The organism is Vibrio rotiferianus CAIM 577 = LMG 21460 (assembly GCF_002741985.1).
GTDB lineage: Bacteria > Pseudomonadota > Gammaproteobacteria > Enterobacterales > Vibrionaceae > Vibrio > Vibrio rotiferianus.
The window spans coordinates 57,672-115,342 of the sequence record NZ_APHW01000009.1 but is presented as its reverse complement, the minus strand read 5'-3'; the positions used below and the strand labels follow the sequence as shown (position 1 = coordinate 115,342).

The following is a 57,671-nucleotide window of genomic DNA, read 5'->3' as shown; positions in this document are numbered from 1 at the left end:
GCAAATTCTTATTGAAGGCTCTTAAATGATCTGTCGCTTGATTTGGTGGCGTTTGTACTTCCAACACTAATGTGCCTTGCCCTGAAGCAAAATGTTCAGAAACCAAAGATTGGTATTCGGCCAGTGTTTCAGGCTTACAGTATTGCAAACCGAATTGCTTCGCAGCATGTTCAAACTGATAACCGTGCGGCATTTGATAGAACTTTTCTCGATGTGATACAGGTACTGGCAGCATATCGAAGATAGCACCACCATCATTATTGGTAATCACAATTACCGTTGGCTGCTGCGTATGCGTGAACAAAGCGAGCGAATTCGTATCATAAAGCGCAGATGTGTCGCCAATGTACATCAGCATTGGATTATTGCGATTACGCTGAACACCGCTCGCCGTTGCAAACAGACCATCGATGCCAGATGCACCGCGGTTAGTGAAGACCTCTGCGTTATCCACCTTGCCAAACATATCAACCAAGCGAACAAACAAACTGTTCCCCATAAACAGGTCGACACCTCGAGCACGTTCAGCCACATCGATGGCTAAAGCGATCTCATTAAGTTCACTCTGAGGATCAGAAGCAAATAACGCTTTCGAATTTTGGCTTACTTGCTGAATATCTTCTGACAACTTCGCTGCCCAGCCCGCATGATGAGACTCACCACAAGGCGATTGGGCAACCCAATCGGAAGGCTCTATGACCCAATGAGATTGTGGCAGATGGCTTTGGTTGTCACGTTCCAAGCGTGGCGAAATCAACCAATAAGCAACTTTAGAAGCCGAAGCCTGTTTTTCTACCCACTGATTTAAGCGCTTAGAGATAATGCGGCTACCAAACTGAACAATGAGATCACAACATTCTATTTGTTTCGCAAACTTCGAGTGCTGCAGCCATAAATCATAATATGCCCACTCAGAGCTCACCCCACTTTGTGGGTCAGATAAAACAGGCCACTCCATCTTGTCAGCAAACTGCTTGGCAGCTTGTGCTTGCTCTAAAGGTAAGCTGCCGATAATCACCAAACCTTTCTTGTCAAAGCATGCCGGATGCTCGTCGTTAGCCAGAGAGATAAAACGGCGACAATAAGTATCCGAGCTCTCCTGCCAAGATGCTACGGCATCAAGATAGCTTTGATACGTGCCCTTTTCTCCATTGGAGTACAAAGGCTCAGGAAAAGCACAGTTGATATGGACAGCACTGCCTTTCAAGCGCTGAGTAAACATCACTTCATCAACCGACGTTAGTAACCAATTGAGTGGTGTTGTTAGCGAAGGACTCGGCAAGTTCAAACTGTCACAAACGTGCTGCGAAAAAATGCCAAGCTGGTTGATGGCTTGGTTAGCGCCACAGCCCACCAGCTCCACCGGGCGATCGGCGGTAAGCACCACCAGTTTTTCACCCGTTAGCTTTGCTTCTGCAATAGCTGGCAGTAAGTTCGCCACCGCTGTACCAGACGTCACGATAACGGCCACAGGATCTTTACTTGCCTTTGCAAGCCCCAACGCCATAAATCCCAATCCACGCTCATCAAAATGGGTGTGAATGGTAAAGTTTGGGTTATCTGCAGCTTCTAGCGTTAATGGTGTTGAACGAGAGCCCGGTGCGATACAAACGTGGTTCACACCAAAGCGGTTCAATTCTGTCAGGATGGTTTCAGACCAGATGCGATTTAAAACAGCTTGATCTGCACTCATGATGCAACCCCAAGCGGTGGGTGGTCTGAAATAAGAGAAAGTAGCGTCGACATTTTTTTATCTAACTCAGCCCATTCGTGTTCTGCAATAGACCCCGGAACAATACCAGCGCCAGCAAACAATTGAACTTGGTCCCCAAGAACTAACGCACTTCGGATTGCGACACAAAACTCCGCGCGTTCGTGACTGATGTAGCCCATCGAGCCAGCATACCAACCGCGTGCAAATGGTTCATTGTCTAGAATAAATTGCATTGATTCTTTACGAGGCAAACCAGCAACAGCCGCTGTCGGTTGCAATGCAGAAAGCAATTGCACGCCGTTGATACCAGCCTTGAGCTCTGCATAAATATTACGCTTCAAGTGCTGCACTTTTCTCAGGCGAACCAAGCGAGGCTCTTGCTCCACTTCAACCACTTCCGAATGCGGAGTTAAACGGTCAATGATGTCATCAACCACATATTGGTTTTCATTGAGGTTCTTAGTGTCTTGCGACAACCAGTTTGCGAGCTCCATATCCTGAGTCGCATTGCCACCACGACCAATGGTGCCAGCCAACGCTTCGGTATGAAGTTCATGACCTACACGCGAATACAAACGTTCGGGAGTCGACCCCATAAAACTGTGTTTGCTGTCCAAGCTCAGTAGAAAGTGAAAACTGTGGTGATTATTTAAGTAGCTCGCTTTCAGAAGCTGTGCCGCAGAAAGCATGGAATCTAGATGCACTTTCGAACGACGCGCCAAAACCACCTTCTTAAAGTCATCGTTATCGATGCCAGTCAGCACTTTTTCTACCAATGCATTCCATTGAGGCTCAGTTGGCGCATGATCAATAGAACGGATATGAGCGGAAATCGGCGCAAGCGTAGGTACATCACAAACCAACTTTTGTAAGCCTGCTAATGTACGGGTTTTATCTTCTGAGATGTTTACCGCAAGCGACCATTGATCGTCAAAACGAATCAACTCGATTTGCGGAAGGAAAAAGAAGGACGGCATGCAGCGACGATTCTTCTCGTGCTGACCATCAAATGAGCGACCGCCCCATACTCGTTGGCCTTCGCCAAGGATCGTATAGGCAGGGCCGGGCTCAACAAAAGAATGGAGTTGACCTAGGGCAACAACTTCTTCACGAGTATCACGGGACTGCCAGTAAAACTTGGGAAAAAGTGGTTGTGCTTCAAGCCAGTCAATAAACGCGAAACTCGGTTTCTCGCTGAGTGGCTCGACTAAACGTGTTTGATTGCCTTCCGTTTGCTGAACTCGCTCGATAATTCTCTTTACGGCTTGATGGAACTGTGACAAATCAACCTCGAAACATGTGAGGATAGTGGTAACTGACGGCTACTCTAAGTTTAGACCTTACGCAAATCAAGGTCGTATGCGATCTTTTGCAAAATCCTGTGATACCAACCGGACAAAAGATAGCCAGCAAACGGATAATTTACAGATTTTTATTCTATTAAAAATCAAATTATTGTATTTTAATAAAGAAATTAACGATTTTTTAGGAATTAAGCAATGCAAAATATCGGGATGTCGTCAAAACTCGACAATGTCTGCTACGACATTAGGGGTCCTGTACTCAAACATGCTAAGCGCATGGAGGAAGAAGGGCATAAAATCCTAAAGCTAAACATTGGTAACCCCGCCCCTTTTGGTTTTGACGCCCCGGATGAGATTCTGGTAGACGTGATCCGCAATCTACCGACCTCTCAAGGCTACTGTGATTCCAAAGGTATCTACTCTGCGCGTAAAGCCGTGGTGCAACACTACCAACGTAAAGGCATCCGCTCCCTTGATGTTGAAGATGTTTACGTTGGTAACGGTGTGTCAGAGCTGATCGTAATGGCGATGCAAGCGCTATTGAACAATGGCGATGAAATGCTCATCCCAGCGCCGGATTACCCGTTATGGACAGCGTCGGTTGCATTGTCTGGCGGTAAACCGGTTCACTACCTATGTGACGAGGGCGCAGACTGGTACCCAGATCTAGAAGACATCAAAAAGAAAATCACACCAAAAACACGTGGCATTGTTCTGATCAACCCGAACAACCCAACAGGTGCGGTTTACAGTCGTGACTTCTTGTTGGAAGTGATTGAGATTGCACGTCAGCACAAGTTAATCATTTTTGCAGATGAAATTTACGACAAAGTGCTTTATGACGGCGCCACACACACTTCCGTTGCCACGCTAACCGAAGATGTATTGGTAATGACCTTTAATGGTCTATCAAAAGCGTACCGTGTTTGTGGTTTCCGTGGTGGCTGGATGTTCTTAACTGGCCCTAAGCACTTAGCACAAGGCTACATTAACGGTCTTGAACTGCTGTCTTCGATGCGTCTATGTGCCAACGTTCCAATGCAGCATGCGATTCAGACCGCGTTGGGTGGCTACCAAAGCATTAACGAGTTAATCCTACCGGGTGGTCGCCTACTTGAACAACGAAACCGCGCTTACGAGCTGATCAACCAGATCCCTGGTGTTTCCTGTGTGAAGCCAAAAGGTGCAATGTATCTGTTCCCGAAAATCGATACTAAGATGTACAACATTAAGAATGACCAACAGATGGTGTTAGATTTCTTGAAGCAAGAGAAAGTACTGTTGGTGCAAGGATCTGGCTTTAATTGGCCGAAACCAGACCACTTCCGCATCGTGACCTTACCACACGTGGAAGAGCTCGAGACCGCGATCGGACGCTTTGAACGATTCTTAACGACATACAGCCAGTAGTAATTACTGCTGAACTCTCATATGCTTAGAGGAGCTCCCAGTGAGCTCCTTTTTCGTATTAAATGCCAAAACCGCTGACCGAATAGTTAGTGCGTTGGCGTTCAGGAGAGAGCAATGATAGAAAGCCATTTTTTCGCCCACCTCGCACGAATGAAACTGATCCAACGTTGGCCCTTGATGCGCTCCGTATCACCAGAGAACGTCTCGGAGCACAGCTTGCAGGTTGCTTTTGTCGCCCACGCACTCGCCCTAATCAAAAACAAAAAATTCGGCGGTACTCTTAACCCTGAGCGTATTGCTATTCTCGCCATGTATCATGACTCTAGTGAGGTTTTAACTGGCGATTTGCCGACACCCGTCAAATACTACAATCCGGAAATTGCCAAAGAATATAAAAAGATAGAAGCGGCTGCCGAGCAGAAACTACTGTCGATGTTACCTGAAGAATTCCAAGATGATTTCGCACCCTATCTGCTTTCTCACTCAGCCCATGCAGAAGACGCAAAAATTGTAAAACAAGCCGATTCCATTTGTGCCTACTTAAAATGTCTTGAAGAGTTGAGTGCAGGCAATCACGAATTTGCCTTAGCAAAGAAGCGCCTCGACATTACTCTACAAGAGCGCAAGACACCTGAAATGGAGTACTTCTTACATACCTTTGCCCCAAGCTTTGAATTATCGCTGGATGAAATCAGCTAATTGATGGAGAGAAAAGTGTCGTTTGAATTAGATGCCCTATGGCAAGAACGCCATGATGATGAGCACAAAATCCGCCGTGACGATCATCGTAGCCCCTACCAGCGTGACCGAGCGCGGATCTTACACTCCGCCGCATTCCGCCGCTTGCAGGCGAAAACTCAAGTGCATGGCAACAGCTTAGAAGACTTTCACCGTACTCGCCTGACTCACTCTCTTGAAGCAGCACAATTGGGTACGGGCATTGTCGCTCAACTTAAGAAGAAACAACCTGAGTTTCGAGACCTTCTGCCGTCTGACAGCTTGATCGACTCTCTCTGTTTAGCGCACGATATTGGTCACCCACCCTATGGTCATGGTGGTGAAGTGGCGCTGAACTATATGATGCGTGAGCACGGTGGATTTGAAGGCAACGCCCAAACTTTCCGTATCGTTACCAAGCTAGAACCCTATACTGAGCACTTCGGCATGAACCTGTCGCGAAGAGCATTGCTTGGGCTAATTAAATACCCCGCTCTACTCAGCCACACGCGTGCAGTTTGCTTACCTGAACCTGTTGAGCATCAGCGCAAATTGAAAGCTAAAGACTGGAGCCCAGCAAAAGGCATTTACGATTGTGATAAAGACTTGTTTGATTGGGTCATTGCACCATTAACCGACAGCGACAAAGCGCTGTTAAGCCAAATGCGTTGTCGCCCAGAATCGGATTTTGAGCACTGTAAAACACGATTCAAATCGCTCGACTGTTCGATTATGGAGCTCGCAGACGACATCGCTTATGGCGTGCATGACTTGGAAGATGCGATCGTGCTTGGCATGGTAACTCGTCAGCAATGGCAAGAAGGTGCAGCCAGTCAATTGGCAGATTGTGGCGACCCATGGTTTGAAGCACACATAGGTTCTATCGGACAAATGCTGTTTAGTGGTAAACACCATGAACGTAAAGACGCGATTGGCGGTATGGTAAATGCGCTATTAACCAGCATTTCAATCAAGGTCGTTGATGTACCATTTAATAACTCGCTACTCGCATGGAATGCTTGTTTAGAGCCACATATGGCTAAAGCACTCGATGTACTTAAAAGCTTTGTTAGCCAGTACGTGATCCAAGTACATCAGGTACAAATTGTTGAGTATAAAGGCCAGCAAATCATCATGGATTTATTTGAAGCTCTGAGCGCTGATCCGGAGCGTTTATTGCCAAAACACACTCAAGATCTTTGGCGAACAGCAAGTAATGAGAGTGCCAAGATGCGCGTGATTGCCGACTACATCTCGGCCATGACGGATGGCCATGCACAAAAGCTGCATCGTCAATTGTTCTCTTCTATCGTTTTGTAACGCAAGGAAGCGCTACTCGCCTTTCAAATAGTTCTTTTCAAATACGCCCGGAGGCATCTGGGCGATTTGAAATTCAATCATCTTCTCAAACGCCGTCAGCAATGGCTCAAAATCTTTGTCTGGTTCTACCAAGCTCAGCGCATGGTATCCCGCTTCAACCGTCGATAAGCTGTTTTCAGATGGCGCTTTGCGAATCGTATAATGACCTTGCAGATTCTCTGGCAACTTCACCGTTGGTATAGCATGCAAGTTAGTCGATAGCTGCCACATCTTGTAGGCTTTCTTCCAGGTACCATCAAGCAAAATCAAACGTATTTTCTTAACGGAAGCACTTTCATCTGCAGATAGCGTAGAAAGGCACAACGACTGCTCAGACGGGTAAAGAATAAAGTGTTGGTAAGCATCATCTTCTAGTAAAGCATTTAAGGCATCATTATCAGAAAAGTCTTCTCCGATCAGACAAGTACAATGATTTAAGCTCAAATTGAGAATTCTTGCCGTACCAAGGGGACGATGTTCTTCACTCATATGCTGAAGGATGATAAGTTCAACCTCGTTTGCTAGCGGTACAATCCATTGGCAAATACAAGCTTTGCGCGATTTTCCACACTGAGAACAATAACGAGACATAGAGTGAACCTTTATACATTGCTGAGCATCATCAGCGTTATCTGTTTAATACTACAATTCGAACCAATGGCAAGCCTAACCGAGTGGCACGCTTACAATATACGCCACGGCGAATGGTGGCGAATCGTAACAGGAAATCTCACGCATACCAACTTTGCTCACTTAGGTATGAATCTGGCTGGTTTATGGGTGATCGGATTTATCTTCCGCCCTACCGTGCGTAATTTCACCATCGTATTTCTGGTTTTGTGTACCTTCGTTGGTGCAATGAACTTGTTCACCAATATGTCGGTTTACGTCGGGCTATCTGGTGTGCTGCACGGCTTATTCGGTTTCTGGGCTCTGGCTGAGGTTTTCGACGGCAGGAGAAGCAGTTTAGTGCTCGTAGGTGGTTTGATTGCTAAAGTCGCTTGGGAGCAGTTCTACGGTCCTTCAGCGAGTACAGCAGCCATGATTGGTGCTCGCGTAGCGGTTGATGCCCACTTGTTCGGCGCCATCGGCGGTTTGAGTATGGCATTGATTGAAAGAGGCCTGCACCGACGAGTGTTTGGTTAAGTAATCAACTGTCAGCCAAAAACAAAAAATCCCGAGTCAATAAAAGTAGGCGACTCGGGATAGCAGGAACATTATTTTCTACGTTTATAACAAGATACGCTGAAGATTCTTTTCAACCGTAGCTGACCCTATACCTTTAACATTCGACAAATCAGCCGCAGTTTTAAATGGGCCGTTCTCTTGGCGATACTCAACGATATCATTCGCTTTCTTTAACCCGATACCTTTCAGCAGCGTCGCTAACTCCTCTGCCGAAGCTGTATTTACATTAACCGTAATTTCAATACCTTCATGTTTACTGTTGCTCTCAGCTGCGACTCCATAGCTAACTGGTGCAAGCACGCATAACAGTACTGATAGAATCCACTTCATTTTCATTGCCTTCTCCTCTTTCATCTTTGGCTTAAAAGCAATCTATGGGATATAGAAAGATCAAAAAAGTGAAGAGCGACAAAAATAAAACGGGCCGCTATTGCGACCCGTTTTTTTTAACATGCGAATTACACTCGTTTTGTTTAGTTGCTCACAACGAAGTATTCGATATCCGTGTTAGCACGAAGAACAGAAACGACAGAAGCAAGATCTTGTTGCGCTGAACTACGCAGCATTTGCATTGCAACTTGCTGTTCTAATTCACCGTCAAGCTCTGCAGTTACCGCATCTAGCTCAATGATAACGATGTTACCAGAAAAGTCCTTCGATTGACCAAACACAGGTTTACCTTCAGTAGGTTTTGCCATCGCAAATACTGTGCTTGCTAACGGAGAACGGCGATCAATTGATTCCTGCTCACCAAACGCTAGTTTGTTTTCTGCTAGGATTGCGTCATCGCCAGCTTGTAGAGATTCAACAACTTTATCACCTAGAGTCAGTGCTTGTTGCTCACCTTTAACACGTGAAAGTTCAGTAACAACTTGCTCTTTTACTTGCTCTAGAGGAAGAACCGTTTCATCACGAGCATCTTCAACTCGAACAACAATGATGTGCTCAGGCGCTACTTCGATTGCTTCAGAGTTCAGGCCATCTTCTTTCACTTCAGGGCTAAGAATCGCTTGCATTACTGCTGGGTTCTTAAGAACTTCTGGCGCATCAACTTGAGAGATGAAGTCTGTTGTCTTCACTGTTTGACCAACAGCTTGTGAAGCATCGTCTAGCGAGTCTGGGTATTCAAATGCCACTTTTTCAAGTTCGCTTTGCAACTCGTAGAACTGATCCACTGCTTTTTGATCAACCATTTCTTTCTTGATCTCAGCTGCGACTTCAGTAAATGGTTTAGCAACCGAATCTTTTAGCTCTTCAAGCTTGATGATGTGGTAGCCAAAATCAGATTTCACTAAGCCCGTTGTGTCGCCAACATTCTTAAGCGCAAATGCAGCTTCTTCAAATGCTGGGTCCATAACATCACGTTCAATCCAACCTAGGTCGCCGCCGTTTTCAGCACTACCAAAGTCGTCAGACTTTTCTTCTGCTAGCTTAGCGAAGTCTGCTCCACCATTTAGCTCATCAAGAATTGCTTGCGCTTTCGCTTCATCATCACCTTCAACAAGGATGTGCGCTACGCGACGTTGCTCTTCTGAAGAGTACTTATCTAGGTGCTCGTCGTAGTATTGCTTAACGTCTGCGTCAGAAACTTGGATTTGCTTTTTCAGCTCTTCTGCAGATAGCTCGATGTAAGCAACTTTCACTTGCTCTGGGCGAGTAAAGTTATCTGGGTTTGCTTTGTAGTAATCTTGGATTTCTTCATCTGTTAGTTCTACATGCTTAGCGAAGTCATCAAGATTAATTGTGATTGTGCGAATATCACGTGTTTGTGTGAATAGCTTGCCTTCAGCTTGTACTTCACCCGGTAGCGTAAACTCACTCAGTTGAAGTGCGTTTAGAAGCTGTTCACGTACAAGTTGGCTGCGCATGTACTCAGCAAATGAATCTGGAGAGTAACCTGCGCGGCGTAATGATGCTTGGTAAACATCTTGGTCAAACTTACCATTTGATTGGAACTGAGGTAGTTCAAGAATCATGGTACGGATTTGGGCATCGCTAATACGAAGACCTAGTGATTCTGCTTGCTGATCCAGTAAAACGTCATTGATCATACGATCTAAAACAGATTTGCGGAAAGACTCAACATAAGCAGGGTCAGCTAGCATTTGAGCGAAAGAATCACCAAATTGAGCTTGCATACGGTTACGCTCGTTTTGGTAAGCCATTTCAAACTCGCCACGGCTGATTTCAGTGTTGCCTACTTTAGCTGCCGCGTTGTTGCCACCACTTGTTAGATAGCTCCCTACCCCTGCGAAAACGAAAGACAGGATGATCAATCCAAGGATAATTTTGATCGCGATGCTGTTCACGCCTTCGCGTAATCGATCCATCATAATTTAACTGCTCTCCACAATTGAAGCTAAACGCTTCCAATAGAAAAATGTAATGACGCGATAATATCAGAAAAAGAAATGCGCATCAGTAGGATGCGCATAATTTCAAAAAGTTCGGCAGAGACTTTGTAAATTTTTGTTCAAAATAAGCATTTTGAACAAAAAACACGCAAACCGCGAAAGCTCAGAAACCGAGATAAGATCGCTAGTATTAGTTACAAGCGTCTTTTAGAGCTTTACCAGCTTTGAATGAAGGAACTTTCGCTTCTGCGATTTGGATCTCTTCACCAGTCTTAGGGTTACGGCCAGTGCGAGCTGCACGAGTGCGAACGCTAAAAGTACCGAAGCCAACTAAAGCAACTTGGTCACCTGATTGCAGTGTGCCACCAACAGCTTCGATAAATGCATCTAGAGCACGGCCAGCTGACGCTTTAGAGATGTCTGCATTTTCTGCGATTTTTTCTACTAATTGAGTTTTATTCACTGTGATTTCCCCTTTGTGTCATCTGTGATTATTTTTGTGATGACTTTTCGTTCCATATAAAAATAAAGTAGCTTCAGGCCTTATTCCTAAAGGGCTGACAGCTGTCGAACTTAACTTAGTGCCAAAAAAAAACGCTGACAAGCCTTTTTGGGCCTATCAGCGTAAAGTTTTACTTATTTTTGCTGCACATCACTATTTTTTAGCTTCAAACTCAACCCCTGTAGGGTCTCGCTCTAGTGCAACTTTCAGAACTTCGTCGATCCACTGTACTGGGATAACCTGCAGATCTGCGATAACATTTTCTGGAATCTCTTCCAAATCACGCTCATTGTCTTTCGGAATCAGTACCGTTTTGATGCCACCACGGTGTGCCGCAAGTAACTTCTCTTTTAGGCCGCCGATAGGTAGAACTTCACCACGTAGTGTGATTTCACCTGTCATACCCACTTCTGCTTTTACTGGGTTACCCGTCAAGCTAGAAACTAGTGCAGTACACATTGCGATACCCGCACTTGGGCCATCTTTTGGTGTCGCACCTTCTGGTACGTGTACGTGGATGTCACGTTTTTCGTAGAAGTCTGAGTTAATACCCAGCTTTTCAGCACGTGAACGTACAACCGTCATTGCCGCTTGGATCGACTCTTTCATTACGTCGCCAAGAGAGCCGGTTTGAGTCAGCTTACCTTTACCAGGCATTGCTTCCGTTTCGATAGTCAGTAGATCGCCGCCAACTTGTGTCCAAGCTAGGCCAGTTACTTGACCGATACGGTTGCTGTCATCCGCCTTACCAAAATCATGACGTTGAACACCTAGGTATTCTTTTAGGTTGTCCATTGTCACCGTCACAGACTTCAAGCTTGTATCAAGCAGGATGTTCTTCACTGCTTTACGGCAGATCTTAGAAATCTCACGCTCTAAGCTACGTACACCCGCTTCACGCGTGTAGTAACGAATAATGCCGATGATCGCTGAATCTTCGATAGTAATTTCGTTTGGCTTCAGACCGTTACGCTTCACTTGTTTATCAACAAGGTGACGTTTGGCAATGTTTAGCTTCTCGTCTTCTGTGTAACCAGACAGGCGAATCACTTCCATACGGTCTAGTAGTGGGCCCGGAATATCCATCGAGTTCGATGTTGCCACGAACATTACGTCAGACAGATCGTAATCCACTTCTAGGTAGTGATCGTTAAACGCATTGTTTTGTTCTGGGTCTAAAACTTCTAGCAGTGCCGACGACGGGTCACCGCGCATATCTGAAGACATCTTGTCGATTTCATCCAGAAGGAATAGTGGGTTTTTCACACCAACTTTCGACATCTTCTGAATAAGCTTACCTGGCAATGAACCGATGTAAGTACGACGGTGACCGCGGATCTCTGCTTCGTCACGCACGCCACCCAGTGCCATACGTGTGTACTTACGGCCTGTAGCTGCAGCGATTGAGCGACCCAACGATGTTTTACCAACACCAGGAGGACCAACAAGACAAAGGATTGGACCTTTCAGCTTGTTGATTCGGTTTTGTACCGCTAAGTACTCCAGAATACGTTCTTTCACACGCTCTAGACCGTAGTGGTCTTCGTTTAGAATTTCTTCTGCTTTCGCTAGGTTCTTCTTCACTTTAGAACGCTTGTTCCAAGGCACGCTTACCATCCAGTCGATGTAGCTACGTACCACTGTCGCTTCTGCAGACATTGGAGACATCATTTTAAGCTTTTGCAGCTCTTGTTCTGTCTTCTCACGTGCGTCCTGAGGCATTTTCGATTCTTCAATCTTTTGCTTCAGTGTTTCAAACTCATCAGGCGCATCTTCCATCTCGCCAAGTTCTTTCTGAATCGCTTTCATTTGCTCATTCAGGTAGTACTCACGCTGAGATTTCTCCATCTGTTTCTTAACGCGACCACGGATTCGCTTTTCGACCTGAAGCAGATCGATTTCAGATTCCATTTGCCCCATCAAGAACTCTAGACGTTCCGTGATATCAACAATTTCAAGAACTTGTTGTTTATCTACCAGCTTAAGTGGCATATGCGCAGCGATAGTGTCGGCTAAACGCGCCGCTTCATCAATGCCACTCAGTGAAGTAAGAACTTCTGGTGGAATCTTCTTGTTCAGTTTGATGAAACCTTCAAACTGGTTGATCGCACTACGAACAATGACTTCTTGTTCACGCTCATCCAATTCAGGAGTCACGATAAACTCAGCTTCAGCCAAGAAGAAGTCGCTTTCTTTAAAATGGTTGATTTTGGCACGCTGTTGGCCTTCAACTAGCACTTTTACTGTGCCATCAGGCAATTTTAGAAGTTGAAGAATCGTCGCAACTGTACCGACCTCAAAAAGGTCATCAACGGATGGCTCATCAGTGTCTGCTTGCTTTTGCGCCACAAGCAGCACTTGTTTGTTCGTTTCCATCGCTGTTTCTAGACAGCTAATTGATTTCTCACGACCAACAAACAAAGGGATAACCATGTGTGGGTAGACCACTACGTCACGTAGAGGTAATACCGGGATCTCGATACGCTCGGAACGTTCCAAGTTCATATAATTCTCTCTTCCGCTTTCACGTTTAACGTATTACTTAAGGCAGTATATGGGGGCTAATTGTTTGGATTCAATAAGAGAAATAAAAAAAGGAGGTAATTACTTACCTCCTTTTTATTCATGGCTGAATTTATTCTGCTCCAGCAGCCTGGTTGTCGGCATTGCTGTAAATAAGCAGTGGTTCTGATTCACCGTTAATGACTGATTCATCAATCACGACTTTACTTACGTCTGTCGCTGATGGCAGTTCGTACATGGTTTCTAGCAGAACGCCTTCTAGAATTGAGCGCAGACCGCGAGCACCAGTCTTACGCTCCATTGCTTTCTTAGCGATAGCACGTAGCGCATCTTCACGGAACTCAAGTTCAGCGTCTTCTAGCTCAAACAATGCTGCGTATTGCTTAGTCAAAGCGTTCTTCGGTTCACAAAGGATCTGAATTAACGCTTCTTCATCAAGCTCTGTCAGTGTTGTTGTTACCGGCAGACGACCAATGAACTCAGGAATCAGGCCGTATTTCACTAGATCTTCAGGCTCTACCTGCATAAATAGTTCACCGACCGTTTTGGTTTCGTTTTTAGAACGCACTTCTGCGCCAAAACCAATACCTGTGCCTGTCGCTACACGCTGTTCAATCACTTTATCTAAGCCAGCAAATGCACCACCACAGATGAACAGGATCTTAGACGTGTCCACTTGTAGGAATTCTTGCTGCGGATGCTTACGGCCACCTTGTGGTGGAACCGATGCAACCGTACCTTCGATAAGTTTTAGTAGCGCCTGCTGAACACCTTCACCAGATACGTCACGCGTAATTGATGGGTTTTCAGCTTTACGAGAAATCTTGTCAATTTCGTCAATGTATACAATGCCGCGTTCAGCCTTAGCTACATCGTAATCACATTTTTGCAGAAGCTTCTGGATGATGTTTTCAACGTCTTCACCTACATAACCCGCTTCGGTTAATGTGGTTGCGTCAGCCATTGTAAATGGCACATCCAAGAATCGAGCTAGCGTCTCAGCAAGCAGTGTTTTACCACTACCCGTTGGGCCAATTAGAAGGATGTTACTCTTACCAAGTTCCACACCTTCGCTCGTTGTATCACCATTGCGTAAACGCTTGTAGTGGTTATATACCGCAACTGCGAGCACTTTTTTCGCGTAATCTTGTCCGATCACATAGTCATCAAGATGTTCACGGATCTGTTTTGGCGTTGGTAACGCTTCAGATTCTTTCTTAGGGAGAACATCTTTAATTTCTTCGCGAATGATATCGTTACATAAGTCGACACACTCGTCGCAAATGTAAACTGACGGACCTGCGATTAGCTTGCGAACTTCGTGCTGACTTTTGCCACAGAAAGAGCAGTACAGCAATTTGCCGCTACCACTTTCTTTGCTTTTATCTGTCATTCGCTAACCTCTTAGCCTTTACTCTTTATGAATGAGTGTATATCAAATTTAGCCAAAATGCGCTGGCTAAATTACTCGCCGCGGTGGCTCAACACTGCATCCACAATACCGTATTCTACTGCCTGATCTGCCGACATGAAGTTGTCACGATCGGTATCGCGTTCAATCACTTCAAGAGGCTGGCCAGTATGTTCTGCTAATAGGTTGTTTAGCTTCTGCTTGATGGTCAGGATTTCCTGAGCATGAATTTGAATATCAGAAGCCTGACCTTGGAAGCCACCTAATGGTTGGTGGATCATCACTCGTGAATTAGGCAGAACGTAACGCTTACCTGGCGCACCACCTGCAAGCAGGAACGCACCCATAGAGCAAGCTTGACCCATACATACAGTACTTACATTTGGTTTGATGAACTGCATAGTGTCGTAGATAGACATACCTGCAGTTACGCTGCCGCCTGGAGAGTTGATGTATAGGAAAATGTCTTTATCTGGATTTTCAGATTCTAGGAAAAGTAGTTGAGCCACGACAAGGTTTGCCATGTGGTCTTCCACTTGACCTGTTAGAAAAATCACACGCTCTTTCAATAGGCGTGAGTAGATGTCGTAAGAACGTTCGCCGCGGGAAGTTTGTTCAACCACCATTGGCACTAGCGCGTCAATAATTGGCGACATTGCATTTTTTTCTTGGTAGCTCATATTCTTATGTCCCTAAAATAAATGGCCCGGATGATGAGTATCACACGGACCATTGTTAGCAGAATAGTCGACGTTAAGTCAACCTTCTACGCAAGATATTGCTTATTAAGCAGCAGGTTGTTGGTTAAGTAGCTCGTTGAAGCTTACTTCTTTCTCAGTAACCTGTGCTTTAGCGATGATCGCGTCGATAGCTTGCTCTTCTAGAGCAACGTTACGCATGTTGTTCATCATTTGCTCGTTTTGCTCGTAGTAAGCAACAACTTCTGATGGATCTTCGTATGCTGTAGCCATTTCTTCGATTAGCGCTTTAACTTTCTCGTCGTCAGCTTTTAGTTCTTCAGACTTGATTACTTCACCTAGTAGAAGACCTACAACTACGCGACGTTTAGCTTGCTCTTCGAACAGTTCACGTGGAAGCTGTGCAGCTGCTTCTGGGTTACCACCGAAGCGTTGTGCAGCTTGTTGACGTAGAACTTGGATTTCTTGTTCGATAAGTGCCGCTGGTACGTCGATGTCGTTTTGTGCAACTAGACCGTCGATAGCTTGCTCTTTGATGCGAGTCTTAATAGCTTGCTTAAGCTCACGCTCCATGTTCTTACGAACTTCAGCTTTAAGTGCTTCAACGCCACCTTCAGCAACACCAAACTTAGAAACGAACTCGTCGTTTAGTTCTGGTAGTTCACGAGCTTCAACTTTGTTCACTTTGATAGCGAACTTAGCTGCTTTACCTTTTAGGTTTTCAGCGTGGTAATCTTCTGGGAAGTTTACGTCGATTTCGAATTCCATACCTTTAGTTTTACCTTCGATACCGTCTTCGAAACCTGGGATCATGCGACCTGCGCCCATTTCTAGTGGGAAGTTTTCAGCTTTACCGCCTTCAAACTCTTCACCGTCGATAGAGCCAACGAAGTCGATGCTTACGCGCTTACCAGCTTCTGCAGCTTCTTCAACTTCAGCCCAAGTAGCTTGTTGCTTACGTAGAGTTTCGATCATCTCTTCTACGTCTGCATCGTTAACTTCAGTTGTTGGTTTTTCAACTGTGATGCTTTCTAGGCCTTTTAGCTCAACTTCTGGGTAAACTTCGAAAGTTGCAGTAAATACTAGGTCTGCGCCTTCGTTGTTTTCAACTGGAGCGAACGTTGGTGCGCCAGCTGGGTTGATTTTCTCTTTTACGATCGCTTCGATGAAGTGACGTTGCATAACTTCACCAAGAACGTCTTGACGTACTGCTTTGCCGTACATCTTAGCAACCATTTTTAGAGGCACTTTACCCTTACGGAAACCATCGAAACGACGGTTTTTAGCGATGTTGCGTAGTTCAGCTGTAACAGCGTCTTCGATGTTTGCAGCTGGAACAGTAATGTTAAGACGGCGCTCTAGGCCTTCTAGCGTTTCAACAGTAACTTGCATTATATATAAACCTCTAAAGTGGCTCGGTGTTTCCGAGCGTATGAGCGAACTCTCTGGAGTTAACGCTTCATCCTTGTGTAGTGCTCTATCCGAACACTTAATTTAAAATCGAGTATCGACACTGAATTTCAGTGCCGGACTAATCAGTGATATCTTCAACAAACCTGCTAAAGGTATCTCCTATTAGCCTCAGGACAGAATTTTAGACGCGACATTCTAGCGATCTGTTGTAACCCTGTCGAGCCAATCGCCACTATCTGCGCATTGTCTGTGCTAAATTCTCAAACGCCGACCTCATTTTCACTCAATCGGGCTCTAATCTAACGCCTATATGCGCTAGCCATATCTAGAATGGGGACAATAGCGACTTTTTCAAGAGAATCGACTGGTTTTTTTATCGAAAAGCCTAAAAAGAGATCTTGCTCTTGTTTTACTCCACAGAGTTGGAAACTATTTCGCCATTCGTTCAAACAAACCATTAACATTTCTTTACATGGACTTATGAAGAATTGGGAGCATGAAAGGATGTCACAGCGTCGCCGTATTTTGCTGTTTTTTTTCACCTCATATTTCTTCTGCGCACTACTTGGCGGCAGGTGGGTTTGGCAGCACAGTTATCAAGACCTACTCGACGAACACCAATCACAACTCGAACGCTTTTCTAGTCATATTCAGAACAAGCTCGATAAATACGCGCATATCCCTCATTTGTTAGCAAAAGACGCCCCCCTGATTGACGCACTGCTCACCCCAAACAATAGCGCTCAGCTTGAAATCACTAATCGATACCTTGAATCCGTAAATGAGGTTATCGAAGCCGCTGATACCTATTTAATTGACCAGTATGGCACGACCATTGCCGCGAGTAACTGGCGCAAACCGCGATCATTCGTCGGCCGAAATTTTGCCTTTCGTCCTTATTTCAAACAAGCCATCGTCGGCAGTAATAGTCAGTATTATGCACTTGGTTCAACCTCGGGTAAGCGGGGTTATTACTACTCCTACCCCATTGTCTATGCAGGCGGTGCTATTGGTGTAGTGGTGGTAAAAATGGATCTAAGTAAAATAGAAGACATCTGGCAACAAGCGACAAGCGTATTTGTTGCAAGTGATCCTGCCGGGATTATTTTTATGAGTAGCCGCGCTGATTGGTTATTTAAAAGCCTAAAACCGCTCAGTGAATCGCAGAAAGCACAGGTTTGGGCAAGCAAACAGTATTTAGATACCGAAATAGTCAGCCTTGATTTAGTCGGTAACTTAGAAGAGCAACATACTGAAGCAAAACAGGGTTATCCGTACAATAAAGGAACTTTGGTTATTTCCTCTATGCCATTGCCTCAGTTGGGGCTAACAATCCGAGTGATTTCTCCGCGTCATTCTGTGTTATGGACAACAATGAGCTATCTGCTCGTGCTCACGCTGTCCTTTACGATCTTGTTCCTCATCGGACAGCTTATCTACCACCGCCAACAACGCCACATCCAACTAGAACGAGTGCAGCAAGAGGCCAATCAAAAGCTGGAGTTTCAAGTCATGGCACGAACCGCTGAGCTTCAAGCCGAAATTGCCCAACGAGCAGAAACAGAGCAAGTATTACGCCTCACACAAGATGAGCTAATACAGGCCGCTAAACTGGCAGTATTAGGGCAAATGTCAGCAAGCATTAGCCATGAACTAAACAACCCTCTCGCGGCAATTCGTAGCTTTGCTGAGAACGGTAAACTCTTTCTACAAAAAGAGAAATTTGATCGCGTTGAAGACAACCTGACACGCATTTCTGCACTCACCGACAGAATGGCCAATATTAGTCAACAATTACGCTCCTTCGCGAAGAAAACCAGTGGTAATGAACTGATTCGTGTTCACCTTTTACCTGTTGTGGCCTCAGTCAAAGAGTTAATGAAACCTGCATTCAAATCGGCTCGCGTAACGTTAGAAACAAATTTGATAGAACAAGATGTTGAAGTGCAGATTAATCCCATTCAGCTCGAACAAGTGCTGGTGAACTTACTTACTAACGCGTTAGAGGCCCTTAAAGAAAAAAAAGACAAACAGGTTGTGCTATCCGTTGAGCAAGACAAAGAGTCCCAGTTCGTATGGATTCATGTTGACGACAATGGCGCTGGACTCGGTGAGTTCACACTTTCAGAACTGTGTGAACCATTCTTAACCACCAAACAAAATGGCTTAGGTTTGGGGCTTTCTATTTCACAGCAAATTTTAGCCAGCATGAACGGCAAGTTAAGTGCACAGAATCGAGAACAAGGTGGTGCTCGATTCTCTCTTTGCCTACCAATGACATCAACCAGTGCCAAACTTTCAGAAGGATGAGACCATGTGCCAGGTGTTTTTTATTGATGATGAAGCAGACCTCAGACTTGCAATCGAGCAAACTTTTGAACTAGCCGAAATCGATGCTTGCTTCTTTCCTGACGCTGAATCGGCCCTAATTGCCATGCAACAAGGTGAAAAGGCCGGTGTTGTAATCACAGATATCTGTTTGCCAGGCATTTCTGGTATGGATTTGTTGACCACACTTAGTCAACGCGATGAGGATTTGCCTGTCATCATGATCACTGGCCATGGTGATATTTCTATGGCCGTTCAAGCCCTTCATCAAGGTGCTTATGACTTTATTGAAAAACCTTTCGCACCTGAGCATTTGCTTGAAACCGTTAAACGCGCCATTGAAAAACGTCAACTAACCAATGAAAACCATAAGTTACGCCAGTCACTCAAAGCCAGTAAAACACTCGGACCAAGAATCATCGGGGAAACTCCAAGTATTCAAATGCTACGCGAAACCATTAGCCACATCGCTGATACGAATGCAGACATCTTGTTGTTTGGTGAAACCGGAACAGGTAAAGAATTGATCGCCCGCTCTCTGCATGAACAGAGCTCCCGCCGCAATCATAACTTCGTCGCGGTAAACTGCGGTGCGGTGCCTGAAAACCTGATTGAGAGCGAGTTGTACGGTCATGAAAAAGGTGCCTTCACAGGAGCAGAAAGTCGCCGTATCGGTAAGTTTGAGTTTGCTCAGGGCGGAACTCTATTTTTAGATGAAATTGAATCGATGCCAATTCAGGCACAAATACGTTTACTCCGAGTGCTTCAAGAAAGAGTGATTGAACGTGTTGGTTCTAACGAGCTTCTGCCACTGGACATTCGGGTTATTGCTGCGACGAAGGTCGACTTAAAGCAGGCTGCCGAAGAAGGTACATTTAGACAAGACCTCTATTATCGCCTTAATGTTGTCACCCTCGATTTGCCGCCAATGCGGGAACGTAAAGAAGACATCCCTGCTCTGTTCCACCACTTCTTATTGGTCGCCGCATCACGTTACGGAAAAACCTCACCCAGTCTATCTCCCCAAGATTTGGCCCAGTTGATCGCACACGACTGGCCGGGCAATGTGCGTGAATTACGTAATGCGGCAGAACGATTTGTTTTGCTAGGCAAACTCTCTCAATTAAGCGAAGCACCATCCGCCCCCCCCAACCATTTCAAGCCTATCTGAGCAAGTTGCTGAGTTCGAGAAGGCCGCAATAGAGAACGCATTGCTGGAAAATAGCGGTAGCATTAAGCAAACCATGGAACAATTGAATGTGCCTCGAAAAACTCTGTACGACAAGATGCAACGTTATCAGATAGATAAAGACATATATAAAGAAAATGGCAGTTGAGCTTTCTTCAGTCACCTAAATTGAACCATACTTTTTAGACGAACAAGCAATCATGGTTTCTTTGAGTATGAGTGAAAAAATCAGAGTACCGTTCATCAGTGACACCGTCATAATTGATGGCCACTATCAAGAGGAGAGGCGTTCAGGAGAAGAACGCCGTAAAAGTAATAAGAAGTGGAATGGATATGAACGAAGAGTCAACCCAGATCCTCGCTCATCGATCCACAAATCAATAGATGAAGAGGTTTAGTTCACCTCCTCATCTGTAGTTTTCCATTTACTTAGTAATAATCTCTGGCCCCATTAGTGTTGTTGGTAACCACGTCGATACCCATGGCACATAAGTAACGATTATGAGGAACAAGAACATCACGGCCACCCACGGTAAAGCAGCTTTCACTACATTCATCATAGACATTTTCGCGACCCCAGCAGTCACAAACAAGTTGAGCCCAACTGGTGGGGTTATCATACCTATCTCCATGTTGACCACCATCATGATGCCCAAGTGAATAGGATCGATACCGAGTGCGATTGCAATCGGAAATACCAAAGGCGCAACGATGATCAACAAGCCTGATGGCTCCATGAACTGACCACCAATCAGCAGCAGAACGTTTACTACGATCAAGAAAGTGATTGGTCCGAGCCCCGCTGACAGCATGGATTCGGTAATCATCTGCGGAATGCGTTCTTCAGTAAGTACGTGCTTTAGAATTAAGGCATTGGCGATGATAAACAATAGCATGATTGTCAGCTTACCCGCTTCATAGAGGGTATGCTTAGTGTCTTTATGTACAAAGGTTTGAATCACTTTTACTATCGCTGGTTTGGTATTTTGTTTATCAGCAAATGGTCCCATGTCTTTGTAGATAAAGTTCGCGATAAAGAATGAGTACACTGCCGCAACCGCCGCAGCCTCTGTTGGTGTGAAAATACCGCCATAGATACCACCAAGAATGATCACCACCAGCAACAAGCCCCAGCTCGCATCTTTGGCTGCATCAAACGTTTCTTTCCATCCCACAAATGGTTGCTTAGGTAGATTCTTAATCCTCGCGGCAATGTAGATGGCGATCATTAACATGACACCAGCAAGCAAGCCCGGAATCACACCACCAAGGAACATTCGTCCTACCGACACATCCGTTGCCGCAGCATACACTACCATTACGATCGAAGGTGGAATCAAAATACCCAGGGTTCCGGCGTTACAAATGACGCCCGCAGCAAACTCTTTTGAGTAACCGTTTTTGATCATACCCGCGATAACAATACTACCAATCGCGACCACGGTCGCTGGAGACGAACCTGATAGCGCGGCAAACATCATACACGCCACTACCGACGCCATGGCTAAGCCACCACGGAACCAACCCACAATGGCAATCGCAAAGCGAATGATGCGTTTAGCAACACCACCAGTAGACATAAAGCTTGAGGCCAAGATAAAGAAAGGAATCGCTAACAAAGTGTAGTGGCCAGCAAGCGCATTAAATAACGTTTGTGCAACGGATGCTAAAGACGCGTCTGAATGCATTAATAGAAATAGAATACTGGAAAGACCCAGCGAGACAGCAATTGGCACACCGATCAACATGAAGCCAATAACCATCAAGAATAAAAACAGAATATCCATGATTTATTGCTCCTTACGATCTGATGATGACGTTGAACCACTTGGAATCGCATCGGCGGCTTCGCTCAACTCTTCTTTCAGAGCTTCTAGCTCTTCTTCTGCTTCATGACCAGCAATTAAACGATCCAGCTTCCCAGTCGCAATTTGCCAAGTAATTTGTACAAAACGGAAAGTGAGTAACGCCATCCCAAGTGGCAAAGCAAAGTAAGGAATAAATCGTGGTAGCTTTTCGTAGCGTTCGCCTTCATTGAGCCATTCAGCTAAAAACTGAAACACTTCAGGCATAGGAATATCATCAGTTTCATACCAAGCGCGCTCAGTGACAAATGGATACCAGTAGTTCCAAGAGCCGATCAAAAGCAAAATAGAAAACGCCAAACAGCAAGCAGAGGCAAGAAGTGCAAAGATTTTACGTTTTGGCTCTGAGACCATATTGATGATCACATCGACACCTATATGGAAGTGCTTCTTCACACCATAAGACGCCCCGACCAAAACCATCCATGCAAACATGAATACCGTTAATTCTAGAGCCCAAAGAATATTGTCATTAAAGACGTAGCGAAAGATCACGTTGGCAAACGTCAGCAGGGTCATAGCACCAAGAAAGAACGCTATCAACGTCTCTTCTATGGCATCGGTGATTCGCCCGGCCTTGGCAAAAAATGTCTGTTCCATAATTACATCACGTTATTATTCGGAAAAAGAGGCCCTCTCCATATGTTGGAACGTACGAGGGCCAGTCTAATGTTGTTATTGCTGGTTAGAAGCTAGCGCAGCATCGATTAAGTCAGAACCAATGTCTTTCTCAAACTTCTTCCACACAGGCTGAAGCGCCGTTACCCACTCTTGGCGCTGTTCTGCACTCAGAGAGCGAACCACACCACCTGCTTCAATAATGTTGCTCTTGTTAGCAAGGTTCACTTTGGTTGACTCTGCGTTACGCTGAGCGGAGACCTCTTGAATGATGGTATTTAGCTGTTCACGCTGGTCGTCAGGCAGATTTTTCCAGAAGTCATTCGACGTCACTACGAGGTAATCCAGAATGCCGTGATTGGTCTCAGTAATACCGTCTTGTACTTCGAAGAACTTCTTACCGTAGATGTTTGACCACGTGTTTTCCTGACCATCGATGACTTTGGTTTGTAAACCGCCATACACTTCTTTAAACGACATTTTTTGTGGGTTTGCGCCAAGCTGTTCGAACTGGGCGACCAAAACGTCCGATGCTTGCACGCGGAACTTCAGCCCTTCGGCATCGCTTGGCAACATTAATGGCTTGTTGGCGGACATCTGCTTCATACCGTTGTGCCAGAACGCCAAGCCTTGCAAGCCACGTCGCTTCATTGCGTTCTTCAGCTTCTCGCCAGATTCTGAGTTTTGAAAACGGTCAACAGCTGCAACGTCTTCAAATAGGAATGGAAGGTCGAAAATGCGGTACTTCTTGGTGAATTTCTCAAACTTTGAAAGAGAAGGAGCAGCGAGTTGAACATCACCGTTAAGCAGCGCTTCCAGTACTTTATTGTCATCGTAAAGCGTCGAGTTAGGGAAAACCTGCATGCAGACTTTACCGTTCATTTCTTCATTGACGCGCTTTTCCAGTAGCGAAGCAGCAATGCCTTTCGGGTGTTTGTCCGTGTTGGTTACGTGGCTAAACTTGATCACAGTTTCACCAGGGTCACAGTTTGCAGCAGCATTAAAGCTAGTGATTGCCAGAGCAGAGACAGACAGTAGGGTTAGAGGCTTAAACATTATTATTCTCCTTGTTGAATCACATCCCATCCTTTCCATGAGTACCTAAATGGATAGAGGGTGATGGGTACGGATGTTCTACAAGGAGCAAGTTGCAGACCAAGTTAATTATTACCTGCTAATCAACAACTTAAAATTAAAAGAAAGGTTATTTGAAAAAATAAAGGGTCAAATCCACCCATACGGATGAACGAGATGGGTGGAAAATGACACATTTAAGAGGAACAGCTGATTTCCATCTTCTTGCCCCACTCTGGAGGCAGCTTGGCATAATCATCGAATTCAGGCTGTTCATCATAAGGACGCTTGAGCAGTTCAGCCAGTCGATTGACTTCACTGAAATCCCCCTCCTCTGCCTTATCAATGGCAAGTTGAGCAAGATAATTACGTAAGATGTACTTAGGATTCACTTGGCGCATACGCTCACAGCGTTGCTGCACCGTGACACGCTCACCGTTCTCGTCGACTTCTAACTCACAACGCGCAAGATATAAGTCTACCCATGCACTTGCCGCCTCTCGGTCAATAAACAGATCTATCACAGCTTGGGAAGGTTTAGCATCAAGATTAGATAGTTCGCGGAAGAAGCGGGAATAGTCTGTTTTGTTGTGATTCAACAGCTCAAACATGGCTTCAAACAAGCGGCCATCTTCGTCAACTTTGGTATGAAGGCCGAGCTTAGCACGCATCAACTCACTGAACTTTCGACTAAGGCGCACTTCAAATTTGCCAAGCGCCATTTCGAGATCTTCTCGCGCCACAAGAGGCGACAAGGAGTGCGCCAAGGCAGAAAGGTTCCAAAGCGCGATGCGAGGTTGCTGCTCAAAGGCATAACGACCTTGGTAGTCCGAATGATTACAGATGTAATTTGGATCGTAGTCGTCGAGGAAGCCAAACGGCCCGTAATCAAAGGTTTGCCCAAGTATCGACATATTATCGGTATTCATTACGCCATGGGCAAAGCCATATGCTTGCCAGTAAGCAATCATCACGGCAGTTTTGTCTACAATAAGTTCGAACATTGCCGCGTATGGCTTCACCACTTTTAAGCATTCAGGGAAATGCCACTCAATGACTTTGTCTGCAAGCAGCTTTTGCTCAGCGAGTTGATTGGTATAGAAAAAGTGCTCGAAGTGGCCAAAGCGGATGTGCGTTTCTGCAACACGAATCAGCAGCGCACCGTATTCCATCTTCTCGCGATAAACTGGTGTGTCACTGTCCATCATGCCTAGCGCTCTGGTGGTAGGAATCCCTAGCCCTGCCATCGCTTCGCTACACAGATATTCGCGCACCGTAGAGCGCAACACCGCACGGCCATCACCCATTCGTGAATACGGCGTCAACCCTGCCCCTTTGAGGTGAATATCAAACCAAGTGCCATCTTGGTGCTGCATTTCAGCCAGCAGCAAACCGCGACCATCACCCAGATCTGGGTTGTACACCCCAAACTGATGACCCGCGTATTTCATTGCCAAAGGAGCAAATGGAGCAAAGTCCGCTTGCCCAGCAAACACATTCAACACCTCATCATTTGCAGCAACTGGTAAACCAAACTGCTGCGCGAACTCGCCATTCCAAACAACCCAACGTGTGTTGTCTAGCGGTTGTGGGACAACATGGGTAAAAAATGCTGACGGTAGCGCACTGAATCGATGAGTGAAATTCACCCCTTCCCAAATGGACATTGCAGTTCCTTAACGAAGACTTCCTGTTAAAGAGTATACGCCGTGAACGTGGTCACCTTCAGCCATGAATTATGCATGGGTATTTATCAACACTAAAGCAAGGAGTCTAGAAGTGACAGCGCACTAAGAAATTCCGGCACTGCAAAAATGGTATTCGGAAGAAAGCGCTCCACTGCAACTCACCTGCAGTGGAACTCTTTGCTTACAGGTTAGGCTGGAAACTCGTCACTGTCCTGCTGAGGGGCAGGTACTTCTTTGAAGCGGGATCGCTCGATGTCTACGATAGTTCGATAGCTCAATGACAGTAGTGCAATTTGATAAGCGCCAAACAAACCAAAAATTACACCCGACACAATCATTGCCAATAGATGAGAGAACTCAGCAAACACCAACTGACTCAGTGTCCCAGCCAGCAATGGAATTAAGCCCATCAACACAAAAATCTGCTTGTTGAATGGACGGCTTTGTCGCCAAGCATCACCTAAACTGCGCGGCTCTCGATCCAGTGCAGTGGCAGGCAACACCAATGACCAACGAGACAGAACCCAATACCCCGGAACACTCAAGACCAAAGTGATCACCTCCAATGCCAAAGAGCTGATTTCTCCACCGTCTACAATGATAAAAAACGTCACTAAGAATATTGGTAGCGCGATGATCAATCCCATTGCTAAAGCAAATAAAATCCACCAGCCGATAAAGCGCAGCTCACGCATGGATAAGCGCATCACATCAAGAGCGGAACGCATATATTCACGAGCAAGGTAAATGCGGTGAATGCGAACCGCTGCCATCGCTGCAACCAATGGATACAAAAGAAAGGTCGTAATAAAAAAACCGACACCAAAGCTGGAAAAGTCAGGCTCTTGAGAGCCTTGGACTAAAGCTTCTTGATATTGGGTAATAAAAATGGTGTGAACCACTATCAAAGGAATACAAGCGATAATAATGGTGAGCAAGTTTGCTCTAACCATGACGATTGCTTCTTGGCAAATAGCCGATATCGAAAACTGATGATCAGACATAAAAATATCCTTACTTTTAGAAGTTCTAGGGTCTATTGACCTTTTGAGCTGATTTTTGCAGCAGTTTGTGGATTCTTTATACAAGGCAGAGGCTTTGAAATGTAGTTGCCCTACCTGATAAGCCGATAACGCAGTAGAAAGGAGCCACAAACGCTGCCCAAAGGGTTCGACTAAAAGCGTTTACTCTTTGTTGAGAGGATTTTGCTTAGAATAACTAAGCTACAAACCTCTCGCCGCGATTAAAACGCTTTTATCTCGAACAAAATTTAACCGCAAAAGGTCAACAGACCCTAACCATAGACTACGCCTCAAAAATACAAGGCGTACAAAAATTCAGGAGTCCCCTCTCGCGATGCAGAGAGAGTTGGTAGTAGCTTGGGTTGAACAAAAAAGCCACTCATTTAAGTGGCTTTAAAAATAGATAATCAAGCATTAAGAGCGGCGACGCCAACCTAGCAGCCCTAGGAGTACCAGCGCCCAGAATGAAGTGCTACCACCAGAATCACCAAACGAAACCCCTGACGATTGAGAAAGCACATTAATATTCACAACCGCTGTGGCTGTAGAGCCTTTTTCATCCATAATGCTGTAAGTTAACGTTACAGATTGCCCTGTACCTGATGGCGCTGAGTAACGGATTTTCCCATTTTCAATTACTGCGCTGCCTCCACCACTCGTGATAGTCACTGATTGAATTGTCAAATCATGACCATCAGCGTCAGTGTCATTTGCAAGAACATCAATGACAACATCCTCACCAGCAGTCACTGTTACGCTATCTGTGTTCGCTTCTGGTGACGCATTTTGCACCTCGACACTCACTTGAGATGTCGATGTTAAGCCGCTCGGATCGGTAACGGTCAGTTGGAATGTCAATACATCACCTTGTTTACTGCCCTGTGGGATCGCAAAGCTGGCTTCTGCGGTATTAGCATTTTCAATGGTTGTCGCTAGGCCATCAATTTGCTCCCACAAATATTCCAGGTCGTCACCATCTGGATCAGAGCTACCCGCAGCAGAGAGCATTACCTTTCCGCTGTTTTCTAGATCCCCTGTATCTGCGCTCGCATCCGCTAATGGTTCATCATTGTCTCCCGTTACTGTCACCACTACCTCTACGGTGTTTGAGGTGATGCTGCCATCTGAAGAGACAAGACGATATTTGAAGCGGTCTTCACCTACAAAGTTCTTCTTCGGCGAGTAAACATCACCTTGAACACTGCCATGAGTTGGATGCTCAGCAATAACGACATTAAATAAGTACCCTTGAGCAATGTCGTCGTTGGCCATCAAAGACAGCGAATAGTCAGTGTTTTTTGCCGTTTCAAATGCATCAGGTTTTGCCGTCACTACACTAGCAACATCTAAATCCATCAGAGCCACAAATGGAATTGTCGAAAAGGCGGTATTGATTAAACCTTCAGTCGACTTATCTGCACTTTTACCAACCCACAACGGTCGCTCGCTTTGCAGAATATCTGAGTGAAGCGCACCGAAATTCATACTGCCTTCATAAGTGCCACCTTCTATCTCAACCAATAGAACATGTTCACCCGCAGCTAACTTAGTAGGCTGAGAGAACAGCACTCGATTAGGAGGCTGCACGCTGCCTTGTTGGAGTAACTCAGCGTTTGCGTCATCAAACGTCATGGTAGAAAACACTTCGTTAACTGAACTGTAGCGCCAAACTTTGTAACTGACGGCGCCACCTTTACTCGTAGGTACTGCAAACAATTGAAGGCCATCTAACTCAGTTGGATTAGCCAAGTTCATTTTAAGTGCGATCGCATTGTCTTGAGTCGCGAAGATGTAGCCACGGTTAAGGTTGTTCAACCAAGCGAATTTGTTTGGCTCGTCAGGACGACTCATCACGAAGCTAGCAGAAGACGATGTACTTGTGATTCCAGTAACAGAAACATTGGTATCAAAGCCAGCAATTGCGCTCAAGCTAGGATTAGTGTTGTCACCAATTGAAGTGTTACCTTGTGGGTATAAATCGTTCTCGTCAGCAAAGGAGCCTTGCTCAAGCTCTTTTAATCCATCCGCCTGCATGATCTGAACTTGCATTTCGCCAACATCATTAAAGGCATTGCGAATGTTCACAGAGGTAACGAGAACACCTTCTCCTTCAAGCGCTCTGTCATAATCTGTCAGCGTGCGGTTCTCTACATATAAACGAGGCCCCATTTCTTTTAGGTATGAATCCAGATAAACCACACTTGATTCACCATTTGGCACCACAATATTCGTATTCGCGTCTAAAGAAACCGATGGATTAGTAAAACCAGCAGCATGCTTACTCCAAGCACTCATGTTGACCGGCGTCTCGCCAGCGTAGTTATCGCCTGGCTTTCTTCCCCAAGAGCCACCAGCCATCACTCCCCACATGCCAATAGAACCATCATGGTGATATGAGTAAAGGTCTGGCAGACCAAGCATTAAGTGGCCGAGTTCATGAACAATCACCCCCATGGTCGATTGATGTGTGGTTTGGTAATCACCAAAGACACAATATTCCATGATATTTTTGCCATCCACCTTCACCGTGCTGTGGCTGCCTTTGTGTGGCCAAATCGATGGACGCCCCAAATAACCCGTCGAACGGTCACCACCAGCGAACACAAACATAACTGAGAGTTCATCAGGGTCAAGCTGACCATCTCCATTACGGTCATACGCGGCAAAGTCAACATACGGGTCAAGCTTTTGGTAGGCCTCGGCAATAACAGAGTCTAGTTTCGTAGAGCAATTAAAGTCGGTACTTGTATGACAATCTGGCTGTTTTTGATTCACCGAAACATTGATAATGCCGTCATTAGCTGTACCTCCGTTTTCCCTAGCAGGTATTACATGATACTTGCCGTCAGAGTTTTTTTGGTAGAAGTCCACAACACTCTGACCTGACTGCCCAAACACAAGGGAATGAAAGTCATGATCCATTTTTTGGTCAGTAAAAGAAACTTGCACGACCAAAAGCGGCTGCTCAAAATTAGATGAAGCACTCATGGCTTGGATACCAGAAGTTTGCTTCAGAAGGTTATGCCGAGCTTTCGGAGATATCGCTTGCATCGATTCAAGCGGTGCTTTGTAGAGCAGATCTGGTCGTTCTAGTGAGACACTTGGTGCGGCTTGGTTGGAAAGCTTCTTAACGCCCGTCGATTCTAGTTTAGGGATGTTTCCATCTTGGGTAATCTTGGCAAAAAACCAATCTTTGTCTTGCTTTACAAGTGCATTACCCTGCTTGTCCTCATACCAGTGAAAATCGGCTGAACCTCTTAAGATGACCCCACTCTCGCTGCCATCATCTAACTGCACGGTATGCCAAATTGGCGCAGGAGGCGTTGTCGCTAGTACCGTCGAGGCGGTTAACATGCTGATTACGGATAGGGCTATCGTTTTAATTTTCAAAGTACTACTCCATCTGACGTTTCGCGCTTGGGCACGCGATCCTCATGCATAAATATAAAAAACCACTCATGCATCGACTAATCAAATGAATAGTAACTAATTATTTATAAAGTTAAATACCTTTCAAATACATTGACTATTTTTTGAGCGTCACTCCACGTTCGCTATAAGAAAGCGAGAGACATCATGGTGACATTCTCTCGCTTGTTCAGAGTACGCTACTGGCTCTCTCAACCTAACCCGTCAGTACATTGTCTTCTGGGTACTTAACTAGCGTAGGCTCTGGGCGAGCTAGCATATAGGCCAGCGTCAACGGACCAATACGACCAATGATCATCACCACTATCATGATGTACTTACCTGGCTCGGACAGCTCTGCTGTTAAGCCAGCCGTCAAGCCCACTGTAGCGAAGGCAGAAATCGTCTCGAACATCACCTTATCGAACGCAGCCTTTTCGGTAATCATCAATAAGAACATTGCAGTGGTTAGGATTGCGCCGCTGACAACAATAATCGCCAGCGATTTGGTCACCGTCTGCCAATTCACAGTACGCTTAAAGATCACCACATGCTTTTTCTGACGCAGAAACGCCCATGTTGCCATAAACGCCACAGTAAAAGTGGATACCTTGATACCACCACCGGTTGAGGTGGAACCGGCACCGATCAGCATCAGTACAATCATCACAAGCAATGCGGGTTGGGTGAACTGTGCCAAGTCGACGCTGTTAAAACCTGCCGTACGCGCACTGGCCGATTGGAAGAATGCTGCCAACCACTGACCTGCCATAGGTAAAGATTCCATCGTATTTGGATTATGTCTTTCCAACAGCCAAAACAGGATGGTACCTACTGCGAGCAATACAGGAGTTGCTATCAGCATGATTTTGGTGTGTAAATGCAAAAAGTGAAAACCTCGACGCCAATGCAGCCAGAGGTCACCGATCACGGTGAAACCTAATCCCCCGAAGATGAACAAGCCCGCCAGCGTGAAGATCACCACAGGATCATTCACAAAGCTCATCATGCTATCAGAGAAAAGCGCGAAACCGGCATTATTAAAGGCTGAGATGGAATGGAACAACGCATAGAACATGCCCGTTTGCCAGCCCATTTCAGGTACCCAACGGAACGAAAGGAAAATAAAACCAATCGTCTCTGCAATCAGCGCGAAGATAACGATTTTCTTCACCAATTTACGCAAATTCACTTGGCGGTCTTGGCCCAATGCATCTTTCGCTAACGCTTGTTGGCGCAAGCTCAAACGTACGCCAAACATATAGAGCAAGACGGCAGAAAGTGTCATCTGACCTAAACCACCAATTTGCATTAAGAACATCAACAGAATTTTGCCTGCCAATGTGAAGTGTTGCCCTGTATCAACCACACCAAGGCCAGTCACACTGATAGCAGAAGTCGCGGTGAACAATGCATCGGTAATCGAAAGTCCCGTCACCGAAAAGATCGGCAACGTAAGCAAAATAGCAGAAGGCAATAGCACACCAAGAAAGCTCAGCAATATGATGCGCGGTTCACCACCTTTCGCTTTATCTCGTTTACCATCTGGGACGTAGAAAACGCCTCTCTGATGAAACTGCGTCATAGTGATTTCAACTTGCTCGCAAGTTTGTCTTGAGGCCCCACCACAATAATAAGGTCGCCGATTTCTAGTGTGGTATTCAGTTCTGGTGCTTTGGTAATCTCAGGCCCGCGTTTGAAGCCCAGCACTTGCACGCCTTCCACTTTACACAAAGCGAGTTCACCCAGCGTTTTACCCATCCAGCGCGAACCAATCACAAACTCTGTCATCGCCAGACCGCTACCTAATGGGTGGAATTCTAGAACGCGTTTATCGAGCATCTTACGTGCAACTCGAATACCCATGTCACGCTCTGGCATGATGATATGGTCTGCTCCGATTTTTTGTAGCACTCGAGCTTGAAAGCGATCATTCGCTTTTACCCAAACCGATTTTACGCCCGCTTCTTTAGCGATCAGCGTAGCAAGAATACTGGCATTAACGTCGGCGCCAATTGCAATCATGACCATGTCATAATCATCGAGTTTAAGCTCTGCGACGGTCTCTTCATGAGTACAGTTCGCCACAATGGCTTGGCTAACAAATCCCGCCGCTTCTTTCACTCGGTCTTCATTAATGTCTACCGCCAAAACTTGTGAGCCGGAGTCTTGCAGTTCTTTACAAACGGCTAAGCCAAAACGACCTAGACCAATTACAGCAAATTGCTTATCACCCGTTTTCATTCGTGCCTCATTTATGCGTTGAATAGCAGGCGCGAAAGTCTGCGCCTATTCCTCATCATCTGCAAACAAGACGACAAAAAAATGACAAAACCTTAACTCAAACCTTCGCATGTAACCTTGATATAGCCTAAGACAGGTTAGCGGTATTTTCCTGACTATTAGTAATTAAATCAAAAGAATAGCTACAGAGCTCACATTTCATTTATCACTCATTTTAGCCATGCATACTTTTGACAAGTTAATTTAACGCGTTGGCTATTGGCACAATAAATTATTTCGTGCTCATTGCATTTATCATGCATAAAAACTGCTATTACTGATTCATTAATCAGCAAATTAGCCATTTTATCTGAGTTTTGTTATAGTGCGCGCCGACAAATTAGTTTGTACTCTAAGTAGTTTGAGAGGGATGATGTCTACAACTAAGGATAAGTACAGTATTGAAAATACTGATTATACGGTCGGCCAAGACAACGTACAGAAGTGGGGATTTGATGTTCACAACCCTGTTTTTGGCACCAGTGCTGGTTTGATCATTCTTTTTTTAATCGCACTTCTATTAGTCGATCCTACCACTGCGAAAGCCGGCCTTGATGGAATCAAATGGCAAATCATTGGTTCTTTTGATGGCCTATTCATGTGGGCTGGTAATATTTTTCTGATCTTCTGTATCGGTCTGGTTTTTTCTCCTTTTGGTAAGATTCGTATTGGTGGCGAAAACGCCACACCTGAGCATTCAAATATCTCATGGATTGCAATGCTATTTGCAGCGGGTATGGGTATCGGCTTGATGTTCTGGGGGGGGTCGCAGAACCTGTTGCCTACTTCACTGGTTGGTATGAAACCCCGCTTGGCGTTGAACCTTTCACAGAAGAAGCCAAACAAGTTGCGCTAGGTGCAACCATGTTCCACTGGGGCCTACACCCTTGGGCGATCTATGCTGTGGTTGCGCTTTCTATGGCATTCTTTGCGTTTAACAAAGGTCTTCCGCTGTCTATCCGTTCTGTGTTCTACCCTCTATTGGGCGATCGCACTTGGGGTTGGTTTGGTCACGTAATCGATGTAATGGCTGTGCTCGCAACGCTATTTGGTTTAGCAACCTCTCTTGGCCTAGGCGCTCAGCAAGCAGCAAGTGGTTTGGGCCATGTATTTGGTATTGAGAGCGGCTTAGGTATGCAGCTGGCCGTTATCGCATTTGTTACCACTTTAGCGGTCTTCTCCGTTGTGCGCGGTATTGATGGCGGCGTAAAGGTACTGAGTAACATTAACCTAACCGTAGCATTTGCCCTGTTAGTATTCGTAATTCTTGCAGGCTTAGCAGCAGCTCTGAGCACAATTCCAACAACCTTAATCGGCTACATCGAGAACATTATTCCACTAAGTAATCCTCATGGTCGTGAAGATGAGGCGTGGATGCACGGCTGGACTGTGTTCTACTGGGCTTGGTGGATTTCTTGGTCACCATGCGTAGGCATGTTCATCGCACGCGTATCGAAAGGCCGTACTGTTCGCGAGTTCCTGACGGCAGTTATCTTGATTCCAACCACTATTACTTTGATTTGGATGTCAGCATTTGGCGGCATCGCGATTGAGCAAGTCATGAATAAAGTCGGTGAGCTAGGCACAAACGGCCTAACAGACATTACGCTGTCTCTGTTCTACGCATACGAAGCGATGCCAATGAGCACTGTGCTATCGGTTATCTCTATCGTTCTTATTATGGTGTTCTTTATCACCTCATCAGACTCTGCGTCGCTGGTTGTCGATAGTATTACAGCAGGTGGTAAAGTTGACGCGCCTGTACCGCAACGCATTTTCTGGGCATCGATAGAAGGTGCTATTGCAGCAGTGCTACTTTGGATTGGTGGTACAGAAGCAATTCAAGCACTACAAGCTGGCACAATATCTACTGGCTTACCGTTCACCATCATCCTATTGGTAATGTGTGTGAGCTTAGTAATGGGTATGCGTACTGAACCTCAGTTTGTTCAGCAACGTTTAGCAAAAGCTAAGGCGAGCTAAACTAAACTGAATACTAAAGCGAAAAACAAAGAAGCCGCATTGAAATGCGGCTTCTTTTTTATTCAAGTTTATACACTAGAGTTCCAGCGTATTTACTTCGCGTCGCGCTTTTCACCATTATCGCGACGAGGGCGCTGATCTTGCGGTTTACGCTTGTTCTTCGGCACGTAGTTCAAGATAGAAATCGGCACTGGTTTTCTTGGTGCAAAACCTTCAATTTCTACACGCTCTAATAGGTGACCAAGGCGGCTTTCAATCATACATAAGTTTTTGAAGTCGTCTTTCGATACCAATGAAATCGCTTCACCCTGCGCGCCAGCACGACCAGTACGACCAATGCGGTGTACGTATTCGTCTGCTGGGAAAGGTAGATCGTAGTTGATCACCACTGGCAAGTTGTCGATATCGATACCACGTGCCGCAACACCCGTGGCAACCAGATATTGGATTTCACCCGCTTTAAATTTCTCAATCAGTTCTTGGCGAACACGTTGGTTACGGCCACTGTGGAATGCTTCTGCCACGATGCCGCGCTTCTCTAACTGAGTAACTAGCTTAGCTGCGCCGTGTTTGGTTTCAATGAATACCAATACTTGCGACCAGTCGTTCTCGTTAAGCATGTGGCTCAACAATGAAGACTTCATGTCTTTATCAACCGTGGTGATCCACTGCTTGATGTTTGATTTTGATGCACTGTGCTTCGCAATCGAGATTTCTTCAGGGTCTACAATCGCATTCTTGGCCAAATCACGCACTGGGTTAGATAGTGTCGCAGAGAACAACAGGCTTTGAATGTCTTCTGGCATGCAATCGACGATCTTATCGATAGAATCGATGAAACCCATATCCAACATTTTGTCGGCTTCGTCCAGAACCAACATTTCCACTTCATCAAAATGGATCGCACGTTGGCCGTACAGGTCAATCAAACGCCCCGGCGTGCTCACTACGATGTCGACACCTTCGATCAGCGCTTGTTTTTGCGGTGCGTAATCAACACCACCAAACATCGCCATCGAACGAAGTGACAGGTTCTTGCTGTAGGCCTCAATGCTTTGGTGAACTTGAAGAGCAAGCTCACGGGTTGGCGTTAGGATGATCGCACGAGCACGCTTTTTGCGTTGTGTTTCACCTTGGCTCAATTTTTCTAAGATTGGTAATACAAAGCTCGCGGTTTTACCCGTACCTGTTTGTGCTGCGGCAATCAGATTGCTACCACGCAGAACAATAGGAATGGCTTTTTGTTGGATAGAAGTCGGTTTTTCATAACCCAGCGCCTTCACAGCATCTGTGATAGGAGTGCTTAAACCAAGCTTAGAAAATGGCATAGAAACGTCTCAACGAAGAAATGGGCGCGTAGTGTATCAGAAACCGTACCAAGTAACAGAATCAATCACACGACTACGCAGGCAGGCTCGACAAACAAATTCTATCCTATTAATAAGGTATTCAATTGTTACAGCGTGATGATTTATTCACCACTTCACGTTTCTACTATGCAAACCCCGCTATGCTGAAAATGTGTGTATCACTGGAAAGCTTCATGGACATTTTACTACTGGTTGGATTAATTGCGCTCAATGGTGTGTTTGCCATGTCTGAGATTGCGCTAGTTACCGCCAAAAGCGGCCGACTGAAAAAGTTTGCCGAACACAGCGCTTCTGCCCGCCTCGCTCTACAACTGAAAAACAATCCCACGCAGTTCCTCTCTACAATACAAATCGGCATCACCGTAATCGGTATCCTTAGTGGTATTTTTGGTGAAGCCACACTCTCTGTTCCTTTTGAACACTGGCTTGTCACACAAGGTTTAGAGCGCGAAATCGCCACTGTGCTAGCGACTGCGATTGTCGTTGTGGTCATTACTTACTTTGCTATTGTGATAGGAGAGCTGGTACCAAAGCGTTTTGCGCAAAACAATGCCGAGCGTATTGCCGTCATCGTCGCCTACCCTATCCACTGGTTAGCCAAGCTGACCACACCATTCGTGATGTTGTTAACTGTCTCAACTGATGCTCTGCTCAAACTTCTGCGCCAAAACAACAATGGTGAAGTGGTCACTGAAGAAGATATTTTTGCCGTAGTGAGTGAAGGGTCAGAGAGCGGAGCTATTGAGCCGCAAGAACAATTGATGATTCGTAATTTATTGCACCTAAATGACCGCTTAGCGCTTTCGCTGATGACACCTCGCTGCGATATTCACTATCTCGATCTCGATTTGCCACTTGACGCTATTCTCAAACACTTACGTCAAACCCAACACTCAGTATGGCCTGTATGTAAAGGCGGTTTGGATAACATCATTGGTACTATTTCTTCCAAAGCACTACTGGACGAATACGACGAACTTTCTATCTCCCGCCTTGCAAAACTGCTTAAACGCCCACGCTTTGTACCTGAATCGATGAAAGGTCTACCATTGCTCAATTACATGCAACAAACCAGCACCGAAATGGTGTTTATTGTCGATGAGTACGGCGATGTTCAAGGGCTGGTCACGCACTATGATTTACTCAAATCTATCGCTGGTGAACTCGGTATGGCACCACAGCAAATCTGGGCTAAAAAGCAAAAAGATGGCAGTTGGTTAATGGATGCACTTATTCCATTAAATGAGCTGAAATACAAACTTGAACTCAACAATATTGAGGGCGAAGAAACCGAGGGATTCCAAACCTTAAATGGCTTCCTAACCTGGTTAATTGGTCGTGTACCCACTCAAGGAGAAATCATGACATATCAATACTGGCGGTTTGAAATTCTGCACGTAAAAAGCAATCGTATTGTGCAAGTTAAAGTGACAAAAGTGAAAGAATAGGCTTAAAAAATCATTGTGATTTACAGTAAATATTATGAGTTCGTAGAGATTAGATAAAGAATGCGATCTCGTAATTATAATATAGTTATTATCCAACTGGGCATTAAAAAATATTTTCTTCCCTTACTTTGCTTTTTATCTGTTAGTAGTTATCTACTCCTCCTACTTATCTACTAATAATCACCACTCCCATTTCAAACACTAAAAAAATTATTTGTAGCAATACGAAATTTTACAAATATAATAACGGTCTATAATTATGGCCACTTCTGGCTAAATAAGAATTAACTAAAATAAAGACGGACCTTATTTAATTTAAAAAAATAACCATAAGAATAGATATCGATCCAAAAGGAATTGAATTAATGGTCGCAGAGCCTTAACGATAGCTATCACTATACAAAGGCGTTTTATGGAACAAACGACCATAACTTTAACTGCGCTTGCATTTCCCGGGGGGGGCCGGCCACTTCAATTACTGGGCCAATTGAAGTGTTGACTACAGCAGCCTATCTTGCAGGGGTCACTCCCCCTGAAATTAATATCGTAACCCAGGACAATAATCCTGTTGTTGCACATGGAGGAATAACTCTCACTCCTACAGTAAAAATAGAGAGCGTTAAAAGTACGGATATATTACTGATTGGATCTTTGGGAGAGCCTGATAGCGAGCTGACTGCCTGTTCAGAGAAAGCGCTTAAGTGGTTAGAGGATTTTGCAGACACAGATATCCCTATTATTTCTATTAGTACAGGATCATTTGCGTTAGCTAAAGCTAATTTACTTTCTAAGCGAAATGCAACAACACACTGGCGTTACGCTAACCTATTTCGAGATATGTATCCCGATACAAAGTTGCGTGTTGAGAGAAAAGTGACCTGTGACGGAAATTATTACTGTACCTCATGCACCAACGGCTACAATGACGTCATGATGCTCGTCGTGGAACAATTATTTGGTTTATCTGTACGTGATAGATGCCAGCAGCATATTTTTGGCAATACCGATAAAGTGCAGCAACAATCATTAGCAAAATTTCTCCCATATCGTCAGCACAGTGATGCTCTTATTCATCAGTTGCAGGACTGGATGCATAATCACCATAGCTTACAGTTTTCTGTATTTGAGTTAAGTGAACGTATTCATTTGAGTGAAAGACAAATGAAACGCAGATTTAAACTAGCAACGGGACAGACACCGATACAGTATATTCAACAGATTCGTCTTTCAGCAGCGAAAGATAAATTAGAAACGACCAAACAAACTGTCGAGGAAATTTCTAGAGTCGTTGGATATGAAGATGTTCGTTACTTTAGAGAGTTGTTTAAGAAGTTTGTGGATATGACTCCGCTAGAATATCGAAAAAGGTATCAACACTAAATTTCGTTTTACTTTAAAGTCGAATCAATAAATGGCGGGATATCCCGCCATTCTTAGTTGTTTAGCTTAGTTATTAAGGTTTGACGGCTAGTAATCCCATTGTTGGGTTCATAACATTCATTCCTGCTAAAGCCAGTCCGCCAGAGAGTGATTTAGTTCCTCTCTTCGAAGCCGCTTTCTTCGCTTGCTTAAGAAGCATGTTTTGCGATTGATTAAAGCGCGCTTGATTATCAATATCGACAGCGGCTTGAGTAATGTCCTCAGGCTCATGTTGATAGCATCATTGACGCCAAGCGTTTCTAGGTACTTATCCATCACATTTCTATCAGGACTAGCGATACGATCATGCATCGTGGTCACTTCATCCTTAGTAGACATGTTTGTAAAGGTTGGAATACGCCAGATCTCTTCCGCTAAGACTCGATAGTCCGCTTCAATCATATTCAACGACGACAGGATGCTTTCTTCACAACGGCTCAATGCAACCTGGTTAACGTTTCTGTTGTATTTAATGCCCGTTCTGCGCTTAGTCTGCTTCGAACGTAGGTGCTTACCAAATGAATCCCACAGGAGCACTTTGAGTAGCATCGGGTTAACCATAGTTCCAAACTCAACGTTGGTACCTACCCCCATCGTTGCACCAGCACCCGCTTTAAATGTGAAGTCTCCAGAGCCTTTAACAATGGCTTCCAAAGCAGCAGATGCGCCCAAGCCAACTGACGCAGAACCAGTCACACTACCAGACAACATATTCATGCCGCGAGCTTTCAGGGTAAAAGTGCTTGTTCCACTAGCCTTAGCTCCAACAAAGGCACTTGCACCAATTTTAGTTTTAATGACTTCATCACCGGCAAAGATATTGGCACTGTTTAGTGTGCTGGTAAATTGCACTTTAGCGGTCGCACCAACAAATAGCTCACCTTCACTCTTTAGAGCCATAAACTCGGCTACAGAAAGTTCGTGAGAGACCGTTAGCTTCATACCCATTTGAGCAGCAAGTACCGCATCAATTTCTAAATCAATACCCGGTATCAGTTGCATTGCAGCAAACGATCCGTCGTCCGCTTCCTCTTTTTTATTTGTCTCCCAAGCTTTACCTGGTGACTTATCGAGAGTGAACTTCGTACTGGTCTTCTTACCTGCTTCCTCTCCAAGCTTCTTCTCTCGGAAACCAGCAGCACCACCTTGTCCAAATTTAGCATGAGCACTAAACTTGCTGCTCTCACGGGCACCAATTTCAGCGGATGCTTTGATTTGGTTTTTCATTTTTCCGAAGTCCCAAGTTTTTTCAAACTCGACTTTTGCTTCGGCAAATAGTGCTTGTGAGGCTTCAAATGTCAGTGAACCGTCTTCAAGGTTTACTTTGCCCTCAACAGAGCGGGTATTTCCTTTTTGGAATAGATCATTGATAGCTGGCCAAAGTTCAGCATTGCATTTTGCATGATTAAAGTAGGCATCTCGCAAAGCATTAACTTGCGCATCAAGAATTTCCACCTTGGCTTGGCCAAGCTCACCGGATGCTAAGATACTGCTATGAGAACGCTTCAAAACTTCATGCTTGTTATGCAGCATTTGGAAGAAAGTACGGTTAATCAATTTCGAACGGACAGATTCCGTTGGGGAACGGTGTGGTTGAATCACCTTAACGACACTACCAAACTTTTTCGTCACTCGTTCTACAAAAAACTGCCATACAGGATGCTTAGTCACTGCGCTAGCTTCGTAGGCGCTACTGTTGCTTCCCGACTGGCGATACAATTCCGCCTCAACCTCAGAATAGATAACATCTATCGCTTTTTCTAAATAAGGTAAGGCTCTGTTAGAGTGCCTTCTCCCGCATGCGAGAGACAGTTTTTTCAACCATTGCTCAATATCTATCGCGCATCCTAAGTTAGGGATTAATTTTCCATCCGTCCCTTTGATTGATGACACATCGAAGTCGAGATTGGCTGCAGCAAGCTGTTTTTTATTCATTAGCTTTCCTTCTATCTAAATCTCAAGGCTCAGGGCTTTTCGCCACTGGATAAGCGTTGAGTTTATTGAGTAGTCATGCGCACATGGCATGACCTGATCGATGATTTTAATCAGTGAAAACCAGTCGTCCCCCGTTTCGACCAGACCTTCCCCACCCTTTTGATTTGGCGAAGCAAACATAGGCGTTGCTTGCCAATCGGAGAGTGCTTCCCGGGAAGTTCCAGTCCGACAACTGGCACCGAAATCGATCAATCGAATATGTTGTAATTGAGGTACATAAAGCAGGTTAGATGCTTGATATCGCCATGTACCACCCTTGCTATGACAGTGTTTGATCGCCTGAACCACACTAGGCAAAAGCGAAGCAAATAACGCTAGATCCTTAGGCTCAAACTCAATCAGCGGTATCGCACTTTGATCAAACTCCAGCTTTAGCTGCAATTTGCTCCAGTCGACATCCACTACTTTTTGTATTTGAGCACCCTGACACTCTTGCAAAGCAACCCATTCTCTTTGCAGGCTCTCTGCCGAATCAAATTGCTTAGTGTAGTGGGTCAAGTCGTTACTGATTTCATGTGCACGGGAGTGCGTCGCCAAAACTTGGCAACGCACTCGTTCCTGCGGTTCAATCACAGCTTTCAACATCGACAACCTTAAAGCTGCTTAGGCAACGAGAATTGAACAAATAAAGATTTATCCAATGGTTGTTTTGAATCACGCAACGTGTAATCCAATACGATGTTGTTTTGGTTAATTTTGTAGTTGAGCTTACGAATCAAGCGGCTCGATGTAGCACTGCTCTTATTCGCAAAAATAGCGCGCAACAACGCCCACTGACCGGTAAATGATTGTTGTGCGACTCGATTCTGACCGTTGTAGAATTCTGCACTCAAATAGCCATCCACTCCTGCGGTTGGCCAAGTTATCTCGCGCCACACTCTTGGACCATGTTTGTAGTCGTAAATCGTTTCAGCCTCTCGTAGGCGGAATTCCGTCACGTCGGTACTCATTGAGCTCGCTTTTACTTCAAGCCTTAACCCAAGATCATCCCCTGAAGAACCAAAGAAAATGCCACTCAGCTTTTGAACTAATTCAAGTTGCTTACGAGTGTTTGAGTTTATTGGTAGCGTTAGGCCGTCAACTTCGTTTAGCTTGAGCCTGCCGTTATCCCAGTAAACAAACGGCTTCAAGGTTTCTTCTATGTAGCGAGCCACACGGCCACTTGGTTTAAAGAATTGAGAAAAGTCATCTAAGCTCACTTCTCCACGACCATGTTGATCAAATGGGAATCGCCCTTCAATGGCAGACACATAAAACTGGTAAACTTGCTCATCCCACTGTGTATTTAGATACACCACGCTGCCATTCACCACTTGTTTCCACACTTGTTCACTGAGACTCTTCGTCCAAGACGCGACGATGTTCGGAGCCTTGCTGCCAGCTTGACGGAAGTTCACGATAGGGTCGCTACTACCTTGCGCATGGGCGATGGCATAAGCATGGAATGATTTACCTGGGTTTGAACTAGACAATGCGGCATCGAAAAACGAGTTAACCTCATCAACTTGAACGATCAACTGCTCCAGTGGTGTATCCTTGTCTTTACCATTCCCATTCACAAACCTAGAAAAAGGCAAAAATGCTTCATTTACGACGAATGAAGGTTGCAGCCTCAACAGGTTATCGCCAACTGCTCGATTCACTTTGTCGGCTTTGTTCAACACCTTTTTCGCTTTCTTCAGTCCTAGTTGACCGGCTGCACGCTTCTGTCCTTTCGTATCCGGTTGATCGGCGACAGCCAATGTTGTGTTCACCACAACCGCATCCAATACATCAAGTAGTGGACTCGTAGCCGGAGAACGTGTGTTTCTTAGCGCATAGCTAAGTACCGAAGCATCGCCAAACTGTTTGATTTGAATGTTGTTGACTAGGTCTTTCCAGTAGTAGATGTAATCAGCAAAATACAGACGTTGAACCTGTTTGCTCAGTTCTCTAAGCTCAATGACTGATGCGCCAGACATATCACCTTGAATCGCTTTAAACTCGCTCATCAAGCTTCTAAGCAGAGGCGACTTTGCCGTCAAATCAATTTGGCTGTAGCCCTGCTTAGTAAAGATTTCAGGGATCAGATAGCCATGGAAATCATTAGTAAACTCAAACAAGCTATCGAACTTCTCACCGAGCTGGCTTCGGAGATCCACTTGAGTACGGTACTCTGGCATCTCTTTAATACGCGCATAAATCAGTCGTTCTGGTGACAAGCCTTCAAGGTTGTTCGTTGCAACAGCTATAAGGTCTAGGTTCGGTTGTAGCTGCTTGTCGTAATGACTTTTAAACAAGTCTTCGATTAAAAGAGAAAAAGAGTAAAGCTCGTCTGGAGAAAGCTCACCTTGGTCTTTCAAGTTATCAAGCAAGTAAGTTTGTAGTTCCGCAAAGTTCAGTTGCTCTCGGTCAAACAACATCTGGTAGTAACGCAAAATCTCAAAGATTCGGCTTGGATTACCAAGGTTCACATAAACATACAGCTCGCTGCTGATCAGCTCTTCGAGCTTTGGCAGCATTATCTGGTGCAACTGTTTTTCATAAGCAGAGTAAACACTCTCGGCCGTATCTGTTTGCTTAATACTGACTTTCTCATGCCACGATTTAGGTTGAACGCCCTCAGCAACCACATCGCCGAGTTCTCTTAATACCGCCACAACCTCCGACATAGAATTGTCATTGCTCAGCTTTTGAACATCGTTTTGATAAAAACGAATTTGAGATAGAGCCGTTGTGCGCCAATCTTCATCAACATTCCAGTTTTCCTGTAACTTCAGGCCTGCAACAGAAATCAGCCCAACTACGGATACTAAAACAGCGGTTCGAAATACAAGATAACCCGCATGACGCCATTCATTGACACCGGCGATATTCTTCTCCGGCAAGATGACCTTATTGAACAAACGTTGCGTAAAGAAACCACGACGATTTGGCTGCTGTTCAACTTGGTTATTGGTGTTGAACTCAGCACGTTCGGCCACAACCTGCGTTAGTAGATCATGCTCAATGCCTTTTTGTCCGGATGACATTAAATAAGCGCCGCGGATCCATACGGCTTCTCGGACACGGTTCTCGCGACCAATGTCGCTCAAAAACTCGTTGACGCGCTCTAGGAAAATTCTTAGCTGATAAGGCCAAGCGATAATGGATCCCGACTTGTCACTGCTGACGTTTCTCAGTAACTCAAACTGCTGCCCCGCAATGGATTGAATCAACGCGTGGCTTTCTGCCTCAAACTGCTGTTTGTCATAACGGCGCGAAACATCGCATTCAAAGGTAATACCAAAAGGATTTTCTGAGTCACATGCAGTGAAGCTCTCAAAGAAACCAGTGAAGTCTGCAATCGAGTCAGCTTTAGAGAAAGCGGCGTAAACAGGCAAGTTTAAGCTAAGCTCTGCGCCCATCGACAACACAGCCTCCTGATAGATACCTGAGAGCCTAGTGCGCTCTTTCTTGTCTCCTGTCATTAGGCGATCACATCCAATAACCGTCACAATGCCGTTCAGTCCTTGCCTCGGACGGTATTTGAGTAGTTGCTTCGCCAGTACTTGCCAAAGCGATTCGTCAATACCGTCGTTATCAAATATACGATGACCAACTTCCACAACGACTGCGTTATCGTTGCTCCAAAAGCGTAGGTACTGCTCCGTATCACTTTCATCCAAGTAACGCTCGTTAACTGGCTCAAAACCATTCTGTAGCAATATGGCACTTTTCGCGTCTTTTTCACCACCTAGAACTAGGTACCAAGGCAGACTGTAAAGACTTTCTAGCTTGTTACGAGCTTGTCCTTGTATCTTTTTCGTTGCGATACGAAACAGCTGCTGGATCACGCGTGTGTCTTGTTTAAGCAGTACGTGTTGATCATGCTCTTCTTTCTCTGTTTGATTAAGCTTGCGTTGTTTCCACCACCAAACACATGTAAAGAAGACAATAACGACGGTGACAGCGAGCATTCCCCACTTTATCCAGACTGGTTGCTCTTCTGATGCCGTTATCCAAAATGCGAGCGTCCCTAAAATGGCAGTAATCACCAAGAAAATAGAAAATATCTTTTTAAACATCTTATTTCAGCGCTCTTTTAATCGTGGCGTTCAAACCAAAGCGAACATTGAGTTCATTTTTCAACTTACGAATGGTGTTTAAGTCGTCACCTGCGTGAAGATAAAGCTCAACACCATGTTCCGTCTCACGAGTAAAAGACTCATAGCCTGCTTGTTTGAGTTCTGTCGATAAACGAAGTGCGTCGCTCGCCCGAGAAAATACCGCGAGAATGATCTCCCATTGCTGAGTGACCACTTTTCCTTTCATTCCCGTTTCTTCCTCTAGGCTTTCACTCTGTCGCCCCAAATCCGCATCGGAACTTAAGTACACTAAGTCACTGCTGTTTTTCTTCAGGTTAACGTCTGACATATCGATCGCGCTAAACTGTTCCAACAACGGCTGCACGCGGCTGTTGTACCAATATTCAGTAAAGCCATACCCCGATGCCAGAACCAAACAAGCCAAGCCTAACGTTTTGCCCATACTGATCATTAGCCACGGGCGTTTACCTTCGATTAACGCTGGTGTTTGCGGTACCGGAAAAGGACTTTCACTGCGATAGTGGCGAATGAGGCCGTACGCACGAGCGGTAATATCATGCAATTGGCTCTCGTCTTCATGGCGAAAGCGCCCTTTGAAACCCAAAGCTAAAAGCACGTACTGAAGCTCAATAAAATCAACAAGTTTATTCGGCTGCTGGCTGGCCTTATCTAGCAACACAAAAAAGGCCTCTCCGCCATCGCGCTGTGAAAACACCTTGCTCAACAACGAATGATTTTCCCAACGGGCACGCTCTCCCCAAGCGGTGTACAGCACCGCTTCATCAAATGCCGCGCACAATACAAAGCAACTTTTTTCAATCACGCTTGGGTGGTAATCCAAGTGCAGACCACGCAAACGAAACGCATCAATGGCGTACAAAAGTTTTTGACGAAAACGGTTGATGTCTCTCGGCGCACCTTGACGCTTAATCGTCACTAAAATACCCAACAGCTCCGTTGCCGCATTCATTAAAGGGCTACCATAAATGGCAAGATTCTCAATCAATCGCTCAGTACCCGAAGTGTCCGCTTTGGGTGGCAACTGATGCTGCTTTTGAGGTGATTCGGTCGATGTCACTCGTCGAATTTGAACCGTCGGTTCTTCGTTAAATAATCCGCCCATCCGTTACCTACCTGATCACATGAAAATCGACGTGGATATCATCAATTCTTTCATCAATATGAAGAGCGATCGCCTCATCACGTTTGATCAGCGCTTGCCACAATTCAGACTTAGTATCGATTTCGAAGTAAGCGGCGTCATTCAAAGACTTCAGCTCAGAAGGTGCATAAGGAAGATGGCGCAAAGGAACACCTGAAAGTGCATTACGTACTAAACCGGCAATATCACTGTTCCCTGCTAGCTTCGCAGCACGAGGAAACTCTTCACTAAGTCGAGTAGCACCGATAGACGAGGAAACGGCCAACACAAAGCGCCCTTGATTGTATAGGCTGCGATCATCGACCAGTGTGCGTAGCAAGCGACGGCTCACAAACAGCTGTTTGTCCCAGTTCAATGTTGATACGTTATCTATCTGAACCTCACGCAGTAACACCAATAACTCAGAAAACACGGTCGAGAAAATGCTGTATAGCGCATCTTGGTTCCATGCTGGGAAAGACTTGGGCATCTTCCCTTCTAAACCCTGCATCTGCCCCGCCATCGAAACGCACTCTAAATAGAGGTGACGTGTCAGCAACGAGCCATCTAGGTTCCATTGTTCAAGTTTTGGCATCCAAGCACCCAGTACTTGCAGCCACAAGTAGTCACGCATCAACGACTGATAGCTTTTACTGCTGGACTCCGCTTGTAAACGAGTATGTATCGCCCGGGAACGGTATTGTACTTGTGCAAATAGATCAGCAACGTTATCGGTTAGGTAGCTAGATACGGCAAACTGCAAGCATTGGGGAACGAATGCTTGGTTCAACACAACAACACCTTCAGATTTGTGTTCACTGATTTCAGCAACGGATATCAACACAAAATCTTTTAGCTCATCACCTTCTAAACGCAGCTGAATGTTCAATGTTGCTAGCTCTAACTGAACCGGGTCACTGTGCTCTCGGCTGGTATCGTAAACGGGGTGTTCTTGTGAAGAGTGTCTAAGACGCGCATCTTCTCCAACATCAATAGTGCCCGGTCTTGAAACCGGAAGGGCCAGATACACTTTCTTATGACTGGTATTTTTCGGCACATCGAGCACGAGTGCTTGCTCAATTTCAAATGGCGTTCCATCAGGGAAAATACCTTTAGCACGACGCACCGAAACCTTACCAATGTTCAACATCGAGCGATCAAGCTCTAGCGAGGTCAATCCATAAGCATTAGGGCTAATTTGTCCGGCGAACTCGCGAGTAAAATGTTCAACATAGCGCTCTTGCTGTTGAAAGTGCTGAGGGGAAAGGAACATCCCCTCACTCCACACGACTTTATTATTATCCATTATTATTCTTCTTCCCCTGACACAGACAGATTAATGCCATCAATTTCAATACTGATAACCGCTGAATTCACAATTAGCGGCTTATAAATCACCTTGTTCTTCGCCTCTCTGTAATCAGCAAAACCCGCAATCACACCGATGTACTTAACGCCACTACCAAGTGGGATAATTTCCTGGCGAGTTTCACCCGGCAAAATGCTTGGTAACTGGCGAGAAACGGCCAACTCGGCCTTCAACACGCCTTGGTCATCATTATAAATTTGAATAAAATCAGAGAGTTCAAACGCATTATTATTCGTCAATTGATAGATTCGGAGCTCTACCGGAGAAGGCTTACCTTCAACATTAGGGTTAATATTGGTCGCAGCTTTAATATCAACGACCAGTTTTGGCTCAACCAGCTCATCGCTCCATAAACTGCACCCTGACATCATAAGGGCGATACACATTAGGCATAAACGACGTACCATTACTGATCCCCTTCGAAGTTTTTTTGCATACGCATTGCATCTCTGAAGTACGCTTGAAACTTAATTTGCCAATCGCGATTCTCCACTTGTCGGTTGAAATAGCGTTTGTACATATCCCAGTACTTCGGTTTACGAGACCAAAAGCCGTTGCCCGACAAATCATCAAACATCGACTCCATCGCATTCGGAGAAATGTCAGACAGCAACCTTGCCAATGCCATTTCTAATGCTTTGTCCGTGCATTCCTGTAAGCGCTGCTCATGCTTCTTAAACTCAGTAACCGCAAACTGAGATTGGTTAACTGGTGACTCTTCTTGAGCGAAAGAGGGAGGCGCCATCACTTCATGGTTTGGAAATGACGCACGAAAATCACTGTCTTTCAGCGGGTCATCCTCATCCGTCTGAAAATCAAGATTAAAGTGAGGCGCTTGCTCTTGCTTAACTGAAGCATCATTCGCAAATGGGTCATCCCCCACCACATCTGTTGCCGAGATGGTGAACTCTGGCGCTTCGTCGACTTCAGGAATACTTTGAATAAATGGTGTTGATTCAGTACTAAACGGATCATCACCTAGTCGAGAGCTATCAGAGTGATGCTGCTGGGTTTGCGCTTTCGCTGATTCAGGGAAGAAACAAGAAACCAGCAATCGGTAACGGCCAATATCAAGAACATCACCATCACTTAATGTCGATTGGTTACCATTGCCCAAAGGCGCATCAGAGCCATTGATGTAAAGGCCATTGGTGCTGTTGTCCATGATTTGGTATCCACGCGAGGTCTTACGAATCGTCGCATGGGTACTTGAAATCTCACGACTTGCGTCATTAAGTTGTAGCGTCGCGCCAAACGCACGCCCGATATCTCCACCATCTTCTGGAAATGCTTGATTCCATTGGGCGATACTTTCACCATCTGGAGAGCTAATAATTCTAATCGATAGAGGCATTTGACTGACCTTCAATAAATTCAATATTTGGAGTTAACGACACTGAGAAACCGCCTCGTTAAATTCATTAAGAAAGTTGGGGTATTTCTTAGTAAATGCTTTGGAGAAATACACCCCCAATGGATTCGATTTAACCCGTGTCCGAGAAATCGCTCGATAACTGATACCCATTTTTTTTATCGTCTCGTCAATGACAGCATCATTGCCCAATACCGCTCCGACTTCCCCGTTCAGCATTAACTCAATTAGGGCTTTTGGCGTCCTTGGCTTTTTACTCACGCGGTAACCGTTTTTCTGTAGCCAAAACCATTTATTTGAGCCAAATAGTGCCGCGACTTCGACCTGAGATTTGAACATAGCGTTGTCTAACTCTGTTGAATCAGAGAGCGAGAACCAACTCCAATTCTGTTGATCAAGTGGCGCAGAATAATCGGCATACTCATCACGCTTACTGTTACGAGACGCAAGGAAGAAACCATGTTGTGAGCCAACCTCTGTCATGAGCTGGGCTCTATCCCACTTAGTCATCGTGAGCTGATATGGCTGGTCCATCACTCTCATGACACACTTCACTCGTTCTATCCCCGGCCCTTTCATTTCCCCGTTTTCTTGGTACTGATAAGGAAACCATTCTTGGGTTGCGAGTAGTAATCGCTCTGGACGCTGATAGGCCAAAGCAGGTTGGCTCAGCACGGTCAACATAACGGCAATAAAAACGACTCGTATCATGGTTAATGGCTCTCCATGCTCATGCCTGCTGAACGCACTAGCTTGCCATCTTGCGAATAGATATCGCTGGCCATTTCAATCAGTACAAACGGAAGCTGCGTATCAACGCGGCCTGCTTGTTTAAAGCTAATTGAGATGTCTGGTGGCGACAGCACGCCCACAGGTAGAGAGGCAGGTGCTGCGCCCTTTTTAAGTACTTCAATGCCGTAAAGTGCCGCTTGGTGAGCGTTGTTCTCAAACCCTACGCCAACAGACATCAGCGCACTTTGTTGCGTGCCATTAACCGCATCAGGCACTGCGGTTAACAGAGGAAGCTGCTCCGAATACAGGTTGATCTCATCAAGTCGGTTAAGAAGACTTGAGCTACCCGTTAGCCAAAGCAAGGATTGACGTAAATTGCCATCGTTGACCTTCATCGATTCAACGGTGGTTTGCATCACGTGCTGAAGGGCAAGCTCAGGATTATTCTCGTCAACTTCGATAGGAAAGACTGTCACTCCTTGCTTCTCAGCCTCTTTTTGAAGTGGCAAAAACTGAGTGAGATAAGCACTGGTGTTCGACTTAGCGTACAACACACCAATTTGAGTCAGACTTGGTTTAAAGCGACGTAAAAAGCTCAGCGTAATATCAGCAGGCAAATTCAAGGAGGTGTAAGCAAAGTTGTTGCCGCTTGAGTGATAGTTATCCGTCAGGCCCAGTAACACCGGATCTTTTGCGTTCACCGATACAACCGGCAGCTTACCTCCAGCGTAAACCTTATGCAGTGAGACGGTCGCACGAGATCCAACCGTGTAGATCATGTTCGCCTTTATATCGGCAGCTTTCGTCCAAGCAACCAGTTCCTCTTGGCTTTTAGGTAAAAGGAAAGCGCGAAATGAAGCGTTAGGCATTTCTCTGCGAAACACTTTTAAGATGGTCGACAACGCAACATCATACGAGTCCGCTTTTCGAGAAACTAAAACCCAAACCATCGGATGTTCACCACGTGGGGCGAACAATACATCGCTGTCATTGGCATTGATTTCCCACTGTACCGCCTTCTCAGCTTGTAAGTGTTCGCCCAACCACTCAGGCCAATCCGCCAAACTCACCGATGAGGATGCTGCCAGTACCAAAAGTAAAATCAATCGAATCATGCTTTCGCCTCCTTTTGTGCACCACGGTCAAACAACCACATCAACAAGCCAGCTAAGGTAAAGAATGCTGAAAGCGCAAAGAATGCGTAGTCCGTTCCGAGGTGAGTAAGCAAAGCACCGACAACGATCGAACCCAACACATGACCTAGCCTTTCCAAAAAGCGGTAAGTAGAAGCAACTGAGTTGGCATTCACACCTTGAGTGGTGGTCACCACATGAGTCACAACTGGGGCATTAATAAAGCCGTGTGAAACGCCCATGACTAGCATTGCGAACGTTGCGACGAGGACAAGATAGGTTATGTCTTCAAATAAGAAGGCAGCAGAAAGAATGGCCAAAGCAACAGCGCCAACGATGCTTCCTAAGCAAAGCGCCCATTTTGCAGAGCCAATACGGTCAATCATTGGCGAGACCTTGCCACTAATGAAAAGCACAGAGAATGCATAAGCCATCAGCACCTGACCGATACTTTCGCGCTCGACACCTACATCAGAAAGAAGGATTGGCACAGCAAAGAATACGACACCCGTTAGCATCATTTTGGTTGGGATACCAACAAGCAACATGGTGCGCATGAATGACGGTACACGCATCAAAGCAGCGGAATCTTTTAGCATCATCGTCAGGTTCTCTTTGAGTGAACCTTGAGCATTCCCCTGAGGAATCATAGACGGCAGCGACAACGCGAACAGATACATCAGGCCACCAACTAAAGCCGACAACATGAAGATACCTTGCACGCCTACGGTATCAGCCAACAAGGCACCGATTGCCGCACCAGAGATGAATCCAGCATTGAAACAAAATACGATGATGCCTGCGGCTTGTGTCTTGTTAGATTGATCACTGCAACGCAGAATATAACCTTGAACGGCAATAAAGATCGTCGCTTGCCCAACGCCAGAGGTGAATCGCGCAATCAGCACCATCGCTAACTGGGACTCGTACGCTAGCAACAGGCAGCCAGCCGCAGATAACAGAATACCCACGCCAAGTACTTTTCGAATATCAAACACTTCAACTAGACGCGAAACAGGCAATAGCGTTGCAGCAAAGCCGACAAAGTAGAGTGTAAAGAAGTAAGACGACCAACTTTCACCCGCGCCATTCTCTACCGCGATTTGCGTTAAGTACTGAGGTAAAACCGGCGCCATTAACGATTCCATCAGCACCGTAACCAAAAGCAACGGCTTAACCTGTGCCAGTACGATATCGTTTTTTGGCTGTTGCTCTGAGTGGCTCAGCAAGCGAATAAAAGCAAAGCAAATGAACGCACAACCAGCAAATAGAATGGCAAAGTTCTTTAGTGTACGTACCAACTGCGCAAACAGTACTTTAGGGAAAAAAGCGACCGTCACCTCGTTCCCTTTCGCATCGCTGACCAGAAATTCGGCCATCTCATCGACTGACATACTGTTCTGCGCTTTACTTTTGGCGATCAACTCAGATCCCTGAGCAACAGAAATGGAAGAGACTTCTGGGTTTGACTGACGAAAACTGTCTAGCATCTCATCGATGCCACTCACTTGACGATAGCTGATCCCTGCATTCAGTACTGGGGCCAAACGTTGAGTAACAATGTTCGCCATGGAATCCGCCTTGTGCTCCAAGCCGGATTTGTATAATGCACCGACCATCAACAGCACGCTCGCCGACATGGCTAAGAACACCCCACCAAATGCAGTGAAGTAAATCTTGGGGTTTTGGCTACGCAACACAAAGAAGATAAACGCAGCGGTCAGTAAAACCACCAGCAGCACCATCGGCTGGAAGTGCCTATCGATGCTCCTTTCGATTTCTTCATCACTCAGCCAAATCTCCAAAGCACCAACTTGAGCGAATTTATTGTTCAAAGGGATGGTGACTAAGCTGCCAACAAAGTTGTCATCGGTGTAGCGATATAGCTCTTGCTGCCCAGAAATCACTCGGATATCAACCACAGAAGAATCCGCTTTCGCGATTGGCGATAGCACTTTCTCAAGACCCGCAAAGTCCTGAAGCGGCACGCCGGAACTGAGAACTTGTTCTATACCGATTCGGGCGGCTTCTGTTTGGGCTAAAATCGCATCACGGCTCTGCTGTTGATAGCTTTTCAATGCTTGTGCATACCCAACAACAAAGATCAGCATTAGTGATAACAGAACCAGTAATGCTCCGAGCAACAAGCGGCTATATTGCTTAAAAGAGTTCAAAGTTCACTCCTAACACACGCTTAGAGCGTCGAATTGCTCATTGAGGCAATGCGCAACCGACATTGGTCGTTTTTGCTTGAGGAAAGATAATCGGTTAAACACCAACGACTGAACTAGGTCTGTGTAATCCATACCTTCACGAGCCAGATCATGGCAAACCAAACTTACCTTTTCTCCCTCCGGACGTTTTAGATCCGGTTTTGGATTGGTTTCCAGCACATAAAGGTTGCCTTCTTTGTCCATTCGTAAGTCCACTCTCACTAAGGTTTGAAGGCCAAGCTGGCGATAAATCTTCTGACCGATCAGTGCTAACTGGTTGCGTAGCCCCTCTTCATTAACAGCAACCAAACGGTCTTGAGTGATCGGCTTTACATCCATAGAAGTAAAAATCGGCTCGTCAGCGTCCAGTACACGTTCAGTAATTGAGAAAGCCATCGGCATTTCAGACTGCGTCAGTTTGCCTTCTTTAAACACATACTCTCCCGCAACAGCAACAACAAACTCTCGGCCACCAAGGAAAGGCTCAATCATTACAGTGTTCCCCGTCGCTTGACGTACATGCTCTACAACACCCGCGAGATCACTACGATTAAAAACAGGATAAACATGGATTGAAGCTCTGCCAGACACTGGTTTAACAATGAAACCATCTTTGAACTGCGCTTCAATTTGATCGATCGCATCTTGCTTTGCTACATCTTCAAAATGTTCATCAATACCAATGGTGATAAATGGTGCAGTCGGCAGTCCAGCGGCTCTAATTTCATGCTTAAACAGGTGCTTGTTATCCAAGATCCCTGCCGTCATTGGCGAGTGCCCTACATAAGGCACGCCCAGCATTTCCAATGTAGAAGGCAAATGACACATGGAGTCAAAACCTTGCAAACCACCACTGTTCGTAATCACCAAGTCAATGCCTTTATCTTTCAGGCACTGCGCTAAGTTGATGTCTTCAGCTAACACCTCAACGAACTGGAAATTAGATTCACGCAGTGCATTAGCAATATCGTGTGCAACAGGTGCATACGTTTTGGTTGAGCGAGGGCTCAAGTTTTCAAAGATAAAACTGCCGTCCTGCTCTTTATCCCCACCGTGAATCACTGCGATTTTTAAGTTCTGGCGAATCCATTCCAATTGTTGCGTAGAAAAGACTGAATGCATCATCTGTTAGTACTCATAATGTTGTGCTGCGAAAAGGGCGCGTTAAACACGACCTGCAACAAAAAGCGTTAATAAAATTACGTTATTGTTTTAGTTGGGTTGATATACAACCCATTGTTTTTTTGAGGTCTGTCGCCTCTTAATGCTATTGAATCTGAATCTTAAATTTGCCTTCTTCAACGTGAACAGTGACCGCTTCTACCGGCTTGTTCTCACTCATGCGAACAATGCACTGGTTCGCTAAATCCGGCATAAGTTGACGATTAATCAGTTGCTCAACGGCACGAGCGCCTGTTTCAGGTGAATCGTTCATATTGACCAGCAGATCAATCACATCAGGATGAAATTCAAAACTTGCTTTGTAGTGGGATTGAACGCGCTTGCGAATGCGGTTCAGAGACAAGGTTGCAATTTGCGCCATTTCTTCATCGTTCAAAGGGAAGTAAGGCACGATGGTCGCACGGCCAAGAAATGCTGGTTTAAAGTGTTTTTGCAGCTCAGGGAAAATAGACTGAGTCAGAGTCGGAACATCCGGTCGACCATTTTCACATGCATTAACAACAGCACTGTCTGCCGCGTTTGATGTCATGATGATGATCGTATTACGAAAATCGATGTGTCGACCTTCACTGTCCGAGATAGAGCCTTTATCAAAGATTTGATAGAAGATGTCATGCACACCAGGGTGGGCTTTTTCCATTTCATCCAGCAGCAGGACAGAATATGGGTTCTTACGTACCGCTTCTGTTAAGACACCGCCTTTACCGTAGCCAACATAACCTGCAGGAGAGCCTAAAAGCATCGACACCTTGTGCTCTTCTTTAAACTCCGTCATGTTGATGGTGGTGATATTTCGCTCGCCACCGTATAGCAAGTCGGTAAGCGCCAATGCAGTTTCGGTTTTACCCACACCACTTGGACCACACATCAGGAATACCCCAACAGGTTTGCGTGGGTCGGTTAAACCTGCACGCGACAAGCGAATTGCTTGTGAAAGCTCTGCTATCGGCGTTGTCTGACCAATCACTCGCTCACCGATACGAGTCTCTAGGTGCATCAACTTCTCAACTTCTTGGCTAAGCATGTTGCCCACTGGAATACCCGTCCATAGCGCCACCACTTCAGCGATGGTTTGCTCTGTTACCTGTGGCAGGACTAATGGCTGCTCACCCTGGATCTCTCGCAGGGCTGCCATTTTGTCTGCTAACAGGATTTTCGCTTCATGCGATATCACCGAGCCATTTTCTTTTAGCTCAGCGTCTAAGCCAGACTGCAACTCAATGATCTCTTCCACCAAGAGGCGCTCTGCGTTCCAAGAGCACTCAAGTGACTGATGCTCTTGTTCTAAAGCCGCCAATCGCTGTTTTGCTTCTTCCAAGCGTACGCTTTCAATCGACCACAATGCCGACTCATGATGTAACGTTTCGATCTCGTTGTTGGTGTAGCGGATTTTTTCTGCAATGGCTTCCAACTGTCTAGGTGCCGCACTTTGGCTCAACCCAATGCGTGAACACGCTGTATCTAACAGACTAATTGCTTTATCAGGTAACTTACGCTCAGGAAGGTAGCGAATAGAGAGAGCGACGGCGGCATCAATGGCTTCTTGCATGACTTTAACGCCATGGTGCTTTTCAAGGCTGCGCTTCACGCCGCGAAGCATGTGGATAGCATCTTCTTCATTAGGTTCATTAACCGCAACAACTTGAAAGCGACGAGTCAACGCGGCATCCGATTCAAAGTACTGTTTGTATTCTGCCCATGTGGTCGCTGCAAGTGAACGAAACTCGCCACGCGCAAGCGCTGGTTTCAGAATATTAGCTGCATCATTCTGGCCCGCTGTGCCACCCGCCCCAATCAGCGTATGTGCTTCATCGATAAACATGATGATCGGCGTCGTTGACTGCTTGATCTCATTGATCACATCTTTAAGACGGTTTTCAAACTCACCTTTGATGCTCGCACCTGCTTGCAAAAGGGACAAATCAAGGCTGCGCAGCTCAACGTTCGCAAGCGCAGGTGGGACATTGCCATTCACGATTTCTTGGGCAAGGCCTTCAACAATGGCTGTTTTACCTACACCTGGGTCACCAACGAGGATCGGGCTGTTTTGACGGCGGCGGCACAAAATATCAATGGATTTGCGAATTTCATCTCCGCGCCCTGTAATAGGATCCAACTCGCCATTACGCGCTGCCTCTGTCAGGTTTTGCGAGAACTTGTCCAAAGCTGGCGTCGCTGAGTCACCACCGGTTGGGACCATGCTCTCGGTAGACGATGAGACTTCACTGGGTCCTCTGATCACCATCGACTGACTGCGTAACCATTCAGAAGACAATACTGACACCCACGAGCTCAACACGCCGTTGTAAGCGCTTTGGTCCAGACGCTGCTTCAGCACCATCAGCAGATGAAATTCATTCACCACCGATTGCTGATTGTTTAATGAAGCAAGCATCCATGCATCTTTAAGTAACTCAACCAACTCAGGGGACAAAGAAGGTGAAGAGTCATTACCACGAGCCAAGTGCATCAGACGGTCATTGCAACGCTCCAACATCGACTCTTTGGCCATTGATGCTTGCTGCAAAGCGGCCTCCCAGCCTTTGGACTGCTGTAACAACTGAACAAACCAATGCTCAGCTTCTATCGCAAAGTGTCCTTTACTTACACAATCTCCTGCAGCCGTTTCTAGGGCACTTTTTAATAACGGAGTAAGCCTTTTGACCAAGCTTTGTAGTTCAATATTTATCATTCTGTTTCCTAACTTTTCGTCAGTGGCATTTCAACAAACTGTTGATGATCTGATTGATGACTCATCCACGCGGATTGGCCAATTCTTAACGCTTTTTGGTGACTGCCTGATAACTTCACTCTCGGCAGATACTGGCTATTTACCTTCATATAGAGTGCATACTTGGTATTCACTCCCATATAGCTTCTAACCATATGGTCCAGCGCAAGAACCATCTCTTTGTCACTGCGTATTTTTAAGTAATGCTGATAGTCTTGAGGGCAAATTTTTATGTTGAGTTTCTGCCCCGTCATTGGCGTCGACATCCCGACCAACGCGCCCATTCCCAATTGATGATTGTTTCCGGCTTGGCCAATTTGAGTTAACGAACACTCTGTTAGAGGCAAATACTCTAGGCCACTGCGTTCAACCTCAAATTCCGACTCGAAGTAATCTTCTAGCATCGACTTAAGCGCAAATGGGCAGGTTAATTTCAACCCTAATAAGCCGGTGTATTGCACCAAATGAGATTCCGGCATTGGTGCCTTATCTCCAGTCTGCCCAGCCAAACTGGAAAGCATTTCAGTAATAGATTGACGGTCACGATTCCAATGAAACGCCTCTTCCTCAATCTGATACGTCAGCTCGTGCTTTTGCTTTGTTTCGCAGTACAAGCGGTAGTAACGGTTATTAAACATGTCGAAGAAGTCGAGTGGCGCTTCATCACCAAGTTCAAAACGCGCTTTTAGTGCATCGCCATACATCGCTCTTGGCATCGAACCAGAGTTGCCAGACAAAGCCGCCAATGATGTCTTTACCGTAAATTCACCCTCTCGCTCCGAAGTAACCATAGAAACTTCTGCTTGATAGTAAGCTGGGAGAATCTCCGCACTGAGCCTCACCTCAGGTCGCTGACCCTTTAAATGAGCCTGATGCTTGAAGATCTGCCACACTTTTTCTAGCTGCCCCTCAAACGCACCATAAGCGAAACGGCTTACAACAAACTCTTGCACCCAGTTCTCCTCGGGAAGGACAGGTAAACACCGTCTTGGCCTTCCAAATAAATATCCACTTGAGTAAAGCTGTTGAAGCCTGCGAAATAAGCAAAGAAGTGGTCAAGCAAATGACCAAAGAGCGATACGCCTCCGTTGACATTGCTTGCGTCTAACGTCACCGAAATTTTTGTGCCGTAAGCAAAACATGTTTTTCCTGACACACGGATCGGAGCCACCACTTGCTCCTGCTCGATATTTTGCAGGGACTCGATATAGATGTGGTTTTGCACCGCTTGGTTGTGGTTATACAAATCAAACACATTTTTCAGCGTAGCGGTTGGGTCATCCGTCCCTAGAATCGCGTGATAGTTAAAGTGCAAATGGCAAAGCAGTGCCCATACATTCTTATTTGCGTCACGACTACGCACTGGCAAGGTTGGGCGGCGCAGCAAGTTCATAGCCGCTGGAATCGTAAGAGACTCCCGACATGTCACTTGGCTGTTTACAGGCAAT

Annotated in this window: 41 protein-coding genes and 2 pseudogenes (2 of these 43 cut by a window edge); 10 read left to right on the top strand and 33 right to left on the bottom strand. The window is 45.6% G+C overall.

What is annotated here, in order from left to right; all coding sequences use genetic code 11:
- Together menD and B853_RS04495 are read right to left on the bottom strand one after the other, a co-directional pair.
- On the bottom strand, positions 1-1,693 hold the 5' portion of the coding sequence (menD, locus tag B853_RS04500) for a 2-succinyl-5-enolpyruvyl-6-hydroxy-3-cyclohexene-1-carboxylic-acid synthase (protein ID WP_038887948.1). Its footprint begins 14 nt before the window's first position; the window shows 1,693 of its 1,707 coding nt (coding positions 1-1,693); its start codon is at positions 1,691-1,693; its stop codon lies beyond the left edge, outside the window.
- Entirely contained in the window at positions 1,690-2,997 is a 1,308-nt protein-coding gene (locus B853_RS04495) for an isochorismate synthase (RefSeq protein WP_010447023.1), read from the bottom strand. Before B853_RS04495 ends, menD begins: the two co-directional genes overlap by 4 nt.
- A gap of 216 nt (positions 2,998-3,213) precedes the next feature.
- On the opposite strand from B853_RS04495, the gene B853_RS04490 reads away from it, so the two are divergent.
- The 3 genes from B853_RS04490 (at position 3,214) to B853_RS04480 (ending at position 6,465) form a co-directional block, all read left to right on the top strand.
- Entirely contained in the window at positions 3,214-4,428 is a 1,215-nt protein-coding gene (locus B853_RS04490) for a pyridoxal phosphate-dependent aminotransferase (RefSeq protein ID WP_010447021.1), read from the top strand.
- A 114-nt stretch (positions 4,429-4,542) separates the two neighbouring features.
- Entirely contained in the window at positions 4,543-5,127 is a 585-nt protein-coding gene (gene yfbR, locus B853_RS04485) for a 5'-deoxynucleotidase (protein ID WP_010447019.1), read from the top strand.
- Positions 5,128-5,130: 3 nt separating this feature from the next.
- Positions 5,131-6,465, top strand: a complete 1,335-nt coding sequence (locus B853_RS04480; RefSeq protein WP_050569018.1) for an anti-phage deoxyguanosine triphosphatase — start codon at positions 5,131-5,133, stop codon at positions 6,463-6,465.
- A gap of 12 nt (positions 6,466-6,477) precedes the next feature.
- On the opposite strand, the gene B853_RS04475 is transcribed toward B853_RS04480, so the two are convergent.
- Positions 6,478-7,095, bottom strand: a complete 618-nt coding sequence (locus tag B853_RS04475) for a tRNA-uridine aminocarboxypropyltransferase (RefSeq protein WP_010447014.1) — start codon at positions 7,093-7,095, stop codon at positions 6,478-6,480.
- 3 nt (positions 7,096-7,098) lie between these two features.
- On the opposite strand from B853_RS04475, the gene rrtA reads away from it, so the two are divergent.
- On the top strand, positions 7,099-7,650 hold the full coding sequence (gene rrtA, locus B853_RS04470; RefSeq protein WP_038887521.1) for a rhombosortase: 552 nt from the start codon (positions 7,099-7,101) through the stop codon (positions 7,648-7,650).
- A gap of 84 nt (positions 7,651-7,734) precedes the next feature.
- On the opposite strand, the gene B853_RS04465 is transcribed toward rrtA, so the two are convergent.
- The 7 genes from B853_RS04465 to tig form a co-directional block, all read right to left on the bottom strand.
- Positions 7,735-8,022: a ComEA family DNA-binding protein gene (locus B853_RS04465; RefSeq protein WP_171052001.1), complete on the bottom strand. Its 288-nt coding sequence runs from the start codon at positions 8,020-8,022 to the stop codon at positions 7,735-7,737.
- A gap of 143 nt (positions 8,023-8,165) precedes the next feature.
- On the bottom strand, positions 8,166-10,025 hold the full coding sequence (gene ppiD / locus B853_RS04460; protein WP_038887524.1) for a peptidylprolyl isomerase: 1,860 nt from the start codon (positions 10,023-10,025) through the stop codon (positions 8,166-8,168).
- Positions 10,026-10,236: 211 nt separating this feature from the next.
- Entirely contained in the window at positions 10,237-10,509 is a 273-nt protein-coding gene (locus B853_RS04455; protein ID WP_010447007.1) for an HU family DNA-binding protein, read from the bottom strand.
- Between the two features lie 192 nt (positions 10,510-10,701).
- Positions 10,702-13,053 carry an endopeptidase La gene (gene lon, locus B853_RS04450; protein WP_010447004.1) on the bottom strand — a complete coding sequence of 784 codons (2,352 nt, stop codon included), beginning with the start codon at positions 13,051-13,053 and terminating at the stop codon, positions 10,702-10,704.
- Between the two features lie 130 nt (positions 13,054-13,183).
- Positions 13,184-14,464 (bottom strand): ATP-dependent protease ATP-binding subunit ClpX, encoded by a 1,281-nt coding sequence (clpX, locus tag B853_RS04445; RefSeq protein ID WP_010447003.1) that lies wholly within the window; start codon positions 14,462-14,464, stop codon positions 13,184-13,186.
- Positions 14,465-14,535: 71 nt separating this feature from the next.
- Positions 14,536-15,162, bottom strand: a complete 627-nt coding sequence (clpP, locus tag B853_RS04440; RefSeq protein ID WP_005430931.1) for an ATP-dependent Clp endopeptidase proteolytic subunit ClpP — start codon at positions 15,160-15,162, stop codon at positions 14,536-14,538.
- Positions 15,163-15,267: 105 nt separating this feature from the next.
- The gene (gene tig, locus B853_RS04435; protein ID WP_010446997.1) at positions 15,268-16,572 is read right to left on the bottom strand and encodes a trigger factor; all 1,305 of its coding nucleotides are present in this window, start codon (positions 16,570-16,572) and stop codon (positions 15,268-15,270) included.
- Between the two features lie 525 nt (positions 16,573-17,097).
- Between tig and B853_RS04430 the strand changes: the two genes are divergently transcribed.
- From B853_RS04430 to B853_RS26330, 3 genes and pseudogenes are all read left to right on the top strand, one after another.
- Positions 17,098-18,903 (top strand): sensor histidine kinase, encoded by a 1,806-nt coding sequence (locus tag B853_RS04430; protein WP_038887525.1) that lies wholly within the window; start codon positions 17,098-17,100, stop codon positions 18,901-18,903.
- Between the two features lie 4 nt (positions 18,904-18,907).
- A pseudogene (locus B853_RS04425) lies at positions 18,908-20,258 on the top strand (sigma-54-dependent transcriptional regulator).
- Between the two features lie 67 nt (positions 20,259-20,325).
- A complete protein-coding gene (locus tag B853_RS26330; protein ID WP_081641268.1) occupies positions 20,326-20,508 on the top strand; it encodes a hypothetical protein in 183 nt (60 codons plus the stop codon).
- Between the two features lie 27 nt (positions 20,509-20,535).
- On the opposite strand, the gene B853_RS04415 is transcribed toward B853_RS26330, so the two are convergent.
- The 8 genes from B853_RS04415 to B853_RS04375 form a co-directional block, all read right to left on the bottom strand.
- Positions 20,536-21,897, bottom strand: coding sequence for a TRAP transporter large permease (locus tag B853_RS04415; RefSeq protein WP_038887529.1), 1,362 nt, complete (start codon positions 21,895-21,897; stop codon positions 20,536-20,538).
- A 3-nt stretch (positions 21,898-21,900) separates the two neighbouring features.
- Positions 21,901-22,575, bottom strand: a complete 675-nt coding sequence (locus B853_RS04410; protein WP_010446973.1) for a TRAP transporter small permease — start codon at positions 22,573-22,575, stop codon at positions 21,901-21,903.
- Positions 22,576-22,650: 75 nt separating this feature from the next.
- Positions 22,651-23,649, bottom strand: coding sequence for a DctP family TRAP transporter solute-binding subunit (locus tag B853_RS04405; protein ID WP_010446971.1), 999 nt, complete (start codon positions 23,647-23,649; stop codon positions 22,651-22,653).
- 215 nt (positions 23,650-23,864) lie between these two features.
- A complete protein-coding gene (locus B853_RS04400) occupies positions 23,865-25,334 on the bottom strand; it encodes a protein adenylyltransferase SelO (RefSeq protein WP_038887531.1) in 1,470 nt (489 codons plus the stop codon).
- A 209-nt stretch (positions 25,335-25,543) separates the two neighbouring features.
- The gene (locus B853_RS04395; protein WP_038887533.1) at positions 25,544-26,359 is read right to left on the bottom strand and encodes a hypothetical protein; all 816 of its coding nucleotides are present in this window, start codon (positions 26,357-26,359) and stop codon (positions 25,544-25,546) included.
- Between the two features lie 432 nt (positions 26,360-26,791).
- Positions 26,792-29,767: a M6 family metalloprotease domain-containing protein gene (locus B853_RS04385; RefSeq protein ID WP_038887534.1), complete on the bottom strand. Its 2,976-nt coding sequence runs from the start codon at positions 29,765-29,767 to the stop codon at positions 26,792-26,794.
- A gap of 235 nt (positions 29,768-30,002) precedes the next feature.
- Complete coding sequence (locus tag B853_RS04380) at positions 30,003-31,370, bottom strand: TrkH family potassium uptake protein (protein ID WP_038887535.1); 1,368 nt, start codon at positions 31,368-31,370, stop codon at positions 30,003-30,005.
- Positions 31,367-32,029: a potassium channel family protein gene (locus B853_RS04375; RefSeq protein ID WP_038887536.1), complete on the bottom strand. Its 663-nt coding sequence runs from the start codon at positions 32,027-32,029 to the stop codon at positions 31,367-31,369. Before B853_RS04375 ends, B853_RS04380 begins: the two co-directional genes overlap by 4 nt.
- 412 nt (positions 32,030-32,441) lie before the next feature.
- Between B853_RS04375 and B853_RS04370 the strand changes: the two are divergent.
- Positions 32,442-34,051: pseudogene (locus B853_RS04370) on the top strand (BCCT family transporter).
- Positions 34,052-34,143: 92 nt separating this feature from the next.
- Here B853_RS04370 and B853_RS04365 read toward each other — a convergent pair.
- Positions 34,144-35,379, bottom strand: coding sequence for a DEAD/DEAH box helicase (locus tag B853_RS04365; protein ID WP_038887537.1), 1,236 nt, complete (start codon positions 35,377-35,379; stop codon positions 34,144-34,146).
- 182 nt (positions 35,380-35,561) lie between these two features.
- On the opposite strand from B853_RS04365, the gene B853_RS04360 reads away from it, so the two are divergent.
- Together B853_RS04360 and B853_RS04355 are read left to right on the top strand one after the other, a co-directional pair.
- Positions 35,562-36,869, top strand: a complete 1,308-nt coding sequence (locus tag B853_RS04360) for a hemolysin family protein (protein ID WP_038887538.1) — start codon at positions 35,562-35,564, stop codon at positions 36,867-36,869.
- Positions 36,870-37,361: 492 nt separating this feature from the next.
- A complete protein-coding gene (locus B853_RS04355) occupies positions 37,362-38,249 on the top strand; it encodes a GlxA family transcriptional regulator (RefSeq protein ID WP_249027392.1) in 888 nt (295 codons plus the stop codon).
- Between the two features lie 126 nt (positions 38,250-38,375).
- Here the strand turns inward: B853_RS04355 and B853_RS04350 are convergent, their stop codons facing one another.
- The 14 genes from B853_RS04350 to tssF form a co-directional block, all read right to left on the bottom strand.
- The gene (locus tag B853_RS04350) at positions 38,376-40,223 is read right to left on the bottom strand and encodes a hypothetical protein (protein WP_249027391.1); all 1,848 of its coding nucleotides are present in this window, start codon (positions 40,221-40,223) and stop codon (positions 38,376-38,378) included.
- Between the two features lie 15 nt (positions 40,224-40,238).
- The gene (locus B853_RS04345; protein WP_211285366.1) at positions 40,239-40,868 is read right to left on the bottom strand and encodes a protein kinase domain-containing protein; all 630 of its coding nucleotides are present in this window, start codon (positions 40,866-40,868) and stop codon (positions 40,239-40,241) included.
- Between the two features lie 8 nt (positions 40,869-40,876).
- Complete coding sequence (tssM, locus tag B853_RS04340) at positions 40,877-44,329, bottom strand: type VI secretion system membrane subunit TssM (protein ID WP_038883384.1); 3,453 nt, start codon at positions 44,327-44,329, stop codon at positions 40,877-40,879.
- Position 44,330: 1 nt separating this feature from the next.
- The gene (icmH, locus tag B853_RS04335) at positions 44,331-45,473 is read right to left on the bottom strand and encodes a type IVB secretion system protein IcmH/DotU (protein WP_038883383.1); all 1,143 of its coding nucleotides are present in this window, start codon (positions 45,471-45,473) and stop codon (positions 44,331-44,333) included.
- A 7-nt stretch (positions 45,474-45,480) separates the two neighbouring features.
- Positions 45,481-46,797, bottom strand: coding sequence for a type VI secretion system baseplate subunit TssK (tssK, locus tag B853_RS04330; protein WP_029843212.1), 1,317 nt, complete (start codon positions 46,795-46,797; stop codon positions 45,481-45,483).
- A gap of 2 nt (positions 46,798-46,799) precedes the next feature.
- Positions 46,800-47,267, bottom strand: coding sequence for a type VI secretion system lipoprotein TssJ (gene tssJ / locus B853_RS04325; protein WP_010446941.1), 468 nt, complete (start codon positions 47,265-47,267; stop codon positions 46,800-46,802).
- On the bottom strand, positions 47,267-48,214 hold the full coding sequence (locus B853_RS04320) for a type VI secretion system-associated FHA domain protein (RefSeq protein WP_017188816.1): 948 nt from the start codon (positions 48,212-48,214) through the stop codon (positions 47,267-47,269). The genes tssJ and B853_RS04320 overlap by 1 nt, the downstream gene beginning before the upstream one ends.
- Before the next feature lie 33 nt (positions 48,215-48,247).
- Entirely contained in the window at positions 48,248-48,943 is a 696-nt protein-coding gene (locus B853_RS04315; protein ID WP_010446937.1) for a substrate-binding periplasmic protein, read from the bottom strand.
- A 2-nt stretch (positions 48,944-48,945) separates the two neighbouring features.
- Positions 48,946-50,079 (bottom strand): ABC transporter substrate binding protein, encoded by a 1,134-nt coding sequence (locus B853_RS04310; RefSeq protein ID WP_128826804.1) that lies wholly within the window; start codon positions 50,077-50,079, stop codon positions 48,946-48,948.
- Entirely contained in the window at positions 50,076-52,271 is a 2,196-nt protein-coding gene (locus tag B853_RS04305) for an MFS transporter (RefSeq protein ID WP_038886665.1), read from the bottom strand. The genes B853_RS04310 and B853_RS04305 overlap by 4 nt, the downstream gene beginning before the upstream one ends.
- Positions 52,272-52,280: 9 nt before the next feature.
- Positions 52,281-53,435, bottom strand: a complete 1,155-nt coding sequence (locus B853_RS04300; protein ID WP_038886663.1) for a D-alanine--D-alanine ligase family protein — start codon at positions 53,433-53,435, stop codon at positions 52,281-52,283.
- 142 nt (positions 53,436-53,577) lie between these two features.
- On the bottom strand, positions 53,578-56,184 hold the full coding sequence (gene tssH, locus B853_RS04295) for a type VI secretion system ATPase TssH (protein ID WP_038886661.1): 2,607 nt from the start codon (positions 56,182-56,184) through the stop codon (positions 53,578-53,580).
- A gap of 8 nt (positions 56,185-56,192) precedes the next feature.
- Positions 56,193-57,176 (bottom strand): type VI secretion system baseplate subunit TssG, encoded by a 984-nt coding sequence (locus B853_RS04290; RefSeq protein WP_038886659.1) that lies wholly within the window; start codon positions 57,174-57,176, stop codon positions 56,193-56,195.
- Positions 57,158-57,671: the 3' end of a type VI secretion system baseplate subunit TssF gene (gene tssF / locus B853_RS04285; protein WP_038886658.1), read on the bottom strand. 1,268 nt of this gene lie beyond the right edge of the window; 514 of the gene's 1,782 nt are visible here — the last part of the coding sequence; its start codon lies beyond the right edge, outside the window; its stop codon occupies positions 57,158-57,160. Before tssF ends, B853_RS04290 begins: the two co-directional genes overlap by 19 nt.

Coding starts and splice junctions, on each gene's coding strand:
- B853_RS04300 (WP_038886663.1), bottom strand. CDS start 53,435: ATGATGCATTCAGTCTTTTCTACGCAACAATTGGAATGGATTCGCCAG.
- lon (WP_010447004.1), bottom strand. CDS start 13,053: ATGAACTTGGAACGTTCCGAGCGTATCGAGATCCCGGTATTACCTCTA.
- B853_RS04490 (WP_010447021.1), top strand. CDS start 3,214: ATGCAAAATATCGGGATGTCGTCAAAACTCGACAATGTCTGCTACGAC.
- B853_RS04400 (WP_038887531.1), bottom strand. CDS start 25,334: ATGTCCATTTGGGAAGGGGTGAATTTCACTCATCGATTCAGTGCGCTA.
- tssH (WP_038886661.1), bottom strand. CDS start 56,184: ATGATAAATATTGAACTACAAAGCTTGGTCAAAAGGCTTACTCCGTTA.
- B853_RS26330 (WP_081641268.1), top strand. CDS start 20,326: ATGAGTGAAAAAATCAGAGTACCGTTCATCAGTGACACCGTCATAATT.
- B853_RS04350 (WP_249027391.1), bottom strand. CDS start 40,223: ATGAATAAAAAACAGCTTGCTGCAGCCAATCTCGACTTCGATGTGTCA.
- B853_RS04395 (WP_038887533.1), bottom strand. CDS start 26,359: ATGTCTGATCATCAGTTTTCGATATCGGCTATTTGCCAAGAAGCAATC.
- B853_RS04310 (WP_128826804.1), bottom strand. CDS start 50,079: ATGATTCGATTGATTTTACTTTTGGTACTGGCAGCATCCTCATCGGTG.
- tssJ (WP_010446941.1), bottom strand. CDS start 47,267: ATGGTACGTCGTTTATGCCTAATGTGTATCGCCCTTATGATGTCAGGG.
- B853_RS04315 (WP_010446937.1), bottom strand. CDS start 48,943: ATGATACGAGTCGTTTTTATTGCCGTTATGTTGACCGTGCTGAGCCAA.
- B853_RS04465 (WP_171052001.1), bottom strand. CDS start 8,022: ATGAAGTGGATTCTATCAGTACTGTTATGCGTGCTTGCACCAGTTAGC.
- B853_RS04320 (WP_017188816.1), bottom strand. CDS start 48,214: ATGCCTCTATCGATTAGAATTATTAGCTCTCCAGATGGTGAAAGTATC.
- B853_RS04380 (WP_038887535.1), bottom strand. CDS start 31,370: ATGACGCAGTTTCATCAGAGAGGCGTTTTCTACGTCCCAGATGGTAAA.
- ppiD (WP_038887524.1), bottom strand. CDS start 10,025: ATGATGGATCGATTACGCGAAGGCGTGAACAGCATCGCGATCAAAATT.
- B853_RS04375 (WP_038887536.1), bottom strand. CDS start 32,029: ATGAAAACGGGTGATAAGCAATTTGCTGTAATTGGTCTAGGTCGTTTT.
- B853_RS04475 (WP_010447014.1), bottom strand. CDS start 7,095: ATGTCTCGTTATTGTTCTCAGTGTGGAAAATCGCGCAAAGCTTGTATT.
- B853_RS04480 (WP_050569018.1), top strand. CDS start 5,131: ATGGAGAGAAAAGTGTCGTTTGAATTAGATGCCCTATGGCAAGAACGC.
- icmH (WP_038883383.1), bottom strand. CDS start 45,473: ATGGGCGGATTATTTAACGAAGAACCGACGGTTCAAATTCGACGAGTG.
- B853_RS04410 (WP_010446973.1), bottom strand. CDS start 22,575: ATGGAACAGACATTTTTTGCCAAGGCCGGGCGAATCACCGATGCCATA.
- clpP (WP_005430931.1), bottom strand. CDS start 15,162: ATGAGCTACCAAGAAAAAAATGCAATGTCGCCAATTATTGACGCGCTA.
- clpX (WP_010447003.1), bottom strand. CDS start 14,464: ATGACAGATAAAAGCAAAGAAAGTGGTAGCGGCAAATTGCTGTACTGC.
- B853_RS04365 (WP_038887537.1), bottom strand. CDS start 35,379: ATGCCATTTTCTAAGCTTGGTTTAAGCACTCCTATCACAGATGCTGTG.
- B853_RS04360 (WP_038887538.1), top strand. CDS start 35,562: ATGCTGAAAATGTGTGTATCACTGGAAAGCTTCATGGACATTTTACTA.
- B853_RS04430 (WP_038887525.1), top strand. CDS start 17,098: ATGTCACAGCGTCGCCGTATTTTGCTGTTTTTTTTCACCTCATATTTC.
- B853_RS04405 (WP_010446971.1), bottom strand. CDS start 23,649: ATGTTTAAGCCTCTAACCCTACTGTCTGTCTCTGCTCTGGCAATCACT.
- B853_RS04345 (WP_211285366.1), bottom strand. CDS start 40,868: ATGTTGAAAGCTGTGATTGAACCGCAGGAACGAGTGCGTTGCCAAGTT.
- B853_RS04415 (WP_038887529.1), bottom strand. CDS start 21,897: ATGGATATTCTGTTTTTATTCTTGATGGTTATTGGCTTCATGTTGATC.
- tssM (WP_038883384.1), bottom strand. CDS start 44,329: ATGTTTAAAAAGATATTTTCTATTTTCTTGGTGATTACTGCCATTTTA.
- yfbR (WP_010447019.1), top strand. CDS start 4,543: ATGATAGAAAGCCATTTTTTCGCCCACCTCGCACGAATGAAACTGATC.
- tig (WP_010446997.1), bottom strand. CDS start 16,572: ATGCAAGTTACTGTTGAAACGCTAGAAGGCCTAGAGCGCCGTCTTAAC.
- tssK (WP_029843212.1), bottom strand. CDS start 46,797: ATGGATAATAATAAAGTCGTGTGGAGTGAGGGGATGTTCCTTTCCCCT.